The 54,999-nt window shown below is 62.4% G+C and carries 62 protein-coding genes and 1 tRNA gene (2 of these 63 running past the window's edge); 29 read left to right on the forward strand and 34 right to left on the reverse strand.

The window, feature by feature from the left end; genetic code table 11:
* Window positions 1–337: the 5' portion of a gephyrin-like molybdotransferase Glp gene (glp, locus tag KBX19_RS01090; RefSeq protein ID WP_255997100.1), read on the reverse strand. 929 nt of this gene lie to the left of the window's left edge; only the first 337 of its 1,266 coding nucleotides appear in the window; it begins with the start codon at window positions 335–337; its stop codon lies beyond the left edge, outside the window.
* Window positions 338–349: 12 nt separating this feature from the next.
* Window positions 350–1,294: a UTP--glucose-1-phosphate uridylyltransferase gene (locus tag KBX19_RS01095; protein ID WP_255997101.1), complete on the reverse strand. Its 945-nt coding sequence runs from the start codon at window positions 1,292–1,294 to the stop codon at window positions 350–352.
* A 70-nt stretch (window positions 1,295–1,364) separates the two neighbouring features.
* On the opposite strand from KBX19_RS01095, the gene KBX19_RS01100 reads away from it, so the two are divergent.
* The 3 genes from KBX19_RS01100 to mscL are packed head-to-tail and all read left to right on the forward strand — an operon-like array spanning window position 1,365 to window position 3,044.
* Window positions 1,365–1,949 carry a 5-formyltetrahydrofolate cyclo-ligase gene (locus tag KBX19_RS01100; protein WP_255997102.1) on the forward strand — a complete coding sequence of 195 codons (585 nt, stop codon included), beginning with the start codon at window positions 1,365–1,367 and terminating at the stop codon, window positions 1,947–1,949.
* Between the two features lie 3 nt (window positions 1,950–1,952).
* Entirely contained in the window at window positions 1,953–2,591 is a 639-nt protein-coding gene (locus tag KBX19_RS01105) for an SAF domain-containing protein (RefSeq protein WP_255997103.1), read from the forward strand.
* 27 nt (window positions 2,592–2,618) lie between these two features.
* Complete coding sequence (gene mscL / locus KBX19_RS01110) at window positions 2,619–3,044, forward strand: large-conductance mechanosensitive channel protein MscL (RefSeq protein ID WP_255997104.1); 426 nt, start codon at window positions 2,619–2,621, stop codon at window positions 3,042–3,044.
* A 20-nt stretch (window positions 3,045–3,064) separates the two neighbouring features.
* On the opposite strand, the gene KBX19_RS01115 is transcribed toward mscL, so the two are convergent.
* The 10 genes from KBX19_RS01115 to KBX19_RS01160 all read right to left on the reverse strand — a co-directional run bounded on the left by KBX19_RS01115 (window position 3,065) and on the right by KBX19_RS01160 (window position 10,274).
* On the reverse strand, window positions 3,065–3,235 hold the full coding sequence (locus KBX19_RS01115; RefSeq protein ID WP_255997105.1) for a hypothetical protein: 171 nt from the start codon (window positions 3,233–3,235) through the stop codon (window positions 3,065–3,067).
* A 22-nt stretch (window positions 3,236–3,257) separates the two neighbouring features.
* Window positions 3,258–3,824: a molybdenum cofactor biosynthesis protein B gene (locus KBX19_RS01120; RefSeq protein ID WP_005291333.1), complete on the reverse strand. Its 567-nt coding sequence runs from the start codon at window positions 3,822–3,824 to the stop codon at window positions 3,258–3,260.
* A gap of 69 nt (window positions 3,825–3,893) precedes the next feature.
* A complete protein-coding gene (locus KBX19_RS01125; RefSeq protein WP_370686979.1) occupies window positions 3,894–5,120 on the reverse strand; it encodes a trypsin-like peptidase domain-containing protein in 1,227 nt (408 codons plus the stop codon).
* 100 nt (window positions 5,121–5,220) lie between these two features.
* Window positions 5,221–6,657: a HAMP domain-containing sensor histidine kinase gene (locus KBX19_RS11355; RefSeq protein ID WP_005291341.1), complete on the reverse strand. Its 1,437-nt coding sequence runs from the start codon at window positions 6,655–6,657 to the stop codon at window positions 5,221–5,223.
* Window positions 6,654–7,352: a response regulator transcription factor gene (locus KBX19_RS01135; protein ID WP_255997106.1), complete on the reverse strand. Its 699-nt coding sequence runs from the start codon at window positions 7,350–7,352 to the stop codon at window positions 6,654–6,656. The genes KBX19_RS11355 and KBX19_RS01135 overlap by 4 nt, the downstream gene beginning before the upstream one ends.
* 113 nt (window positions 7,353–7,465) lie before the next feature.
* On the reverse strand, window positions 7,466–7,639 hold the full coding sequence (gene rpmF / locus KBX19_RS01140) for a 50S ribosomal protein L32 (RefSeq protein ID WP_005291345.1): 174 nt from the start codon (window positions 7,637–7,639) through the stop codon (window positions 7,466–7,468).
* A 28-nt stretch (window positions 7,640–7,667) separates the two neighbouring features.
* The gene (locus KBX19_RS01145; protein ID WP_005291347.1) at window positions 7,668–7,940 is read right to left on the reverse strand and encodes a type B 50S ribosomal protein L31; all 273 of its coding nucleotides are present in this window, start codon (window positions 7,938–7,940) and stop codon (window positions 7,668–7,670) included.
* A gap of 139 nt (window positions 7,941–8,079) precedes the next feature.
* The gene (locus tag KBX19_RS01150) at window positions 8,080–9,045 is read right to left on the reverse strand and encodes a DUF418 domain-containing protein (protein ID WP_050748830.1); all 966 of its coding nucleotides are present in this window, start codon (window positions 9,043–9,045) and stop codon (window positions 8,080–8,082) included.
* 30 nt (window positions 9,046–9,075) lie between these two features.
* Complete coding sequence (locus tag KBX19_RS01155) at window positions 9,076–9,375, reverse strand: hypothetical protein (protein WP_005291351.1); 300 nt, start codon at window positions 9,373–9,375, stop codon at window positions 9,076–9,078.
* A complete protein-coding gene (locus tag KBX19_RS01160; protein ID WP_083770334.1) occupies window positions 9,372–10,274 on the reverse strand; it encodes a CPBP family intramembrane glutamic endopeptidase in 903 nt (300 codons plus the stop codon). Before KBX19_RS01160 ends, KBX19_RS01155 begins: the two co-directional genes overlap by 4 nt.
* A 337-nt stretch (window positions 10,275–10,611) precedes the next feature.
* Here KBX19_RS01160 and rpmB point away from each other — a divergent pair, with 337 nt between their 5' ends.
* The 4 genes from rpmB to rpsR are packed head-to-tail and all read left to right on the forward strand — an operon-like array spanning window position 10,612 to window position 11,587.
* A complete protein-coding gene (rpmB, locus tag KBX19_RS01165; protein WP_040423806.1) occupies window positions 10,612–10,848 on the forward strand; it encodes a 50S ribosomal protein L28 in 237 nt (78 codons plus the stop codon).
* The gene (rpmG, locus tag KBX19_RS01170) at window positions 10,848–11,012 is read left to right on the forward strand and encodes a 50S ribosomal protein L33 (RefSeq protein ID WP_005291356.1); all 165 of its coding nucleotides are present in this window, start codon (window positions 10,848–10,850) and stop codon (window positions 11,010–11,012) included. The genes rpmB and rpmG overlap by 1 nt, the downstream gene beginning before the upstream one ends.
* A 2-nt stretch (window positions 11,013–11,014) precedes the next feature.
* Window positions 11,015–11,320 carry a 30S ribosomal protein S14 gene (gene rpsN, locus KBX19_RS01175; protein ID WP_005291358.1) on the forward strand — a complete coding sequence of 102 codons (306 nt, stop codon included), beginning with the start codon at window positions 11,015–11,017 and terminating at the stop codon, window positions 11,318–11,320.
* A gap of 18 nt (window positions 11,321–11,338) precedes the next feature.
* The gene (rpsR, locus tag KBX19_RS01180) at window positions 11,339–11,587 is read left to right on the forward strand and encodes a 30S ribosomal protein S18 (protein WP_005291360.1); all 249 of its coding nucleotides are present in this window, start codon (window positions 11,339–11,341) and stop codon (window positions 11,585–11,587) included.
* Window positions 11,588–11,688: 101 nt separating this feature from the next.
* On the opposite strand, the gene KBX19_RS01185 is transcribed toward rpsR, so the two are convergent.
* Window positions 11,689–12,582, reverse strand: coding sequence for a hypothetical protein (locus tag KBX19_RS01185; protein ID WP_005291362.1), 894 nt, complete (start codon window positions 12,580–12,582; stop codon window positions 11,689–11,691).
* Window positions 12,583–12,696: 114 nt separating this feature from the next.
* Here KBX19_RS01185 and KBX19_RS01190 point away from each other — a divergent pair, with 114 nt between their 5' ends.
* A complete protein-coding gene (locus KBX19_RS01190) occupies window positions 12,697–13,359 on the forward strand; it encodes a TetR/AcrR family transcriptional regulator (RefSeq protein WP_005291364.1) in 663 nt (220 codons plus the stop codon).
* On the opposite strand, the gene KBX19_RS01195 is transcribed toward KBX19_RS01190, so the two are convergent.
* From KBX19_RS01195 to KBX19_RS01215, 5 genes are all read right to left on the reverse strand, one after another.
* Window positions 13,356–14,129, reverse strand: coding sequence for a hypothetical protein (locus KBX19_RS01195; protein ID WP_255997107.1), 774 nt, complete (start codon window positions 14,127–14,129; stop codon window positions 13,356–13,358). The two genes, KBX19_RS01190 and KBX19_RS01195, sit on opposite strands and share 4 nt — an antisense overlap.
* A gap of 125 nt (window positions 14,130–14,254) precedes the next feature.
* Window positions 14,255–14,809 carry a hypothetical protein gene (locus KBX19_RS01200; RefSeq protein WP_156774847.1) on the reverse strand — a complete coding sequence of 185 codons (555 nt, stop codon included), beginning with the start codon at window positions 14,807–14,809 and terminating at the stop codon, window positions 14,255–14,257.
* A 62-nt stretch (window positions 14,810–14,871) separates the two neighbouring features.
* Entirely contained in the window at window positions 14,872–16,398 is a 1,527-nt protein-coding gene (purH, locus tag KBX19_RS01205; protein ID WP_255997108.1) for a bifunctional phosphoribosylaminoimidazolecarboxamide formyltransferase/IMP cyclohydrolase, read from the reverse strand.
* Complete coding sequence (gene purN, locus KBX19_RS01210; protein WP_370686980.1) at window positions 16,395–17,000, reverse strand: phosphoribosylglycinamide formyltransferase; 606 nt, start codon at window positions 16,998–17,000, stop codon at window positions 16,395–16,397. The genes purH and purN overlap by 4 nt, the downstream gene beginning before the upstream one ends.
* A 2-nt stretch (window positions 17,001–17,002) precedes the next feature.
* A complete protein-coding gene (locus KBX19_RS01215; RefSeq protein WP_255997110.1) occupies window positions 17,003–18,535 on the reverse strand; it encodes a DUF6350 family protein in 1,533 nt (510 codons plus the stop codon).
* A 223-nt stretch (window positions 18,536–18,758) separates the two neighbouring features.
* Between KBX19_RS01215 and KBX19_RS01220 the strand changes: the two genes are divergently transcribed.
* Both KBX19_RS01220 and KBX19_RS01225 read left to right on the forward strand, forming a co-directional pair.
* Complete coding sequence (locus KBX19_RS01220) at window positions 18,759–19,469, forward strand: M23 family metallopeptidase (RefSeq protein WP_255997111.1); 711 nt, start codon at window positions 18,759–18,761, stop codon at window positions 19,467–19,469.
* 314 nt (window positions 19,470–19,783) lie between these two features.
* Window positions 19,784–20,461: a M23 family metallopeptidase gene (locus KBX19_RS01225; RefSeq protein WP_255997112.1), complete on the forward strand. Its 678-nt coding sequence runs from the start codon at window positions 19,784–19,786 to the stop codon at window positions 20,459–20,461.
* On the opposite strand, the gene pcrA is transcribed toward KBX19_RS01225, so the two are convergent.
* On the reverse strand, window positions 20,462–22,756 hold the full coding sequence (gene pcrA / locus KBX19_RS01230) for a DNA helicase PcrA (RefSeq protein ID WP_255997113.1): 2,295 nt from the start codon (window positions 22,754–22,756) through the stop codon (window positions 20,462–20,464). It lies immediately after the preceding gene.
* 70 nt (window positions 22,757–22,826) lie between these two features.
* Between pcrA and KBX19_RS01235 the strand changes: the two genes are divergently transcribed.
* A complete protein-coding gene (locus KBX19_RS01235; RefSeq protein WP_255997114.1) occupies window positions 22,827–23,120 on the forward strand; it encodes a chorismate mutase in 294 nt (97 codons plus the stop codon).
* Between the two features lie 164 nt (window positions 23,121–23,284).
* Window positions 23,285–24,295, forward strand: a complete 1,011-nt coding sequence (locus KBX19_RS01240; RefSeq protein ID WP_255997115.1) for a hypothetical protein — start codon at window positions 23,285–23,287, stop codon at window positions 24,293–24,295.
* A gap of 103 nt (window positions 24,296–24,398) precedes the next feature.
* On the opposite strand, the gene KBX19_RS01245 is transcribed toward KBX19_RS01240, so the two are convergent.
* Window positions 24,399–24,722, reverse strand: coding sequence for an antibiotic biosynthesis monooxygenase (locus tag KBX19_RS01245; RefSeq protein WP_255997116.1), 324 nt, complete (start codon window positions 24,720–24,722; stop codon window positions 24,399–24,401).
* Window positions 24,723–24,785: 63 nt separating this feature from the next.
* Between KBX19_RS01245 and pgi the strand changes: the two genes are divergently transcribed.
* From pgi to KBX19_RS01260, 3 genes are all read left to right on the forward strand, one after another.
* On the forward strand, window positions 24,786–26,423 hold the full coding sequence (pgi, locus tag KBX19_RS01250) for a glucose-6-phosphate isomerase (protein ID WP_255997117.1): 1,638 nt from the start codon (window positions 24,786–24,788) through the stop codon (window positions 26,421–26,423).
* Between the two features lie 46 nt (window positions 26,424–26,469).
* Entirely contained in the window at window positions 26,470–27,954 is a 1,485-nt protein-coding gene (locus KBX19_RS01255) for a glutamate-cysteine ligase family protein (RefSeq protein ID WP_255997118.1), read from the forward strand.
* Window positions 27,955–28,030: 76 nt separating this feature from the next.
* A complete protein-coding gene (locus tag KBX19_RS01260) occupies window positions 28,031–28,663 on the forward strand; it encodes a DedA family protein (protein WP_255997119.1) in 633 nt (210 codons plus the stop codon).
* Between the two features lie 102 nt (window positions 28,664–28,765).
* Here the strand turns inward: KBX19_RS01260 and KBX19_RS01265 are convergent, their stop codons facing one another.
* Window positions 28,766–29,614 carry a DNA-formamidopyrimidine glycosylase family protein gene (locus tag KBX19_RS01265; protein WP_255997120.1) on the reverse strand — a complete coding sequence of 283 codons (849 nt, stop codon included), beginning with the start codon at window positions 29,612–29,614 and terminating at the stop codon, window positions 28,766–28,768.
* Window positions 29,615–29,625: 11 nt separating this feature from the next.
* Here KBX19_RS01265 and KBX19_RS01270 point away from each other — a divergent pair, with 11 nt between their 5' ends.
* On the forward strand, window positions 29,626–29,853 hold the full coding sequence (locus tag KBX19_RS01270) for a hypothetical protein (RefSeq protein WP_255997121.1): 228 nt from the start codon (window positions 29,626–29,628) through the stop codon (window positions 29,851–29,853).
* Window positions 29,854–29,864: 11 nt separating this feature from the next.
* Here the strand turns inward: KBX19_RS01270 and KBX19_RS01275 are convergent, their stop codons facing one another.
* Window positions 29,865–34,589 carry an ATP-dependent helicase gene (locus tag KBX19_RS01275; RefSeq protein WP_255997122.1) on the reverse strand — a complete coding sequence of 1,575 codons (4,725 nt, stop codon included), beginning with the start codon at window positions 34,587–34,589 and terminating at the stop codon, window positions 29,865–29,867.
* Between the two features lie 88 nt (window positions 34,590–34,677).
* Here KBX19_RS01275 and KBX19_RS01280 point away from each other — a divergent pair, with 88 nt between their 5' ends.
* Genes KBX19_RS01280 through KBX19_RS01295 form a run of 4 tightly spaced genes read left to right on the forward strand, consistent with a single transcriptional unit; the run spans window position 34,678 to window position 37,068 of the window.
* Window positions 34,678–35,451, forward strand: coding sequence for a 3'(2'),5'-bisphosphate nucleotidase CysQ (locus KBX19_RS01280; RefSeq protein ID WP_005291399.1), 774 nt, complete (start codon window positions 34,678–34,680; stop codon window positions 35,449–35,451).
* Window positions 35,448–36,272, forward strand: coding sequence for a thymidylate synthase (locus tag KBX19_RS01285; protein ID WP_255997123.1), 825 nt, complete (start codon window positions 35,448–35,450; stop codon window positions 36,270–36,272). The genes KBX19_RS01280 and KBX19_RS01285 overlap by 4 nt, the downstream gene beginning before the upstream one ends.
* Before the next feature lie 2 nt (window positions 36,273–36,274).
* Window positions 36,275–36,793 (forward strand): dihydrofolate reductase, encoded by a 519-nt coding sequence (locus tag KBX19_RS01290; RefSeq protein WP_005291404.1) that lies wholly within the window; start codon window positions 36,275–36,277, stop codon window positions 36,791–36,793.
* Between the two features lie 2 nt (window positions 36,794–36,795).
* Window positions 36,796–37,068 (forward strand): mycoredoxin, encoded by a 273-nt coding sequence (locus tag KBX19_RS01295; RefSeq protein WP_255997124.1) that lies wholly within the window; start codon window positions 36,796–36,798, stop codon window positions 37,066–37,068.
* A gap of 193 nt (window positions 37,069–37,261) precedes the next feature.
* On the opposite strand, the gene KBX19_RS01300 is transcribed toward KBX19_RS01295, so the two are convergent.
* Window positions 37,262–37,858, reverse strand: coding sequence for a TetR/AcrR family transcriptional regulator (locus KBX19_RS01300; protein WP_370686981.1), 597 nt, complete (start codon window positions 37,856–37,858; stop codon window positions 37,262–37,264).
* Between the two features lie 52 nt (window positions 37,859–37,910).
* Here KBX19_RS01300 and KBX19_RS01305 point away from each other — a divergent pair, with 52 nt between their 5' ends.
* Window positions 37,911–38,990 carry a GNAT family N-acetyltransferase gene (locus KBX19_RS01305; protein WP_255997125.1) on the forward strand — a complete coding sequence of 360 codons (1,080 nt, stop codon included), beginning with the start codon at window positions 37,911–37,913 and terminating at the stop codon, window positions 38,988–38,990.
* Window positions 38,991–39,108: 118 nt separating this feature from the next.
* On the opposite strand, the gene KBX19_RS01310 is transcribed toward KBX19_RS01305, so the two are convergent.
* The 3 genes from KBX19_RS01310 to KBX19_RS01320 form a co-directional block, all read right to left on the reverse strand.
* Window positions 39,109–39,181, reverse strand: a tRNA-Arg gene (locus KBX19_RS01310).
* A gap of 78 nt (window positions 39,182–39,259) precedes the next feature.
* Entirely contained in the window at window positions 39,260–39,631 is a 372-nt protein-coding gene (locus tag KBX19_RS01315; protein ID WP_005291412.1) for a hypothetical protein, read from the reverse strand.
* The gene (locus KBX19_RS01320; protein ID WP_005291414.1) at window positions 39,628–39,783 is read right to left on the reverse strand and encodes a hypothetical protein; all 156 of its coding nucleotides are present in this window, start codon (window positions 39,781–39,783) and stop codon (window positions 39,628–39,630) included. Before KBX19_RS01320 ends, KBX19_RS01315 begins: the two co-directional genes overlap by 4 nt.
* 154 nt (window positions 39,784–39,937) lie before the next feature.
* Here KBX19_RS01320 and KBX19_RS01325 point away from each other — a divergent pair, with 154 nt between their 5' ends.
* Genes KBX19_RS01325 through panB form a run of 4 tightly spaced genes read left to right on the forward strand, consistent with a single transcriptional unit; the run spans window position 39,938 to window position 43,934 of the window.
* Complete coding sequence (locus KBX19_RS01325) at window positions 39,938–41,128, forward strand: ABC transporter substrate-binding protein (RefSeq protein ID WP_255997126.1); 1,191 nt, start codon at window positions 39,938–39,940, stop codon at window positions 41,126–41,128.
* Window positions 41,129–41,147: 19 nt separating this feature from the next.
* Complete coding sequence (locus KBX19_RS01330; RefSeq protein WP_005291418.1) at window positions 41,148–42,233, forward strand: iron ABC transporter permease; 1,086 nt, start codon at window positions 41,148–41,150, stop codon at window positions 42,231–42,233.
* Between the two features lie 6 nt (window positions 42,234–42,239).
* Window positions 42,240–43,106 carry an ABC transporter ATP-binding protein gene (locus KBX19_RS01335; RefSeq protein ID WP_005291420.1) on the forward strand — a complete coding sequence of 289 codons (867 nt, stop codon included), beginning with the start codon at window positions 42,240–42,242 and terminating at the stop codon, window positions 43,104–43,106.
* Between the two features lie 9 nt (window positions 43,107–43,115).
* A complete protein-coding gene (panB, locus tag KBX19_RS01340; protein WP_005291422.1) occupies window positions 43,116–43,934 on the forward strand; it encodes a 3-methyl-2-oxobutanoate hydroxymethyltransferase in 819 nt (272 codons plus the stop codon).
* Between the two features lie 3 nt (window positions 43,935–43,937).
* Here panB and panC read toward each other — a convergent pair whose 3' ends face one another.
* Genes panC through KBX19_RS01355 form a run of 3 tightly spaced genes read right to left on the reverse strand, consistent with a single transcriptional unit; the run spans window position 43,938 to window position 45,473 of the window.
* A complete protein-coding gene (panC, locus tag KBX19_RS01345; RefSeq protein ID WP_005291427.1) occupies window positions 43,938–44,735 on the reverse strand; it encodes a pantoate--beta-alanine ligase in 798 nt (265 codons plus the stop codon).
* Window positions 44,719–45,039, reverse strand: coding sequence for a transcriptional regulator (locus KBX19_RS01350; protein WP_005291429.1), 321 nt, complete (start codon window positions 45,037–45,039; stop codon window positions 44,719–44,721). Before KBX19_RS01350 ends, panC begins: the two co-directional genes overlap by 17 nt.
* On the reverse strand, window positions 45,036–45,473 hold the full coding sequence (locus KBX19_RS01355; protein WP_040423812.1) for a hypothetical protein: 438 nt from the start codon (window positions 45,471–45,473) through the stop codon (window positions 45,036–45,038). The genes KBX19_RS01350 and KBX19_RS01355 overlap by 4 nt, the downstream gene beginning before the upstream one ends.
* Before the next feature lie 116 nt (window positions 45,474–45,589).
* Between KBX19_RS01355 and KBX19_RS01360 the strand changes: the two genes are divergently transcribed.
* A complete protein-coding gene (locus KBX19_RS01360; protein WP_005291433.1) occupies window positions 45,590–46,555 on the forward strand; it encodes a DUF1906 domain-containing protein in 966 nt (321 codons plus the stop codon).
* 201 nt (window positions 46,556–46,756) lie between these two features.
* Here the strand turns inward: KBX19_RS01360 and KBX19_RS01365 are convergent, their stop codons facing one another.
* The 5 genes from KBX19_RS01365 to KBX19_RS01385 all read right to left on the reverse strand — a co-directional run bounded on the left by KBX19_RS01365 (window position 46,757) and on the right by KBX19_RS01385 (window position 51,503).
* Window positions 46,757–48,415, reverse strand: coding sequence for a cation acetate symporter (locus KBX19_RS01365; RefSeq protein ID WP_255997127.1), 1,659 nt, complete (start codon window positions 48,413–48,415; stop codon window positions 46,757–46,759).
* Window positions 48,416–48,418: 3 nt separating this feature from the next.
* Window positions 48,419–48,760: a DUF485 domain-containing protein gene (locus KBX19_RS01370; RefSeq protein WP_255997128.1), complete on the reverse strand. Its 342-nt coding sequence runs from the start codon at window positions 48,758–48,760 to the stop codon at window positions 48,419–48,421.
* Between the two features lie 189 nt (window positions 48,761–48,949).
* A complete protein-coding gene (locus tag KBX19_RS01375) occupies window positions 48,950–49,795 on the reverse strand; it encodes an aldo/keto reductase (protein ID WP_255997129.1) in 846 nt (281 codons plus the stop codon).
* A 41-nt stretch (window positions 49,796–49,836) separates the two neighbouring features.
* Window positions 49,837–50,196: an FKBP-type peptidyl-prolyl cis-trans isomerase gene (locus KBX19_RS01380; protein ID WP_005291441.1), complete on the reverse strand. Its 360-nt coding sequence runs from the start codon at window positions 50,194–50,196 to the stop codon at window positions 49,837–49,839.
* A 14-nt stretch (window positions 50,197–50,210) separates the two neighbouring features.
* Window positions 50,211–51,503 carry a citrate synthase gene (locus KBX19_RS01385; RefSeq protein ID WP_005291444.1) on the reverse strand — a complete coding sequence of 431 codons (1,293 nt, stop codon included), beginning with the start codon at window positions 51,501–51,503 and terminating at the stop codon, window positions 50,211–50,213.
* Between the two features lie 214 nt (window positions 51,504–51,717).
* On the opposite strand from KBX19_RS01385, the gene serC reads away from it, so the two are divergent.
* The 3 genes from serC to KBX19_RS01400 form a co-directional block, all read left to right on the forward strand.
* Window positions 51,718–52,845, forward strand: a complete 1,128-nt coding sequence (gene serC, locus KBX19_RS01390) for a phosphoserine transaminase (protein WP_255997130.1) — start codon at window positions 51,718–51,720, stop codon at window positions 52,843–52,845.
* Between the two features lie 118 nt (window positions 52,846–52,963).
* Window positions 52,964–54,178, forward strand: a complete 1,215-nt coding sequence (sepH, locus tag KBX19_RS01395) for a septation protein SepH (RefSeq protein ID WP_255997131.1) — start codon at window positions 52,964–52,966, stop codon at window positions 54,176–54,178.
* Window positions 54,179–54,188: 10 nt separating this feature from the next.
* Window positions 54,189–54,999 carry the 5' portion of a hypothetical protein gene (locus KBX19_RS01400; protein ID WP_255997132.1) on the forward strand. It continues 44 nt past the right edge of the window, so only the first 811 of its 855 coding nucleotides appear in the window; its start codon is at window positions 54,189–54,191; its stop codon lies beyond the right edge, outside the window.

The raw sequence follows: 54,999 nt of genomic DNA on the forward strand, positions 1-54,999 counted from the left end.
GCAGCGGGGCACCCGTGGCCACACGGACAGCCTGGCGCGGTTGGAGGCGCAGCGGTCTCTGCGAGCCTGCGGCGACCTCGCCCACCACGGGCAGTGACGTTTCGGTCTCCGCCGCGGCCGGTCCTTCTTTTTTACCCAGCGTTTGACCGCCGCCGACGTCGACCGCGCGCACTGCGTAACCGTCGACAGCTGCCTGCGAAAAACCCGGCAGCGGCGAGGAGGCCTGGACTTCTTCGGCGCACATCAAGCCCAACGCGTCGGTGATGCCGATGCGGATGGGCTCGGGCGTCATCGTCGCGTCGATGATCATGTCCAGCTGCTCGTCGACACTGCGCATGGTTTGAACCTACTACTGGTCGCGCAGGTGTGGGTTCTCCGACTCGAAGTCCGCGACGATCTGTTTGATGGCCTTGTAGAGCGCGGGACCGTACTTCGGGTGGTTGAGGCCGAAGTCCACGTTCGCCGGAATGTACCCACCCGGGTTGCCCAGGTCGTGGCGCTTGCCGTCGTGGACGACGACGTGGACTGGGTGGCCCTCGTTGATCATCAGCTCAATCGCGTCAGTGAGCTGCAGCTCACCGCCCTTGCCCGGCTCAATGCGGCGCAGCGCGTCGAAGATACCGCGGTCGAGCAGGTAGCGTCCGGTGGCGACGAAGTTGGACGGAGCCTCGGCGGGTTCTGGCTTCTCCACCATGCCCACGACGCGTTTGACGTGAGATGCGTCGACATCAGCGCCGGCCTCAACCTCGCGGACATCGAACACGCCGTAGTTGAACACGTCTTCCGGGTCGACCTCGAAGGCGCACAGCACTGACCCGCCGAGAGTGTGGCGGACTTCAGCCATCTTTTCCATCACGCCGGTGGGCAGCACAAGGTCGTCGGGCAGCATGACGGCGACAACATCTTCGTCATCACCCAGCAGAGATTCCGCGCACCCCACAGCGTGGCCCAGGCCCAGCGGCTCTTCCTGCACGGCAGCCTCCGCCGTGATGATGTCGGATGCGCGGGCAACCTTTTGCGCCTGCTCGTCCTTGCCGCGTGCCAGCAGGGTGTCGTGCAATTGATCGAATGGGCCGAAGTGCTCCATGACCTCACCTTTGCCTGGCGCGGTCACGACTGCCAGGCGCTGTGCCCCCAACTGTGCTGCTTCTTCCGCGATGAGCTCAATGCCCGGAGTGTCCACGACCGGCAGCAGTTCCTTCGGCACCGTCTTCGTGGCGGGCAGGAACCTCGTGCCCATGCCTGCGGCGGGCACGATCACGGTTTTCACGTTGGACTTGCGCGTAGATGCCATAAGTGGTGAGTCTACCTACAATGATTCGACATTCAGCTAAAGCCTCCCGCAGGTTGTACAAAGGATAGCGATGGATTCAAAGGGGCAGCTGCGTGCGGTTGCGCGTCAGCGCAGACGAGTGCGCGAAAACAAGGCGCTTATCGACGCTGCTGTGCGCGACCACCTGCTCACCCATCTCCGCGGCTGCACCCGCGTAGCCGCATACTCCCCTATGCCGGCTGAACCCGGGGGCGAGGAGCTTCCCGACGTCCTCGCCGCAGCAGGATTAGAGGTCTTCTTGCCCGTCACACTCGGTGCTGGAGTGTTGGAGTGGGCACTGCATGTGCCGGGGCAGCTGGCTCGCGGGGCGCACTTCGGCATTACTGAGCCCACCGGTGAGCGTTTCCCATCGTCGATGTTGAGCAGCTGTGACGTGGTGATTGTTCCCGCGTTGGGGGTGGATCGGCGCGGGATGCGGCTCGGCCAAGGCGCGGGCTACTACGACCGAGCACTGGTGCATGCAGGTGCAGTTCCCCGGATTGCGCTGGTCTACGACGACGAGGTGCACGACGTCCTGCCCTCCGAGCCCCACGACAAGCCTGTGGATGGGGCTATCACCCCGCACGGGTTTTTGCGCTTCAAGGGAACCACTCCGGGGGCTGCGACAGTCCAATAAGGCATGGACTTTCTCACACTCGCTCCTGGCTACCGCCGCACGCTTGCTTTACGACGTCTCACCGCCGCCCTGTTACTCCTCGCCGCCGCCCTCACCACCGTCACCGGCAGAGCGGCCAATGACCCGGCCGTGCTGGCATTCACCCGCGAAGTTTCTCCCGGCGAGCCACTCAGCGCCGATGACGTTGAGCTGCAAAGACTGCCGGAGGCGATCGTGCCCGACGGCGCTTTCGACCAGGTCAGTGATGTAGAGGGGCAGATCGTGGCGTCGACGGCAAGTGCGGGCGAAGTAGTCACTCCGACGCGGTTGCTGGGGCCCGATCTCGTCTCAGCGCTCGTGCCCGGCGACCGTGCAGATTACACGATGGTGCCCGTCAAGCTTGCTGAGCCCGACATCATTCCAATGCTCCACCACGGCGACCGAGTCTCCGTGGTGACCATTAATCACGGTGAACAGGAAGGAGCGGCCCGCACAATCGCCACAAACGGAATCGTGGTCCTCGTCGGCGGAGCAGAAGACTCGCCCGCCGGAAGCGTTTTACTCCTTCTCCTCCACGACGAAGCGGAGGCGGTGGCAGCAGCCTCGCTCTCCTCCCCACTCGCTGTAGTTCTCACGGGTGAGCGCGTCAGGCAAGACAAATAGTCATTTGATATGTTAACTTGTCTCACCGTGCTACAAGGATTCAAAGATTTCATCATGCGCGGCAACGTCATCGACCTGGCTGTCGGTGTCGTCATCGGTGCCGCATTCACTGCAGTTGTTACCGCATTCTCTGACAACATCATCAACCCCCTGATCAACGCCATCGGCGGCGCGGACTTCTCCCCCCTCGGTATCCACATCCTCCCGGGCAACGAGGGCACCTTCCTCGACTTCGGCGCGTTGATCACCGCGATCATCAACTTCCTGCTGATCGCTGCTGTGGTTTACTTCCTCATCGTTGCTCCGATGAACAAGCTGGACGCAGCGCAGAAGCGCCGCAAGGGCATTGACCCGGAGGCAGAGGACCCGACCGAGCAGGAGCTGCTCTCCGAAATCCGCGACCTGCTCGCCGGCAAGAACGGCACTGCCCCGACCGACACGCCCCGCGCGTAAGGCCCAAACAACTTAGAAAATTAGTCCCCTCCGTAATGCGGCGGGCGCTCGTCAAGAATCGGTGGTTCTTCATCGAAATTGACGTAGCGCTCGCCGTCTCCTTTTTCCTCAGTAATCGGGGTGTCGGCGTGCCTGTCATAGTCGGTCTCAGCCCGACGAGAAGCGCGGCGGCGGGGTTTCCGTGAAGCCATTGCCCTGAAAAGACCGCGGGAACTACTGGACGCTGTACTTGCGCAGCTCGCTGATGAGGTGCGCAACCAGAGGAGAGATCGTAGAAATGCCGTCCCTAATCGCCGCGCGCGAGGGGGCCAGGTTGACCACTACCGTGGACCCGGACACGCCGCAGATGCCGCGGGACGTGCATGCGTCGACCGCGCCGCAGGCCTGACCGGAAGCACGCACCGCCTGGGCAACACCGGGCACGAGCTGGTCGATGACACCGCGGGTCGCCTCCGGGGCCTTGTCGCGAGGGCCGACACCGGTGCCGCCGACCGTGACCACGAGGTCCACACCGCCTACGACAGCCGTCTCGATGACCTTGCGGATCTCGGACTTCTTAGACTTCACGTACACGACACCGTCCACCTTGAAGCCGATCTCTTGGAGAAGTTCGAAGACGAGACGGTCAGTCCCCTCGTCGATCGCCCCACCCTGCTTGTGATCGCTCACCAGGACTGCGAGTGCACACGGCTGACTGGGGACTTCCACCTCGGCTTCCGTTGCCATCAGAAAAGCCTCGTCCGGCTCGTGGATGTCCAGCGCGTCAAGAGTGTCCGACATGACCGTTACTCCTCGTCTTCAGTTCGTGGCAGGTGGTGTGCTACTCCGAAAAGTTTCGCATCTAGAAATCTACTCCGAACTCAGAGTCACATCTACCGTTCTGGTCTCATCCGATCCGGCGGATTTGACCTCCAAGGTCACCGTCTCACCGAAGTCGTAGGAACGGGTAGCTGCCACCAGGGCATCAGAAGAATCGATCGGCCGGTCATTGACGCGGATAATCACATCGCCAGGCTTCAATCCAGCCTCGTCAGCAGGGCTGCCTGGCTGCACAGAGTCGATCAACGCGCCGTCGGCATTGTGGCGGATGTCCACTTGGACACCCATCATCGGCTGACGCGCTTCGCCTTCGTTGATCAGCTGGTCCGCTACACGGCGAGCGAAGTTCGACGGGATGGCGAACCCGAGACCGATCGACCCCGACTCACCGGACGCACCCTGCGACAAGGACGCGATCACGGAGTTCATGCCGACAAGATGGCCGTTCATGTCCACCAGCGGACCGCCTGAGTTGCCCGGGTTAATCGCAGCATCGGTCTGGATACCGTCCATCAGTGAGCTCTCGCCGCCACCCTGAGCTGCACGGACTGGTCGATTCAGTGCCGAAACAATGCCAGTGGTGACAGTCGCAGACAGCCCCAGCGGCGAACCGATCGCCACAACGGGTTGCCCCACCGCCAAGTTGTCGGAGTTGCCGAACTGGACGACCGGGAGGTCAGACACCCCCTCAATCTGAATCACAGCGATATCGGTATTGACATCCGAGGCGATGAATGAGGCGGGATGCTTGGAACCGTCGTTAAGCGTGACTTGCATCTTCGTATCCCCATTGGCTGCTTCCGCAACCACGTGGTGGTTCGTTAGCACCTTCCCGTCGGAGGAGATGATCGAACCGGATCCCTCAGCTGCGCCGGAGCGGGCTACGACAGAAATGGACACCACGGCGGGAAGCACGGACTCGGCGACCTTTTCCACCGAACCATCCGGCGCTGGCGGCCTGTCATTGTCCACAGGTGCTTCGAGCGCGTTGTCCTGGTCGCTGGCCCCCATGCCAAGACTCTGCCCGGAGCCAGATCCGTTACCGGCGAAGTGGCTCACAGCATAGCCGGCGGCCGAACCCGCGATGAGCGCTGTCACCAGTGACAGAGCGATTGCCCCACCGGCGCCCAAGCCTTTCTTCTGCCGCGTGTTCACAGTCACGGGCTGAGAAGAAAAAGGCTGCGCTTCCGGCTGCAGCATGGGTTGCCGGGCCGGCTGAGGGGCAAAAGCACCGTTCGGGTCATTTGTGTACGTCATGATCGGGTATTGTCCTCCCGCTAGCTGTCACTAACATCGCGATGAATCTCAGCTCATCGTAGTACTTCCTACTCGCTCACTGTGTGGTGCCGGGGTCGCTTTACTCCGACACCGGGCGGCCGGGAAAGACGACGCGGATACGCGTGCCTCCGTCGTCGGACTCTTCGACGGCGATGGTGGCCCCATGACGATGCAGAACCTGCTGCGTGATCGCCAGACCAAGGCCCGATCCCGGCATAGCGCGGGACTCTGGCGCGCGGTAGAAACGCTCGAAAACCTTGCTCCGCTCCTCCACCGGGATTCCGGGGCCGGAGTCGTCGATGATGAGCACGGCGCTGCGCTTCGCTGCACGTAGGGACACACGGACCACCCCACCCGGCGGCGACCACTTCGCCGCGTTATCCAAGAGATTGACGGGGGCGCGGGATAGGGCGTTCGAATCAGCGTCCATCACCCACGGGTCCGCGCGGAAGCGGAACTCCACATCTGGACGGCGGCGCTTGACGCGTTCGACAGCGTCAGTGAGGACCCCGTCCAGACGCTCCGGCTCGAACTCCTTCTGCGGAACATCCTCGCGTGCGAGATCCACCAAGTCGCCGATCAACGTCGACATCTCTTCCATCTGGGCGGTGACATCGTCTTCCAGATCGTTGAGCTCTTGCTCGGCCATCATGGTGCGCTGACCGGAGCGGTGGAGCATTGTCAGCAACTCAATATTGGTGCGCATCGACGTCAGCGGGGTGCGCAGCTCATGGCCAGCATCGGCGACGAGCTGCGATTGGCGCACACGGGAGTCATTGAGCGAAGCCATCATCTCGTTGAGGGATTCAGCCAGGCGGCTGTATTCGTCGTCGCCTTCGACCTCAATAGGCTCAAGCTCGTTGCTATCTCGGACACGATCGACAGAACGCCGGAGACGCTCCAACGGACGCAACGTACTGCGGGCAATCAGCGAGCCGCTGAGTGCGGCCAGCAACGTTCCTAGACCGACAATGCCCATGAGTGTGGCCCGCAACCGGTTGTCCTGGGCGAGCACTCCGCCCGTGTCGCGGGCAAGCGCAACAGTCACGCCGTCGCCGTCGCGGAGTACCGAAACCCACTCGTTGCTGAAGGTTTCCTGCGTCCAATCGGGGCCCTGCCCCTTCCGCGCGAACCTGTCTACGGGAACGGGATCACCGACAAACGGTTGATTCTCACCAGGTGACACCGCTACCCGGTAACCCGGATTGTCAGTGCGAAACTGGTCAACCAGCATACCGAGCATCTCAACATCCGTGCCCGAGGTATCAAGCACGTATTGCGTTTGGCGCATCAGCGCCACAGTACGGGCTTCCAGCTCGAGAACTTCGCCGTCCTCCATGGCCCCTGAGACGGCAACGTAGGACAGCAGGGCTGTTGCACCGACAGCGAGGGTCACAAGGACCGCCGCAAGCGTTGCAATCCTGCTGCGTAGCGACGACGGGCGCGACAGCTCGAGTTCCCGCGACCTAACCCCCTGAATGTCTTGGGTTTCGCCGGCTACACGCCGGAGGATCACGGCGCAGACTCCCGCATCACGTACCCGACACCGCGCACGGTGTGGATGAGACGGGGCTCCCCGGCTGCCTCGGTCTTGCGGCGCAGATATCCAATGTAGACCTCAAGGGCGTTGCCGGACGAGGGGAACTCGTGGCCCCACACTTCTTCGAGAATCTTCTGCCGGGTGAGCACTTTGCGGGGGTTCCGCAACAGCAGGTGAAGCAGGGAGAACTCCGTGCGGGTGAGCGAAATGTGGCGGTCACCGCGACGGACATCGCGAGAAGAAATGTCGAGGTGGAGATCTTCAAAGCTGAGCTCCGAGCCGCCTTCAGCATCCTGCTGAATGGCATCGGCGCGAGCGCGACGCAGCAGGGAGCGTACACGCGCCAGCAGCTCCTCCAGCGCGAATGGCTTGGGCAGGTAGTCATCCGCCCCCGCGTCCAGACCAGCCACACGGTCGGAGACGCCATCGCGGGCAGTGAGCATGAGGATCGGCCGGTCATAACCAGACGAGCGCAATTCACGGCATACTCCCAGACCGTCGAGCTGCGGCATCATCACATCGAGAACTGTCAGGTCCGGTTGCTCTTGCTCAATGCTCGCAAGCGCCTCCTGACCGTCTTTTGCCAGTGCAACGTCGTATCCGTTGAATTGCAGGGAGCGCCGCAAAGACTCCCGGACCGCCTGCTCGTCGTCGACCACCAAAATCTTCATATCACTATTATGACCATACCTAGCTAAAACTCATGACATTGAGGGGCCTTTAACTGTTTTTAGACAGAAAAAACCACCACTTTCGTGGTGGTTTTCACATGGGATTGGCAGAACTAAAATTGCTCGACGTCGATCAGGCCTTGCTGTGCAGCCTTGACCAGGCGGCGCGGGATACGCACAGTCTGGCCGTCGATCTTGGTCTCAACCAGAGCGGCGTTGTCGGCCTTCCACTGGGAGCGGCGGTGGTGCGTGTTCGAACGCGACTTACGGAACTTCGGGGTTGCCATGGTGTCTTCTCCTCCTTAACAGCCGTTACTAGTTGTCGGACTTCTTCTTGCGGCGAGCCATACCGCCGAAACGGCGGTTGAACTTCTCAACGCGGCCAGCGGTGTCCATGACACGCTGCGCGCCCGTCCAGAACGGGTGGGACTCGCTGGTGACATCGACGACGATGAGCGGGTACTCGTTGCCGTCCTCCCACTGGGCGGTACGGCCGGAGGTGGCAGTGGAACGTGTCAGGAACTGGTGGCCAGTACCTGCGTCCTGGAAGATCACCGGGTGGTAATCAGGGTGGATATCGTTTTTCATCTCTTCGTTTCCCTCAGGATTGATACTTCAGGTCGGTTCCGCTTCTCTGCGCTGCTATCTGCGCCAGAAACGGATCGTGCCTGAGTTGGGTGCGAAATGGACTGCAGGGATGTTACCGGCAGCACGTTGAAAAGGAAAATCACGCCCCTGCCGGTTCCGGGCCCGTGGTCACCGCTACGCCCCGCTTGCGCAAAATTCGTTGATCCCGCCGCTTCGCCAGCGGCTCATAGATCCGTTTCATGACCATCTCCACCGGCCCCAGCTTGAAGTTATTCAGCCAAACGACGCTCAAGAGAACTAGTGCTACCGCGATAGCCGCGAAGATGAGCAGAACCCAGTAAGTGAAAAGTGGGCCTTGAATGCGCCGCGCAACCCCGAAGCCGAAGTCATAAAAGATGACGGATGCAATGACGTTCTGCAGGATGTAGCACGTCAGCGCCATGCGCCCGACGGCCGCGAAGGGCTTGCCCACGCTGCCGAGCACGTTGTCTTTCCTCACGTAGAAACCAGCGACGAGCGCCAAAACCCCGAAAGCCACCATCGTTGAGGTGACGTACCGGGCGACCGGAAAACCACTGATGGTGAGGAAAATTCTCACAATCCAATCCAGCGGGAGACCGATACCGAAGCCGATTGCCATGACCTTCCCGCGCAGCCGGTGGCCGTCAGGTTGGAAGAGCCCTGCACGGTACAGGCGTGCAGCAATGATGAACACGCCGATGCCCATGAAGAACATGATGGGCACCTCCCATCGGCCGCCGAGGAGGTCACGCGCGCGGAACTCGACCATGCCCCAGTAGCTCTCGGTGGAGTAATCCCCCATGATTTCATCAAGGCCCAACGCCTCCGGGCCCTTCTCCTTCAGCATGACGTTCAACCCGATGGCAACCATGGTGAATGCAGATACAACGAGCGCGTGCACGCACAGCCCGGCAATCATCCACCCCTTCTGCACCTTCTCACTGCGCGCAAGAATCGGCGCGACAGCAAGAGCGGTCAGACCGTAGCCCATGAGCACGTCGAACTCGAAGATGAAGATGTAGTTCAGCAATCCCTCAAGCACGAGAACGCCGGCACGCCACATGTAGCCGCCTGGCCAGGGCATGCCGCGGCGCAACCGGCTCTGCCGTTGGATCTACACGCCGATGCCGAACATGATGGTCAATAGACCTAGGAATTTGCCGTCGGTGACCAGATACAGGAGAGAATCAATCAGCCAGGTGTCGAATCGGACGTCGGCCCCGCTCGTTCCACGTACAAAATCCATTGCTTGTGCAGCGATGGACTTGTCCGGGAAATAGCCGGTGAGAAAATCCTCGGTCGATCCGGCGAACAACCAAATGTTTGTCAGCAGCGTCCCCAGGATCGCCAGGCCGCGGGCGATGTCGAGGGCAACGATGCGTCGATAAGCATGCCCCTGGGGTTGCGGGTTCATGCGCGCGACAATAGCACCGCCGCCCTGCGCGTGGCGCCGCGAAGGAGCGCACCAGCCGCGATAGTGAAAAGAACGCCTGGGAGCACCCACATCACCCGCGGCTCGATCGGCGGAAGGGTGTAGGTAGCTATGAGGGTTCCCACGTGAAAGCCGCTGTGAATACCCGCCGCTATCCATCCATTACCCCAGCGCATCGCGCACACCGCCGCAAAGACGGCGATACCGAAAGAAGTGACCAGATAAAGCAGGTGATCCACAATCCCTTCCTGTCCCGCCTGCGACAACAAGTGCATGACCGTGAACACGACGGTCGACCACCAGAACCCTAGCCACGGGCGGCCTGGCGTGGACCGAAGTAGCCAACCGCGGAACACTAACTCTTCTGGGATGCCCTGCAGCAAAAATGCGAAGCCGGCGAGCTCAAACACAGCGCCGATGATGACTGCGGCCGACTCAGATGGAAACTCCTCGGGCATCTCACCGTTGGTCATCCCTAACGCAACCGCGATCAAATGCGCCAAGAGAACCAGTGCGCCCGCCGCGACGGTTCCTGCGACCAACCCCGTGACCACCTTGGCGCCGCCAAAACCAGTGGCAGCAAAAGGCCGTCGTTCCGCATAACGCATCCACGCCCAGACAGCCAGAAACGCCAGCACGCAGTTGATCGCGCTCAACCCGAACCGCTGCAGACCAGCGACCACAGGCTGATCTGAGACGCCCGTCACCAGCATCAGCCCGAGAGGGATGAAGGTAGCACCAAGGACGATCACCACCGCGACCACGCCGCGCACAGTGATACCCCACCACGTCAGCGGCAGCCGAGGCGGGGTGGCTGGATCTGAAGGGGTGGTTAGAGAAATGAAGTCATCAGGAGGCGACGCAGCGCGGGAAGTATTCATGGTTTCATCCCACCAAGAACACCGTTTCTCCCGCCACGGGGATCGCACCGATTTCCCCTCAGGGTTGTCCCCGATTTTGCGGCCACTGCCCCACCATGCAAGCTGTCATGGACGCCGCCGCAGATGCCGTTCCAGCGATTAGGAGTTCGCCGGCTGTGGGTGTAGTGTTGACTCTCGCTGTTGTCGAAGTACACGTTTACGCTTAGTCAACCGGTGACTTTTGACGCCCTCGAGCTCACCCGGCCATCCTCACTACCAGGCCGATTTCTAGTTTCGAGTGTGGTGTCAGCTATTACATGTCTCCGAGTTTTCAAGCGGCTAGGAGAAAGAAGTAACCATGTCGGCACATTGCCAGGTCACGGGAAAGCAGCCGTCATTCGGCAAAACCGTGTCTCACTCGCACCGCCGCCACTCGCGTCGTTGGAACCCCAACGTGCAGAAGCGGCGTTTCTACCTGCCCTCTGAGGGCCGTACCATCACGCTGAACGTTTCCACCAAGGGTCTGAAGATCATCGACCGTGACGGCATCGAGTCCGTCGTCGCTCAGATCCGCGCCCGAGGGGAGAAGGTCTAATGCCCAAGAACGACATCCGCCCGATCATCAAGCTCAAGAGCACCGCGGGCACCGGCTACACCTACGTCACCCGTAAGAACAAGCGCAACAACCCGGACCGCATCTCTTTGAAGAAGTACGACCCGGTCGCGCGCAAGCACGTTGAATTCCGCGAGGAGCGATAGAAATGGCTAAGAAGTCCAAGATCGCTAAGAACGAAAAGCGCAAGGAGATCGTCGAGCGTTACGCGCAGCGCCGCCAGGAGCTCAAGGCGATCATCCGCAACCCGGAGACGTCCGACGAGGACCGTCTCGAGGCTCAGTTCGAGCTCAACCGTCAGCCGCGCGACGCCTCCCCGGCTCGCGTTCGTAACCGCGACTCCCACGATGGTCGCCCCCGCGGCTACCTCCGCAAGTTCGGCCTCTCCCGCGTCCGCATGCGCGAGATGGCTCACCGCGGTGAGCTGCCGGGCGTCCGCAAGTCGTCCTGGTAAGCAAGGAGTGCACCAATAATGAAGCGCAACAACAACCGTAAGGCGCGGATGGAGCAGTCCCGCCGCCCGAAGAAGAATCCGCTCAAGGCCAAGGGCATTGAGGCAGTCGACTACAAGGACATCGAGACCTTGCGTCTGTTCATCTCCGACCGCCACAAGATCCGTTCCCGCCGCGTGACCGGTCTGACGCCACAGCAGCAGCGCCAGGTGGCCACCGCCGTGAAGAACGCCCGCGAGATGGCTCTGCTGCCGTTCACCAGCCGCTAAATCACTGGTTGACAGCAGCGTAAGAAAAGCGTCCGCTCCCCTATGTAGGGAGACGGGCGCTTCTTCTATTTCGCGGCCTGTTTGTCGCCGCCTTGCGCGGGCTAGCCGCAGCGGGCGACAGGCAGGGATCCGAGCTGACCGTTCAGCTCAGAGGCAATGTCGTTGAGCATTTGCGTTGCTTTGCCGTAGCCGCCATGGGGTGCATACGCCGTAATGGCGATGGCCACGTCGCCGCGCGGCCCGCGCACGAGACCGAACTGGCGGGCTAGGTATCCCCCACCCTGGTGGTTCCACCCGCCTTTGAAGCGCGCTCCGGGCATTCGCCCCAATCCCCAACGTTGATCGGGCGTGATTCGTGCCATCATGCCCACAACCGGGCCCGAGCCATTCACGCACGGAAGGTTCGCCGCGAAGCGCGCCTGCTCGCTCGTGGTCCACAGTGTGGACATCTTGTGCGCCGGGGAAGTAGCAGTGTGGGTGCGTCCTTCGCCCAGCACTGTCTGCACCTGGTGGGTGGGGATGGCATTGGCCATGCGGTGCATGGCTGGGTTGTCAGATACTGTCACGGCCAATTCTGCATCGCGGTACCAGCGAGGACCGTCCTGTTTGAGCGCTGCGATGGAGACGGGCACCTTCATTGTTGAAAAAGCCGGCTGCGGCCGGTTATCCCCTGCCGTCGCGCTGGCGCCGGGACTGAACACAGAGATGGTGACCTGCCCGCCGTGGCGCGCGTTGACGCGGTTGACAATTCCCTGCAGCTGCGGCTGGATGCTCACCGGTTGAGGGCGTTGCTGCGGGGCGGCTGAGTTCAATCCCAGAGCTTGGCTGGACATTGGGGTTGGCCACCCGAGATCACGCTTGACGTTACTGGGGATCTGGTTGAACGCTTCCACTGCGGCAGGGCCGATAACGGGCATTTCAGCGATGTTCGGGACTGCAATAGTGGGCATCGCGATCCCGGCTGCAGCGAGGAAAGCGGCGAGGTGGCGCATCATGGCTACAGATCATAGCCCTGCTTTCCAGGGAAAGCAGGGCAAGGGTTTAGGCTGCCGCACGGAAGATCGGGTATCTTTTGCTTGACAGGTTTACAGTGTCGCCAGGAGGAAGAAATGGCAGGAAGTGTCGGACGGCCACGGAAGTCGTCGCCGCGACGCTCAGGACGCACGGCACGCGAGGAGATCCTCGACGCGTCTGCGGAGCTGTTCACCAAACAGGGTTTCGCCACAACCTCCACACACGAAATCGCCGATGCCGTGGGCGTGCGTCAGGCATCGCTGTACTACCACTTCCCTTCCAAGGCCGATATTTTCTTGACCCTGCTGAAGTCCACGATCGAACCGTCGCTCGCTCTTGGCGCGGTGCTGCGAGATTCGGATGCGTCTGCGAACCAGAAGCTGTGGGCGCTCGTTGCTGCTCAAACTCGCTTACTGCTGTCCTCAAAGTGGAATATCGGCCGGTTGTACCAGCTGCCAGTGGCCACCTCCGAGGAGTTTGTGGAGTATCACAAGGAACGCGCTGAGCTGGAGGATTACTTCCGCTCCTTTGCGGCTGAGATTGTCGGAGACGACGATCCGCTGGTGGAGATGCCATTCCACATGTCGCTCGCAGCCGTCGAAATGCGCGACAACACGGGAAAGGCGCCCTACCCTCTCGTCACAGATGCGCTGCCGTCGCCATCGGTCATGCTCGCGGACGCGGTGCTCGACGTCTTGCACGCAGAACTTCCGCCGGACCGCGGCGAGCGCACCATCGAACTGCTGGAAAACAGCTAACAGTTCGCCGCAGGAGCACTCTCGAGCGAACCAGCGATCTGCGCTGCCAGTTGAGTCGCCATCGCCTGTCCGCTTTCGTAACTGCCGTCGCCCGCGGTCACAGCGATAGCTACGGCGACATTCCGCCCCACACTGTCGTGCACAAGTCCGAATTGACGGACCTCGTACGCACCATTGCTTGACGACGGCCCCCACCCGCCCTTGAACCTCGCCCCCGGGAGAGTACCTAACCCGTAGGACTGGTCGACCGTGATCCCGCCCATGAGACTGAGTACTGGTTCAGAGCCGGTCACGCACTGCAAGTTGGAGGCGAAGCGGGCTTGCTCAGCCACAGACCAGACAGTTTGGCCGAAGGGCGAGAACTCCGGCCGGATCCGCTCCCGCTGGACCGGAACCGGCGTACCGCCTTCCGCTAGCACCGCTTCCACAGCTTCCGGCGACACGCTGTTCCACAACGCCATCGCGGCGTCGTTGTCGGAGACCATGATGGCCGTCGAAGCCTGCCCCGCCATTTCTGGGTGCTCCTTCAACGCGGCGATAGCAATGGGCACCTTGATTGTGGACCATGCCGCAAAGCCTGTGGTGTCCCCGGCGGAGAACTCACCTCCGCGGCCGGACACCGCGACTTCGGCGCGGCCGCCAAAGCCGCCGAGCACATTGGCAACAGCATCGTTCAGCACGGTCTGGCCATCACCTACTGGCGCCGGAGGAATGACCTGCTCCTGCGGCGCGGGCACGTGCACCGGATCATTGTCAGCGGGGGCTCCCATGGATGGTTCTGGCAGGACACCCCTGTCACCGCCGCCTGCCGGACTGCTGGAACCGACCGTGCATGCGGACAACAACAACGCACACACGGTCGCGCATGAGAACGCGGGAAATCGTCGCACAGGACCTAAGAAATGTAGACAGCCGCGTTGTTCCCGCCGGTGCATGCCACGTGCGCTCCTTGGTCACGGCAGGTCATGTCGTAGTTCTTACCGGTGACGGGGCTGTACACACCGTACAGAGTGACGTTCGGGCTACCGGTGGAGTTGTACTTAGCCACAAAGGCGGAGAACACGTTTGCCGCGAACTGCGGAGTCGTCACATCAGAGTCGTTGACCCAATAATCCGTGTAGTTCTTCGTGGGCTTGTTCGCAGGCTTCGGTTGCTGCTGCTCGTTCGGCGAGGGCGCGTTCACCGTCTGGGTCACGGTGGGGCGATCGCCCTCACTCGGCTGCTGCACGCTGGTCAAGGCGGGCTCATTGGCCGCGCGGTTCGCGTCCGAATTCGTCGTGAAGTAATAGACCAGGAATCCCGTCAGGGCGATGGCTAACAGCCCGGCGATGACGCTCATGATGATCATCCCTGCGTTGGATGATTTCTGTTGCGTCACCGGCGGGTACTGCGGGGGATACATACCAGGCTGGTACTGGTTGTGGGGTGCGCCCCAGTATTCGTTGCTCACACTGTTGATTATTGCACTGTTTCCAGGGAAAGCACTACAAAGGCGCGGGGGCTGACCGGCGGTTAGTGCGAGAAGTGGCGGGTGCCCGTGAAGTACATGGTCACGCCAGCTTCCTTGGCCGCTGCCACAACCTCATCGTCGCGGATGGAACCGCCTGGCTGCACGACCGCCTTCACCCCTGCATCCGCCAAGATCTGAAAACCGTCGGCGAAGGGGAAGAAGGCATCGGAAGCGGCTACTGCACCATTGGAACGGTTACGTCCCTCGTCAAGGGTGTTCGCGCGCTCGACTGCCAGACGGGCCGAGTCGAGGCGGTTGACTTGCCCCATGCCAACACCCACCGCGGCTCCATCGCGGGCAATGAGGATGGCGTTGGACTTCACGCATCGCACGGAAGTCCACGCGAACTCGAGGCCCTTAAGGGTTTTCTCATCAGCCGGCTCACCGGCGGCAAGCTCCCAGTTCTCCGGCTTGTCACCGTCGGCCTGGTAGATGTCGCGATCTTGCAGCAGCGTGCCACCGGAGATCTGCACGATGTCCATTCCTTCACGCTCTGGCTGCTCGGCGGTGAGGATGCGCAGGTTCTTCTTGGTTTGCAGCAGCTCCAGGGCATCCGGGGCGTAACCAGGCGCAATGATGACTTCGGTGAAGATCGGGGCGACTTGCTCAGCCATCTCCACAGTGACTTCGCGGTTGGCGGCGATCACACCGCCGTAGGCGCTGACCGGGTCGCAGGCGTGGGCCTTGGAGTGCGCCTCGGCGATAGAGGTGTCCGAGACTGCGATGCCGCACGGGTTCGCGTGCTTGATCACGGCCACGCATGGACGCTCGTGGTCCCAGCACGCGCGCCAGGCAGCGTCAGCGTCTTGGTAGTTGTTGTAGCTCATCTCCTTGCCGCCGTGCTGGGTGGCACCCGCCAGGCCCGTACCGTCCGAGATGAGGGTCGCGGACTGGTGCGGGTTTTCGCCGTACCGGAGAGTCGTCCGCGTGCTCCCTTCGTCCAGTTGCTCGGCGAACCAGGCGGATACTTCAGAGTCGTAGATCGCGGTGTGCGTGAACGCGTCTGCCGCGAGCTGGCGGCGCTGCGCTGCGTCGAAGCCACCGCCTCGCACAGCGTCGATGACTTCGCTGTACCGCGAAGGGTCCACCACGACCGCGACGGACGGGTGGTTCTTCGCAGCCGCGCGCACCATCGAGGGGCCACCAATGTCGATCATCTCGACGACCTCGTCGAATCCCGCACCGGAATCAGCTGTCTCACTAAACGGATAAAGATTGACCACGACGAGATCGAACGGCTCCACACCGAGCTCCTGGATCTGCTTGACGTGCTCTTCCTTGCGCAGGTCAGCCAGAATACCGGCGTGAACGCGCGGGTGCAGCGTCTTCACACGGCCCTCGAGCACCTCCGGGAAGCCGGTCAGCTCCGCGACCTCAGTCACGTTCGCGCCAGCGTCCTTGATGTGCTGCGCAGTCGAACCAGTGGAGACGATCTCCACGCCAGCCTCGGCGAGAGCAGTCGCGAGCTCATCCAGGCCCGTCTTATCGAAAACACTGATCAGGGCACGTTTGATAGGTGTGCGGGTCATGCGGAGAACTCAACCTTTCCGGTCGTCGTGGGGGTGGCGCGATGGAGCGTATCGACGATCAACTCGCGCTCCATCACCTTAATCCGTTCGTGCAACTCTTCTTCAGTTTCACCCTCGCGCACATTCAGCGCACGCTGGGCAATGATTTCGCCCGTGTCTACCCCCGAATCGATGTAGTGCACCGTCGTTCCGGTGACTTTCACGCCGTACGCCAGAGCGTCCCGGACGGCGTGCGCTCCGGGGAACGCCGGCAGAAGTGCTGGGTGGGTGTTGATGAGCGAGCCTTCGAACCGATCCAAGAAACCCTGCCCGAGGATCTTCATGAATCCGGCGGAGACGACCACATCGGGGTCTGTACTCGCCACCGTCTCCGCGAGACGGACATTCCACTCGTCGCGGTCACCCTCCACTGCGACAACCTCGGCGCGGATCCCAGCAGCGCGCGCCCGGTCCAATGCAGGGCACTCAACGTCGGCGACGACGAGGTCTACGCTGTAGCGGCCTTGGTGATCAAGGATGGCCTGCAATAGCGTCCCCGACCCCGACACCAACACGGCAACGGAAATCTCTGGAGAGCCTGAAGAGTCTGACACAACGGCCAAGTCTAGTCCGTGACGGGGCGCTGCGTTTCACTCAACGGGTCAGCCTCATCGGCCTCGAGCCCGGCTTCGCCTTCCCGCTGTTTCAGAACTGAGTAGGCAGTGGATCCGCCTGCTGGCTGCTCTCTCTCAGAGACACCCTCATCGGATTCTTCCGGCTCGGGTTTGCACTCGGGCTGAGGTTCTTCGACATCGCGGTGGCCGTCTTCACGCCCGTCCGTCTCGAGCTCCCTTGGCACGTCGACGACATCCGCCTCATCCGCGTGGTCAACATCATCCGCGTCCTCAGCATCCGCAGTATCCTCGGCGTCTGCTGCCACAGTGCGGCCTCTGATCGCTGCCACGATCCAGGCCAAGCCAATCACTCCTCCAACCCAACATAGTGCCGCTAGGGCGAAGAACAAAGGTGACGGCCCGATCCAGCCGTACGCACCGACATGGCCGCCAGCCATGAGCGCGCCAACAAGAGCGAAAACGGCAGCGATGAGGGTGCAGGCGGCGATGTCGATGGGGAGGAAACGTCGAGAAGCGACGAAGTGGATGAGCACCGCTGCCGGCACGATCATCAGCACTGGCGCCCACGCGGGCACAGTGCCTGGGATCGCGCCGAAGAGCGGCAGCGGCGGAAGCGGCACAAGTGCAGCACTGAAGAGAGAGACACCGCCCTCGGCGATCTGCATCGGAGCGCCGAGCAACACGGACTGTGTGGAGATGACCGCGTTCGGCAGATAGAGGATACACAGCCCCACCAGCGCGAGTACCCCTCCCCCATCCAAAACCGGGAACTGGGCGACTAGGTCCGTGATGCGTCCGTAGCCGACAGCGAGCAGCGCAAGGTAAACGATCGCCGCGGCCGTAAGGAGGCGTAGCGCGAGCGTGGCCATTGCGCGGGTGGCGCTGATCAACGCGACCGGCAATGAGGCACGATCGAACAGCGCGCGCCACAGCCGCTCACTCATGCCGCACGCCATCCCAGCGAGGTGAACGAACACCGGAATGAAGAGCGCCTTGTGAATCGCAGGCGGACTGACGGGAAAAACGCTCGACGCATCCGCCACCATGAACCACGCTATCGCGGAGAGGGTGAACGGAATGAGCACCACAAGGCCAAAGATCGCATACAGATCGAGCACACTCACCCGCTCGCGCGTGGCGACGCGGACACGCCACGCAATGAACGCAGCCACCAAGACCGCCGGCAAGAGCGGAAGTGAGCCCAAGATCACACCATCGAAAATCACGGGTACACCGTGGAGCACGAACCACGTCTCTGCGATCGCGGCGGGCAACGCGGCGACGCGACCACCAGCGAGCAGGATAGTAGCCAGGCAGACGGCGATAATGCCCAGCACAAGCACGATATTGGGCACGCCGATGTACGGCGCGTAATGGCGGACGCGCTCCTTCATCGTCGACGGCGCTGCCGGTGTCGCGTTCGCCCGCGCAGCATCTGATACATTCACTGAGCGCGGGCGACGACGAGCGACCGTGGGCGACGTTCGGGACGAACGCGTCGGAGGACTAGACTTCTTACTCATTGCATTCCACCTTGTCACGGGTGACGTGCGAATCGTGGTCAGACACGTTTGTCAGACACTTCACTTTCCGGCGTAACACATGAGATCTTCCACCCGATTTGGTTAAAGTTGCCCGAAAGGTTGCTTAACGTTCTGGAATTGGCTAATCTGTGGCCGGTAGATAACAACTCGGTTACGATTATGGAACGACCCGTAACCCATTGACGATCTAACGAGGTTTAAGTTGAACTCTTCGAGCGCACGCCGCACCCACGGCAAGCACCGGAAGCAGACCCCTAACAAGGGCCGTGTCGCACTTGTCGCCCTGACCACGGGCGCAGTGACAACTGGCGGCGCTTCGGTAGCTACCGCGGCTAATAATGACCGCCTTGCCGATGCGCAGACTGCTTTTGACGGGATTGCCCCCGCCGAAGAGGCAGCTCCGCAGGAAGCACCGCAGATCCTGGCGATCAGCGAGTACAAGCCGGTGGACAACCTTTCTGAACAGCTGGGGAAGGCTGTTGAGTTCGCACAGGAGCGCAAGGCAGCAGACGAGGCCGCCCGCACACCGAAGTCCATGAAGCCGGCAGAGGGCACTTTCACCTCCGGTTTTGGCTCGCGCTGGGGCGCGATGCACAACGGCATCGACATCGCCAACGCCGTGGGCACCCCGATCATCGCTGTGGCTGATGCCGTGGTCATCGACTCCGGCCCGGCACAGGGTTACGGCAACTGGATCCGCCTCCGCCACGATGACGGCACCGTTTCCGTCTACGGCCATATGGAGACCCTCGACGTCGCCGTCGGTGAGCGCGTCAAGGCTGGTCAGAAGATCGCTGGCATGGGTAGCCGCGGCTTCTCCACCGGCTCCCACCTCCACTTTCAGGTCCACCCTGACGGCACCACCCCGGTCGACCCTGTGCCGTGGCTCGCAGCTCGCGGCATCACGGTTTAGAACCTCCGTAGAACGCCCCCTCCTTATCGGGAAGGGGGCGTTTTTCGTTGCATGGTGGCGCTTCTGGTACAGGTTTCAATCACGGAAAATCACCCCCGCCCGATACCCCCGCCTCAAAACTCACAGGTTTCACATTAGTCACAGAAGTTAACTACCGTATCCAGCACGTTTCTATGGAATCCTTCCCCTTCAGGAGCGAATCAGCACGTCAACGGCCGTGTCAGAGCATTGATCGGTGCTCCAGAGCCAGTTAGCATGTGGCGAGTTCAACGGACCATTCCATGCGTAGAGACGAAGAAGCAAAGAAGGATGCAATGAAACGACGCTTGATCGCCGCAGCGGTGGCCCTCACAACCCTGGCCGCCATCCCCGCGCACGCCATCAACGTGTCTGTCGACGGCGAAGACGTCGATGGTCTCACCCCCGCCCTGCCGTCCATCGGCATGGCCCTCGACGACATCCTGTCCCAGGGAGCCACGTTCTCTGCGGCCGGCTACAGCATCGTCTACGACCCACGCGCCCTGCCGGAGTACGACGAGGAGGAAGCGACCGTCGAGGTCCCCACCACCTCCGTGACCCCGCAGGAGGGCACCGCGCCAAGCGGCCAGAAGGTCGTCCTTCCGGCAGAGGGCCGCTTCACCTCAGGCTACGGCCCGCGTTGGGGCCGCATGCACAACGGCATCGACATCGCCAACGGCATCGGCACCCCGATCTACTCCGTCATGGACGGCACCGTGATCAACGCCGGCCCGGCGCAAGGCTTCGGCAAGTGGGTCCGCGTGCGTCACGACGACGGCACCATCACCGTCTACGGCCACGTCCACTCCTTCAACGTGAGCGTGGGCCAGCGCGTGACCGCAGGCGAGCAAATCGCCGAGATGGGCAATGAGGGCCAGTCCACCGGCCCGCACCTGCACTTCGAAGTCCGTCCGGGCGGCGGCAACGCCATCGACCCGGTGCCGTGGCTCAAGGACCGCGGCATTGAGGTGTAGCTAGAGCTTTTCCATCGGCACACCGCCGATGAGCATCAGCCGCACGGTTCCGCTGGAACCGAAGTCGATGGTGACGGTCTCCCTGGCGCCGACACCATCGACACTCATGACCGTGCCCAGCCCGTACTTAGCGTGGTTAACGCGGTCGCCCTTAGCCAGGTGCAGATCCTTATTCACAGGTGTGCGCTCGCGGCGCGGCATTGCACGCCGCGAAGGCGCGGGACTCCCCCACGCTTCGTTGGAGAACGAGTACTCCGGTTCAACCCGGCGCCAGTCGAGGAGGTCTTCCGGGAGCTCTGCGAGGAAGCGGCTGGCAGGGTTGTTCATCGGACTGCCCCACGACGAGCGGGTCAGCGCGCGAGTCAGGTAGAGCCGCTCCCGGGCACGCGTGATGCCTACATAGGCGAGACGACGCTCCTCCGCGAGCTCAGCTGGATCGCCCATTGCCCGCATGTGCGGGAACTGGCCGTCCTCCCATCCGGTGACGAAGACGACCGGGAACTCCAGGCCCTTCGCCGTGTGCAAAGTCATCAGGGTGACCACGCCCTGACCCTCATCCGGGATCTGGTCCGCGTCTGCGACCAACGACACACGCTCCAGGAACGCCTGCAGCGACCCCGGCTGGGCCTCACCGCTCTCCGGGTCCCACTCCTCGCCATAGGCCATCTGGTTTGCCGCTTCAGAGGAGAACTCGCGCGCCACAGAAACCAACTCGTTGAGGTTGTCTAGGCGCGCCCCGTCCTGCGGATCATTCGAGGCTTCCAGCTCCGCCTTGTACCCCGTGACGTCGAGAATGCGCGTCACCAAAGCCCCCAAGTCGGGCATTCCTGTGACTTCGTTTCTCAGCTCCGGCAACTCGTCCCGCAGCCCTTGAATCATCTCGACAAAACCGCCGATCGCGTTCTTCGCGCGGGGGCCTAGGGTGGGGATCTCTCCCGCTGCGCCGTCGATAAGCGCCCGCCCGAAACTCATCCCGTGATTGTCCGCGTGAAGCGCGACCATCGCCTGCGCTTTGTCGCCGATGGCGCGCTTGGGCACGTTGATGATGCGTCGCATGCTCACCGAATCATCCGGGTTGTCCAGAATGCGCAGGTACGCAACGATGTCTCGGATCTCGCGGCGCTCGTAGAAGCGCGTGCCGCCGATCACCTTGTACGGGACACCGGCGCGGATGAAAATATCCTCCAACGCGCGAGACGAGTTGTTGGTGCGGTACATCACGGCAATGTCGCCATACTGCACTCCCCGATCAGTGAGCTCGTCGATCTCGGTGGAGACGAAACGAGCCTCATCGTGCTCATTGTCCGCGACGTAACCGACGATCTTCTCCCCTGTGCCCGTGTCAGTCCACAGCTTCTTCGGGCGGCGGCCAGCATTCTGCGCGATCACGGCATTCGCTGCGGCAAGGATGTTCTGCGTCGAGCGGTAGTTCTGCTCCAGCAGGATCGTCGTGGCATCGGGGTAATCACGCTCGAACTCCTCAATGTTGCGGATCGTCGCGCCGCGGAAGGCGTAGATCGACTGATCCGAATCACCAACGACCGCCAGCTCCGGCGCATCAGGGCCATTGCCGACGAGGGTGTGGATCAGCTCGTACTGCGCGTGGTTGGTGTCCTGATACTCATCCACAAGCACGTGCCGGAAGCGGCGACGGTAGTACTCCACCACCTGCGGATGCTGCTTGAACAACCCGACAACCTCGCCGATCAGATCGTCGAAGTCCACCGCATTGCCCTCCCGCAGCCGACGCTGGTACTGCGTGTACACCGCGGCCACGGTGACCTCGAAGGGGTTCTTCGTCGTCTGGGCGTTCGCAGCCGCCTCCTCCGGACCAATGAGCTCGTTTTTCAGGTTCGAGATCCCGTTGGCCAGCGTCCGCGCGGAGAACTTCTTCAGGTCCAAGTTCATCTCTTTGGCGATCATGCCCAGCAAACGGCGCGAATCATCACCGTCATAAATGGTGAAGTTCGTGTTCAGCCCCGGCACCAGCTGCGCCTGCTGCCGCAGAATACGCACGCACACAGAGTGGAACGTGGCCACCCACATTCGCTCCGCCTGCGGGCCGATGAGAGCACCCACGCGCTCCTTCATCTCGGCGGCGGCCTTATTGGTGAAGGTGATCGCCAGAATCTCCCCCGGCGCCACCCCACGCTCCTGCAGCAGATACGCAATGCGCCGCGTCAGTACAGCCGTCTTGCCAGAGCCCGCGCCAGCGACAATGAGCAGCGGGCTGCCCGTGTGCTCCACGGCGGCCTTCTGCTGCGGATTCAACCCCAAAGTCAAGTCAGTTCCCATGATGGGTACAACCGTACTAGGCGGGTGTACCACACCTGTCCCGCAGCCGGTCATGGCAGAATAAAGCGCTATGAGCGAGTTCGAGATCAGGCATCCGTCGGGCACCGACGATCCGCTTTCCGACGCTGAAATTCAGAGCTACCGGCAAGAGATCGACCGACTCGACCGGCTGATACTCGACTCCGTGAAGCGCCGCACCGAGATCTCCCAAGCGATCGGCAAAACCCGCATGGGTTCCGGCGGGACGCGGTTGGTGCACAACCGCGAGGTGGCCATCATCAACCAGTTCCGCGACGAGCTGGGAGAAGAAGGCCCGAACCTGGCGGCGATCCTGCTCAGGCTCGGGCGGGGCAAGTTGGGCTAAGTTAGCGGGCGGCCTGGATATAGTTTGCACCCGGCCCCTTCCGAGCTGACAAAACCGCAGGTCAGATTTAACTTCCACGGCAAGCGTGCAAACTATATCCAACAAGGCCACACTGTTCGCGATTCAAGGGAACCGAACCACCCTTCCCGCAGTCTAAGAAGGGCATGGGCTACACAAAACTTGCGTGCGTCGATCGGATGGCTATTTCCCGCCGAGTCCCCGGCACCCTCAACCGGACAGGCGGGGGAATTCAGGTTTCTTCCGGTTTCTTCGCGTCAGACTTCCCGGTTCGATCACCTGAACTTGCCCGGCACGATGCCCGATTCCACCCCCACAACACCGCCTACCGGGTGCCTGCCGGTCTACGAGCTGTAGCCCACGCCCATGAGAACCCCAACTGCGTGGTCGCAGGTCTCAGCGCTCTCGCCCTGTTGGGTTTTCCCTACCTAGCCGACTCGTGCGACACCACGATGAACACACCGGTGGATCGGAGGGAAAGGGAATGGGGGCTGGTCAGGAGGCGTCGAAAAGCGAAGGGCACGTGGACCGTCATTTGGAACGGGCTAGAGATACCCGTCAGCGCACCACCCGACGCTGTCGTTGAAGCTGTTCAAGATGTCCGCGCAGGGATCCACTCATGGTCAAGCCCAGCATGGGTAGCTGACCCTATCGTCCTGTGGGCTGTCCAGCTAGTCGACGCCTCACGCCACCTACTTGGAGTCACCCCCGAATCCATCCTGGATGCCGCGCGCGGCCGAGTGGACAACCGATGGCTGCGCAACGTTCTCCAGCTCTCTAGCGCGCGGGCTGAATCGCCCAAAGAAACTGAGATGCGTCTCATGTGCACAGCGCTGACGGAAAAACCCAACCTCATTGGCGACACTGAATGGGCACAGGCCGCGCGGGAATTCGGATCACACGGGCTCGCCTTCACCGAGCAAGTCCCGCTTTACGACGGCCCACGCCTCATCACCACCTTCGACCTCGCCCTTACAGACCTCAAGATTGCCCTGATGTACGACGGCGAACACCACCTAGCTCGCGGCCAACGAGACACCGACTTCCGGATCAACCTGGAATGCCAGCTCATGGGATGGACCGTCGTGCGGATCTCAGCTGGGACGCTCTACGACCTACCAAGAATCCTCCTCGCGTTGCTCCGGGAAAGGGCCTAGAGGCGGCGTCAAGATATTGTTTGCATTCGCTCGTGACGGTCTGGACAAAACCCCAGTTCAGAATTGTTTGCCTGTGCAACTATGCAAACTAAATCTCGGGCCCCTAGTCCTCCTCGAGCGAGTCGAGCACGACCTCGAACTCGAGCAGTTCCGCACCGGATGCGACAGGCTTGCGGGCCTCCCCGCCTTCCCGGCCCTCGCCGTGTGCAGAGCGGCCTTCCCCAGCCCACCAGTTGTTGTAGGACTCTTCATCCGCCCAGCGGGTGACCACGAAATAGCGCTCTTCCCCCTTGACGGGGCGGAGCAGCTGAAAGCCTTCGAAACCGGGCTGATTGTCAATGGCGTGTTTGCGGGCCTTGAAGCGCTCCTCCAGGTGCTCGCCAGCGCCCTCAGGGACAGTGATCGCGTTGATCTTCACAATGCTCATGCGGCCCATTATCCCCGAAAATTAACCCCGAGAGCCCGCGAGAATTTCACTACCCTTGGGGCCATGACCGACATCACCTCCACCGCTGCCTGGAACAACCTGCTCAAGCTGCACGCCGAGAAGAAGGCGACCACCCTGCGCGAACTGTTCGCCCACGATGACAACCGTGCTGAGACCTACACTTTTGACGCTGCTGGCCTGCACGTCGACCTGTCCAAGAACCTCGTTGACGCCGACATTCTCGCCGCGCTCGTGGAGCTCGCCGAGGAGGCCGACCTGAAGGGTGCCACGGAGAAAATGTTCACCGGCGAGCACATCAACTCCACTGAGGACCGTGCTGTGCTGCACACCGCGCTGCGCATCCCGGCGGAGCGGGATCTGAAAGTCGACGGCCAGGACGCTGCAGCAGACGTCCACGAAGTGCTGGGCCGGATGCGCGATTTCGCCTCCAAGCTGCGCTCGGGCGAGTGGCAGGGACACACCGGCCACACGATCAAGAAGGTGGTCAACATCGGTATCGGCGGCTCGGACCTGGGTCCCGCGATGGCGGCAAACGCGCTGCGCACGTACGCCACGGCGGGCATTACCGCCGAGTTCGTCTCTAACGTCGATCCAGCTGACATGTCCCGGGTCCTCGATGAGGTCAATCCGGAGGAAACGCTGTTCATCGTTGCATCGAAGACCTTCACCACGCAGGAGACCCTGTCCAACGCGCATGCTGCGAAGCGTTGGCTGCTGGAGCAGTTCGACGGTGACCAGTCCGCCATCGCAAAGCATTTCGTAGCGGTGTCCACGAACGCGGAGAAGGTCGCCGAGTTCGGCATCGACACTGACAACATGTTCCCGTTCTGGGACTGGGTCGGCGGCCGCTACTCGGTCGATTCTGCAATCGGTCTGTCGCTCATGGCGGTCATCGGCCCGCAGGACTTCATGCGTTTCCTCGAGGGCTTCCACGCGATGGACGAGCACTTCCGCACCACCCCGAACGAGCGCAACGTCCCGGCACTGATGGGCCTGCTCAACGTCTGGTACCGCAACTTCTACGGCGCGCAGACCCACGCCGTGCTCCCCTACTCCGAGGACCTCTCCCGCTTCCCCGCCTACCTTCAGCAGCTCACCATGGAGAGCAACGGCAAGAGCACGCGTATCGACGGCTCCCCCGTCACCGTCGACACCGGCGAGATCTTCTGGGGAGAACCGGGCACGAACGGGCAGCACGCCTTTTACCAGCTCATCCACCAGGGAACGACGATGATCCCGGCGGACTTCATCGGCTTTGCCACCCCGAAGGAAGACCTGCCGACGGCCACCGGTGAAGGATCGATGCACGATCTGCTCATGGGGAATTTCTTCGCCCAAACCAAGGTGCTTGCTTTCGGGAGGACGCAGCAAGAGGTGGAGGCAAGTGGCGTCGATAAGCAGCTGGCGCCGCACAAGGTCATGCCGGGCAACCGCCCGACCACCACGATCCTCGCCCCAGAACTCACACCGCACGCGCTTGGCGCGCTCATCGCGCTGTACGAGCACATCACCTTCACCCAAGGCGTGATCTGGGGCATCAACTCCTTCGACCAGTGGGGTGTTGAGCTGGGCAAAGAGCAGGCCAACCAGCTGGCGGGCGCTGTCAGCGGCGAAGAAACACCCGACACCGGCGACGCTTCAACGGACGCGCTGATTCGCTGGTACCGCGAACAAAAGTAAATGAAATGCGGTTGATCGGCGCCGCCTGCGGTTATTCTTGACAACCATGGGCGACGCCGTATCACGCGATTCTTATACCCCGAAACAGCGGACGCAGTACCGCAATTACCTGCTCGACGAGCTCGAGGTTTTTGACAAGCACCTCCAAAAGGCCGAATTCGTCGATCACGGCACGATCGGTTTGGAGCTCGAGCTCAACCTCGTCGACGAGAATGCAGCGCCTGCGGGTTGCAACGATGCGGTGCTCGCTGAGCTTTCAGATGAATATCAGGCAGAAGTCGGGCGCTACAACGTCGAGGTGAACCACCCTCCGTTGTCGATGGAAGGCGACGGGCTCACGAGGCTGCACAACGGCCTGAACGAGCGCCTGCACAATGTGCAGGAAGCCGCGGCGACGGCAGGAGCGCGGATGGCGATGATCGGCACCCTGCCGACCGTCACCACCGAATACCTGAAAAGCCCCGAGTGGATGACCAAAGAGAACCGCTACGCTGCCCTGACAAACTCGGTGATGCAGGCCCGCGGCGAACTCGTAGACATCGACATCGCGCGCGAAGAGCGGTACCGCGAATCCTTTGAGGACATTGCTACCGAGTCCACCTGCACCTCGATGCAGCTGCACCTGCAGGTCGCCCCCGACCGTTTCGCGGACGCGTGGAATGCCTCCCAAGCTATCGCGGGCGTGCAGGTGGCGCTCGGAGCAAACTCCCCACTGTTCTTAGGCCACCGAGTGTGGCACGAATCCCGCATCCCCATCTTCCAACAGTCCATGGACACCCGCACCGCGGAGCTGGTTAACCAAGGTGTGCGGCCGCGTGTGTGGTTCGGTGAACGCTGGATCACGTCCGTGTTCGACCTGTTCGAGGAAAACGTCCGCTACTTCTCCCCGCTCATCCCGGAAGGCCGCGCCGAAGCAGGCAAACCGATCATGGACGGCAACAGCCCCGGCCTGCACTACCTCAATCTGCAGAACGGCACGATCTGGCGGTGGAACCGGCCGATTTACGATCCGTCGACGGAGCTGTCCCACATCCGCGTGGAGAACCGCATCCTCCCGGCGGGCCCGACGACGATCGACATCATTGCGGACGCAGCCTTCTACTACGGCATGGTCAAGTTCCTCGGCGAACAGACTCGACCCGTCTGGTCGCGCCTAACTTTCACCGACGCGACGAATAACTTCTTCGCCGGCGCGCGCGACGGCCTCGGTGCCCGGGTTGTGTGGCCCACGCTGGGGCGTATCGACGTCTCCAACCTCGTCCTCAACCACCTCCTAGACCAAGCGCGACTCGGGTTGGAGATGCTCGAGGTCGACGAGAACTTGATTGACAAGTACCTGGGCGTCATCGAAGGGCGCGCGTGGCGGCGCCAGAACGGCGCATCGTGGCAGCTCGATGCATTGGCCTCCACCGGCGTGGGCACGAAGCCCGGTTCCCCGGAACGCCAGGACGCACTTGCCCGTGTGCTCGAGGCGTACCTGGAGAATCAGAAGACCTCCGCCCCGGTGCATACCTGGTCAACAGATATCTAACGGTGCACGTTTCTAGTCCAGATACCTTTAGCGGATAGAGTGCTAGACGACTGACCGCCAGAAGAAAGAGTGACGCGTGTCCGGAATCATCGATTGGATTGTCAACCTCATGGATGCCCTCGGTGCCCCTGGCGTCGGCATCGCGATCCTGCTGGAGAACCTCTTCCCGCCAATCCCCTCGGAGGTCGTGCTGCCGCTGGGCGGCTTCACCGTCGCGCAGGGTTCCCTGAACTTCGTGTCGGTGTTCATCTGGGCGACCATTGGTTCCGTCGTCGGCGCGTACATGCTCTATGGCCTGGGTGCGTGGTTGGGCGCCGACCGCCTGCGCGCCATCGCGGATTGGATGTGGCTGGTCAAGGCCTCCGACGTGGATAAAGCTCTGGAGTGGTTCGACCGTTACGGCAAGCCGTCGATCTTCTTCGGGCGTCTCATCCCCGGCGTGCGCTCGCTGATCTCCATTCCCGCCGGCCTCGACCGAATGAACCTGCTCACTTTCGGCCTGTGGACCACCCTGGGCTCCGGCATTTGGAACTTCATCCTGATCTACCTCGGTTTCAAGCTCGGTGAGAACTGGGACGTTGTCGAGCGCTACGTCGACCAATACTCCAAGGTCGTCTACGTCCTGCTCATCCTCATCATCCTAGGCTTTTTGGTCTTCTTCATCCGCCGCGCCATTCGTGAGCGCAACGAGACCGCACCGCAGGGCTAACGGGGCCGCATCCCTTGCGGAAAAGCTGACAAACTGGATTTCCACCTAGCAACGTAACTGCAGCTCACAGCGTTTTAGTCGTTTGAGCACGGTCCCGCTATGTCAACTTTTCCGCACGGCGCGTTCTGCCCAGCCCTCTGGCTCTGGCTGGCAGGTGGGGCACCACCAGATCACGCGCTCAAGGTCACCCGCACCGCCGAGGAATCCGTTTTTGATCAAGGTGGTGCAGCGTCGGCAGGGTTTATTGTTACGACCGAAGACGTAAGCCGTCTCCCCGGCCCGTTTCACCCCGGTGGAGACGCGTTTGACCTCCTCTTTGTTCGTCCACATGAGGCGGCGGGAGATATCGACGATCGACCGAACCTTCTCCTCCCCCAACTCCCCAACGGTGCGGGCAGGGTGGACGCCGGCGAGGAAGCAGATCTCGGCGCGGTATTCGTTGCCAATTCCCGCGACACGGTATTGGTCCAGGAGCGCGCGCCCGATCTCTCTTTCCGGTGCGGCGAGAATGCGTCGATAAGCCTCCGCAGAATCGAAGTCTTCCGCGAGCATGTCTGGGCCGAGATAGCCCATCTCCTCCTCGTACGCGGCGGCAGGGAAGACGTCGACAAGACCGAGGGAATGGCCGACCAGCTCGATATCGCCGGCCGGATCCGCAAGCTGGAGCACGACTCGAGCTGTGTGACCAGGCTTCTTCCATCGGCTGCCCGCGCGATGGACTGACCAGGTTCCCTCCATCTTGAGGTGGGTGTGCAAGATCTCGGGCTCGTAGCCGCCCGCGCCGAACTGCATGAACAAGTGCTTACCGTAGGGCCAGACACGCTCGACGGTCATGCCGGTGAAGTCGACGGTGGCAAAGCGGGGCACGCGCAGAGAGCATTTGGTCACTTCGCGGCCGGTCATGAACTGCAGCCGTTTGGACAGCTGGTAGACGGAATCACCCTCGGGCATAATGAAATTCTATGTTCTTCTTTTTTGGCCACCAGCCGACCCCTGAAGAATCGCTCGTGGGGTTCTTCACCGACATGGACGAAGCAGTCGATTGGGCACGAGGTGTTCTCGCGCGCACGGGAACTGACCCTGAACAGGAATTCATCAAGGCGGTCAAAGACATTCGCACCGCTAACCGACGGATCGGGCTGGCGGCTGCCAACCACCTGGTCAAAGAGGTCAACGCCCGAAAGGGCTGAACGCAGCACGTTTAGTCATCGAAGCTGAGGTCGTCCAGCTCCATTGACTTGATCGCGTCCGTCACGGTCCGTCCGCGGCGCTTCGGGCTGGATACGACCCTGCCTCCGATCTTCGCGCCCTTCGGGGAGCCGCCGGCGCCGTAGTCCTTGAGGACGAACGCCGGGCCGCCGTCGAGTTTCTCCACCGTCAGCGGGGTCATCCTCCCCTGCCCCACCATTTCGGCCAGGGCGGAAACGATCATCCGCATCAGGTCGTCTTGAGAACCAACGCCCTCGGGGAAGCCGTCGAAGAAGGTGGTCATGTTTTTGCCGCCGCGGGTGATGTGGGCGGCGAGGAGGCCGTCGATAAGCACGACGAGCGCACCGGCAGTCCGTGTCGGGCCGGATTCTGGCCATGGCAACGCCGCGCCGTACGGGTTCGCGGGGTCGGTGGCGGCAAGCACGTAGACCTTCGGTTCCTTGGTGCCGGACGGCCAGCCGACGAGGTCATCTGAGTCCTGGTGCCCGCGCAAACGGTCGATCGTGGCTGGCGTGGAGAATTGCGCGGCGCCGAGCCCTTCGACGAGGTAGCCGCGCATGGCTTTGCCGGACTCCTCGAAACCGGAGAGGGTTTTATAGGCCAGGGCGAAACCGCCGGGGATGTCCTCGGAGACGATGCTGCCGCGGGTGACCACGCCGTAACGGTCAAGCCACGCCTCGCCGTGTGCCAGCGAACGTTGCGTCGGATCAGTGTCAGGCGTTGGTGTCGCAGCCCAGCGCCCGGTCATGTCCGGCGGAGTCACGGTGGTGAAGGTGGTGCGCCCAGAGCGAATTCTGCTTCTCGACGGCCGCCGCTTCGCCCTGTGCGCCGTCTTCCCATGCTTACCGCCGGCGAGGCGAGCACGGATCGGAGCGAACGAGTCAGGTGCGATCAGACCCGCCTCGACGAGATCCCACACGGACTCGCGGAGCTCGTCGGTGGTCGCGCTGCGCGCACCACCGACACCATCCAACAAGTCAGTGAACAGGTAGCCGCCGCCGGCGCGGATCTTGTCCATCACCTGCTGCTGGGTGAGACTGAGCAAGGGTTCTTCCGGGATCGGCATGAGTTGGGCGGCGTAGTCGGCGGGCAGCAGCATGATCCACGGGTCGCGTGCGCCGGCCTTGCCAGCCCCGACGATGACGACTTCGCCGCCCAGCGTCAGCTCATCGAGCATCTCCGGGGAGTAGTCGCCCACGCGCGACGGGAGGATCATGGACTCCCACGCGCTGGCAGGAAGGCGGACGCCAGCGAGCTGCTCAATGACCGAATACACGCCGTCCGCACCGCGCAACGGCGGCCGCGTGCCGGCAGGGGCGATGTTGAGCCAGGCCGGCATGAACCGGCCGAGCGCCGATTGTGAGACCGGGCGAGTCTGCGCGCGGGCAGCGGCGAGCGACCGGGTGCGCACGATGCGCAGAACCTCGGCGGCCATGTACTCCTGCTCGTCGACACCCTGGCGGTAGCGGCCTTCAATGACCTTGTCGGCGTCAACCAGCGGGGTCAACGCCGTGTAGGCCGCACCGACCGACAGACCGAATGCCTCAGCCAGGTCGCGGAGCGTGAACGGCCCACGCGTGCGCACCCAGCGGCTCACCAACTGGTTCAGAGCGTCCGGGATGGTGGCCACTTGGGCGGGGATGCCGGGCGGGACAGGGACGCCGAGCCCGTCGCGAAGCAGTGGTGCATCGAGTGATTGCGCCAGATGCTCGCGGCCGCCGATGCGGACCACCATGACTCGCTTTGTCAGGCTCTTTTCGAGACCTGACAAAGGAACCGAGGTATAAGTGGTCAATTCATCCAGAGGGACGGGGCCGACGATGCGCAGCGTGTCCGCGAACTGCTCGGAGGTGTCCGCCTTGCCGACGCGGCGGAGGGAGGCGTCGACCTCTGCGATCACATCAGCGTCGAGAAGCTCTCTTAGCTCCACGGTGCCCAGCAATTTAGCTAGCAGCGACGGGTCGAGCGAGAGGGCCGCGGCGCGCTTTTCTGCCAGCGGGGTGTCGCCTTCGTACATGAACGCGCCGGTGTAGTTGAACAGCAACGACGAGGCAAAGGGGCTCGGCTGGTCCGTGGTCACCTCAGCGACGCGGATGCGGCGGGTGGCCAGCTGGCGCATCACGTCCTGCAGCGCCGGCAAATCGTAGACATCCTGCAAACACTCGCGGACTGCCTCGAGGATGATCGGGAAGGACGGGTAGTTTCGGGCAACGTCGAGAAGCTGCTCGGCGCGCTGACGCTGTTGCCACAACGGCGCGCGTTTGCCCGGGTTGCGGCGCGGCAGAAGCAGTGCGCGGGCGGCGCACTCGCGGAACCGGGACGCGAAGAGCGCGGAGTTGCCCACCTGCTCAGTCACGATGTCCGCGATCTCGTCTGCGTCGAAGCCGAACACTGACGCATCCGGCTCCTTCTCGCCCTGCGGCAGGCGCAGCACAATGCCGTCATCACCCGCGACAGCCTGGGCATCCATACCGGTCTCCTGCGCCACGCGCCACCCCGTCGCCAACGCCCACGCGGCATTGACCCCTTTGCCGAACGGGGTGTGCAGCACGACCCGCCAGTCCCCCACCTCATCCGTGAAGCGTTCGAGGACCAGCGTTTTCTCATCAGGGATGATGCCAGTCGCTTCCTCCTGCTCGTCGAGGTATTTCAGGAGGTTGCCGCGGGCGTACGCATCCAGACTCGGGTCGATCTCACCGCCGCTTTTCGCTTCTCGACGAAACTCGCCAAGCGCAAGACCCAATTCATACGGCCGGCCCAAACTGTCGCCGGACCAGAACGGCAAGCGGCCGGTGTGGCCCGGCGCGGGGCTGACCTGGACCTGATCGCGCGTGATGTTCTCAATCCGCCAACTGGATGCGCCGAGTGTGAACACGTCTCCGACGCGGGATTCATAGACCATCTCCTCGTCGAGCTCCCCGACGCGCCGGGGTGCTCCTCCGTCGGCGTCCGTGCCGATCAGGAACACTCCAAACATTCCTCTGTCCGGAATGGTGCCGGCGTTGGTGACAGCAACGCGTTGGGCGCCTGGGCGGGCTTTCAGGGTGGTGCCGTCGAGGATCGCGCGGGGACGCAATTCCGCGAAGTCGGTGGATGGATAGACGCCGACAACGAGGTCAATGACCGCGTCGAAAACTTCGCGGGCCAGGTCACGGTACGGCCAGGCGCGGGTGACGGTCTCGTACCAGTCGTCGACTTCGAGGTCCTCCACCGCGACAGCGGCGACGGTCTGCTGTGCGAGCACGTCAAGCGGGCTTTTCGGGGTGTGCAGCTCCTCGATCAGGCCCTCACGCATACGGGGCACGGTCACCGCTGTTTGGACGAGATCGGAACGGTGCTTTGGGTAGAACGAGCCCTCTGACACGGCTCCGACGGAGTGCCCGGCGCGACCGACGCGCTGCAGCCCCGAGGCCACCGACGGAGGGGATTCGACCTGGACGACCAGGTCCACCGCACCCATGTCGATGCCGAGCTCGAGCGAACTCGTAGACACCACTGCCTTGAGGGTGCCTTCCTTCAGGGCAGTCTCCGTGGTCACGCGCTCTTCTTTGGACACGCTGCCGTGGTGGGCGCGGGCGATCACTGGCGCGGCTTTGCCTGCCAAGTCGGTCGCCTTCATCAGTTGCGCTGGTGGGCGCCGAAGTTCCGGGCTGAGTGCTTCCGGGTCGTGCTCCGCCGCCCAGATCTCGTTGAGGCGGCTGGTCAGGCGCTCCGCGGTCCGGCGCGCGTTGACGAACACGATCGTCGAGCGATGCGCCATAATCTCCCGGTACAACTGCGCCTCGATGTGCGGCCAGATGGACGATTGGCCCGGAGTTGGCGGCGGGGCGAGGTCGAAGTCAATGACATCTTCGGCTGTCGGAGTGACATCGATAACCGCATCCCCGATCGGGGATCCCTCTTCGGGCACCGGCAGGTCACTCATGTCCTCAACGGGCACGTGGACATCGAGCTTCCATTTCTTCTCCGCGGGCGGGTTGACGATGGTCGTGCGCTCCCCCAGGAAGTTCGCCACCGCGTCGAGCGGCCGGACGGTTGCCGAGAGACCAATGCGCTGGAAATTCCCGGCAAGGCGGCGCAGCCGCTCCAGCGACAGCGCCAAGTGGACACCGCGCTTCGTGCCGGCAAGCGCGTGTATCTCGTCGATAATGACCGTGTCGACTGTCTTGAGAATCCCCGCCGACTTACTGGTGAGCATCAAGTACAAGCTCTCCGGCGTGGTGATGAGAATGTCCGGGGGTTTGCGGGCCTGCCGGTTGCGTTCAGACTGCGGAGTATCCCCCGAGCGCACCGCGACGGAAACATCCGGCATGTCCAGACCCATCCGCTGGGCCACGCGGGCGATACCGGTGAGCGGGGCGCGGAGGTTGTTCTCCACGTCCACACCGAGCGCTTTCAGCGGGGAGATATAGAGGACTCGGACACCCTCGCGCGTCCCCTCAGTGCTGCGCTGCAGCGCGGCGTTATCAGCGAAATGCAGCGACTGCTGCCCCGCGCGACCCACCATCTGGTTTAGAGACCACAGAAATGCAGCTAGCGTCTTACCTGAACCAGTCGGGGCGACCACGAGGGTGTTCTCCCCCTCCGAAATCGACCGCCACGCCTGGTCCTGGACTGCAGTCGGCCCCGCGAAGACCTCTTCGAACCAGGTGGCTACCTGGGGGTGGAAGCGGTCGAGGACGCGGTCTGCGTCCCCGCTTGGGCGACGGTCGGGCATGCGGGTCATTCTAACGCGCCCGCACCGTGCACCCTGCACCGTTATCGTGCACTGCACCCCGGTGAGGGTTAGCGGTATGGTTTGAACCATGACGGCAACGTACTCGGACTCACGGTTGACTAACCTGATTGCTCTTGGCACCGGCGAAATCCTCAAAGGCATCCGCGGTGTCGGGCTGTTGCGCGGACGCGAGCTCGGGGAAGCCGGCGATGACCTTGCTCAGAACTGGATTGCCCGGGTCCTAGAGCAGCACCGCCCGGATGACGGTTTCCTGTCCGAAGAAGCAGTGGATGATCTTTCCCGTCTGGAGAACAACCGCGTGTGGATCGTGGATCCGCTCGACGGAACAAAAGAGTTCGCGACCGGCCGCCAGGACTGGGCAGTGCACATCGCCCTCGTCGAGGACGGGGTACCCACGCACGCGGCTGTCGGCCTGCCGGACCTGGGCGTGGTGTTCAAGTCCTCCGATGTCCGCCACGTTGCCGGCCCGCTGTCCCGCAAGATTGCGCTGTCCCACAACCGTCCGCCGGCTGTCGCCCGTTTCATCGCGGACAAGCTCGGTTTTGGCGCTGAAGGTATCGGTTCGGCCGGCGCGAAGGCGATGCACGTGCTGCTCGGTGATTATGACGCCTACATTCACGCCGGCGGCCAGTACGAGTGGGACCAGGCGGCGCCGGTGGGTGTCGCTAAGGCAGCAGGCCTGCATGCTTCGCGTCTCGACGGCTCCGAGATCCGCTTCAATAACCAAGACACCTACATTCCGGACTTGCTCATTTGTCGCCCCGAGCTTGCCGACGATATTCTCTCCCACGCCGCCACTTACCTCGAAGAGAATGGCAGTTACGAGGGCATCGCAAAGTGACAGATTCCATTAACACCAATAGCGCTATCAACACACCGTACGAGGACCTCCTCCGCGAGATCCTCGACACTGGTGTTGCCAAAGAAGACCGCACGGGCACAGGCACGGTCAGTGTCTTTGGCAAGCAGCTGCGCTACGACCTGTCGGACTCATTCCCGCTCCTGACCACCAAGAAGGTCTACTTCAAAGGCGTCGTCGGTGAGCTGCTCTGGTTCCTCAAAGGCGACTCGAATGTCCGCTGGCTGCAGGAGAACAATATTCGGATCTGGAACGAGTGGGCTGACGCCAATGGCGAGCTGGGCCCGGTCTACGGCGTGCAGTGGCGTTCCTGGCCCACCCCGGATGGCCAGCACATCGATCAGATCCAGAATGCGCTCGATTTGCTTAAACAAGACCCGGAATCGCGCCGCAACGTCGTTTCCGCGTGGAATGTCTCGGAACTGGACAAGATGGCGCTCATGCCCTGTCACCTGCTTTTCCAGCTCTATGTCGCCGATGGCAAGCTGTCTATGCAGGTCTACCAGCGTTCGGCAGACATGTTCCTGGGCGTCCCGTTCAATATCGCGTCCTATTCGCTTCTGACCCACATGTTCGCTCAGCAAGCGGGTCTTGAGGTCGGCGAGCTGATTTGGACGGGCGGCGACTGCCACATCTACAACGATCACATTGAACAGGTCAAAGAGCAGCTTTCGCGTGAGCCACGCCCGTATCCGCAGCTAGAGCTCGCCAAGGCGGAGTCCATCTTCGACTACGGCTTCGACGACATTGCGGTCACAGGCTACGACCCGCACCCGACGATCGCAGCGAAGGTCTCGGTGTAGCGATGCTCGGCGCAATCTGGGCGCAGTCTGTCGACCACATCATCGGCGATGGCGCAGACATGCCGTGGCACCTGCCGGAGGACCTCAAGCATTTCAAGGAGACCACACTTGGCAACCCCGTCATCATGGGCCGCCGCACGTGGGAATCGCTCCCCTTCAAGCCGTTGCCGAGCCGCACCAACATCATCATTTCCTCGCGTGAAGCGGACACCTGGTCGAAGGGCGCGTACGTCTACCGCGACCTGCCCGACCTCGACACCGACGCGTGGATCATCGGCGGGGCACAACTCTACGAAGCCACGCTCGACGAGGTCGACGTCATCGAGCGCACGCTTATCGACGTCTCCCTCGCCCCTGTCCTCCCCCACAATGCCGTATACGCCCCGCGGATCAGCGAGGATTTCGAGCTGGTCAGTGAATCCGACTGGCTCACCTCAGAGCGCGGCCGCGTGACCATCGAGGGCGTGGAGGAATCTCCCCTTCGCTACCGCTTCCAACGATTCAAACGAAAGGCTCAATAGCGTTGGCTACCACCCCTGAGACAACGTCCCCCGTCACCGTCTTCGCCACTTCCTGGTGCCCGTTTTGCACCAGGCTGCTCGCGGACCTGCGCTCCGCCGATGCCCCGCACGAGATCGTCGACGTCGAAGCCCCCGGCAACGAGGACGCCTCCGCCTGGGTCGAGTCCGTCAACAACGGCAACCGCGTCGTGCCCACCGTCCTCTATTCCGACGGCACCCACGCCACCAACCCACCCGCCGGCGAGGTGCTGGCGAAGATCGCCGAGCTGAACTAGCCCCCAGGCTGCAATTTTCAACGCCCACTCAAGCTCGTATTTTGCAAAATACGGGCTTTTTGAAAAATAGATGCTTAAGCTGGCACCCTAGATTGCAATCGTCCATCCTGGGAAAACAACACTACGCAAGCCTATATGCAGCTAAAAAGGTCTTCCACAGTCACGGCTTCGGCCCGAGAAACGGGATGGTTCGTCAAGATAAGAGTTTCTTGATGCCTTCGGAGAGGATCTCTTGTGGGCTAATGTGGTGCGCCGCGTGGAGGCGCGCATAAGCCGGGGCTTGTTCGGGGTCGATGGCAACACGCTTTTCGTCGGGTGCCATGGGAGCAGTCAGAGAGGCGCCGATTACTAGGTTTGACAACCGGTAGGCAGTTCCCAACGGGCCCGGGACTCCCTCTCGCTCGAGGAGGACGCACATGCGCTCAGAAAACTCCAGGTAAGCAGGGCCCCTGGGCGCGCGCATCCCAATGACCTGACCTGCCCACCGGTGGGTCGTGAGGTGTGTGAAGAAATCTTGCATCAGGGTGGGCAGGTCGGAGGTACGGATCGAGTCCGACATCACGGGGTCGTCTGCAAGCGCTGTATCGAGGGCGAGGTCGAATAGGTCATCGACTGACTCCACACGGGAGTACAGGCTGGCTGGAGCGACGCCGACTTGTTGAGCCACAGCTCTCATGGTGAGCGCCCTCAGCCCACCTTCGTCCAGCAACCTCGCTGATGCTCTTGCAATTTCCGCAATATCCACGGCGCGGAGACGCTGAACAGGTTTTCGGTGTTCCCAGTAACTCACCCCACCAGCCTAACCAAACATGCACCTATCCAAACTATGTTAGTTTTGGCATATGTTGGATGCCACAAACCTCCCGATCACCTTTGAGAACACTCGCCTACGCCCTCTCTCCGAACTAGATGCAGACGCGTATGCAGCCGGCAGCAAAGATGAAGCTGTTCGGCGCTTCGCCCACCTGCCCGAACCCGACTACACCCCCGAGTCCGTGCGACGGATGATCCGTGAGGAGGTCGCGACGGGCCTCTCGTCCGGCACGTTGGCCGCCCTCACACTTGCCGACGCTGAGACCGACCGGTTCGTGGGTTCCGTGGTTCTCTTTGACATCAGCCCCGCGGCTGCCGAGGTTGGGTTCTGGATTCATCCCGATGCACGAGGGGATGGACATGCCCGTCGGGGCTTGGAGCTGGCATCACGCTTCGCGCGCAGCAGTGGGCTTCAAACCTTGACGGCACGCACGCTTCCGGAGAACACGGCCTCCCAACGCTGCTTGACGACGGCGGGCTTCCGCGAGACTGGACAAGATGTAGGAACCACGCCCGCAGGGCATCGCGAGGAGTTGATCCATTACCGGCGCAATCTCGTGTCCACACCCACGTGGCCGTTGACGACAGAACGGCTTCGACTCCGCCTGCATGAGACAGACGATGCCGCATGGCTTCACGATTTGTACTCACGACCTGACGTTGCTCGTTACCTGTTGGACGAGCCATGGACTTTGGAAGTCACCCGCGACAATCTCACGGAGCGGCTATCAAAGACTGACCTCGATGGAGAGGCTGCTGCACTTGCACTGGTCATTGAGCATGACGTCACCCCTATCGGAGACGTCGCACTGTGGCTCACAGATAAGGAACACCGCCAGGCGGAGATTGGGTGGGTGCTCCACCCCACGCACGGTGGACAAGGCTTTGCCAGCGAAGCCGTCCGCGCGGTACTTGCCCTCGGGTTTGATCACTACCATCTCCACCGCATCACCGCGCAGATGGATGCCCGTAACAGTGGCTCCGCGGCGCTCGCTAAGCGCGTTGGACTCCGGCTCGAAGCTCATCACGTCCAAAACTGGTTCAGCAAGGGCGAATGGACCGACACCCTCGTATACGCGCGACTAGCCTCCGAGAACACGGGCCAATGATTGGGTCGCTGATATGCGCGGGTTTCGGCCCAAACTTCCTTGGTGCCGGTCCCTGCACAACACAAAACACCTCACCTATGCATACAGGTAGAGGAGCTTTCCGTGTTCAGAAAAGTTGCGCCCCAGAGAAGAATCGAACTTCCGACACCGGCTTTAGGAGAGCCGTGCTCTATCCACTGAGCTACTGAGGCAACGAGAAGCTACGTTACCGCACCGACTTCTCGCCACGAAAGAAGCGGCCCGGATTGCCTTTGACCGGCCGCGAAAAACTACAGTCTCGCCAGTACCTGGTCGAGTGTCTCGTTGGCGGCTTGGATGGACTCTTCAGAGTCGTCTTTCAAAGCGATGGAAATGAAGGCTCCGTTCTTAACAGCAGCCAAGCTGTACAGCGGGAACTCCATTCCGTCATCGAAGACTGAATGCTGGAGCGTCGCAGCGCCCTTCTCGGCATCGGCGTTGAATGGGAGCTCTTTCTGTGTGATTTCTTGAGTTACTCCGTGCGCCTCGTAGGTGTACGAGCTGCACTTATCCTTATCCACCCCGTCATCGAAGATTCGGTAGTCGGCAATATCCGATGCCTCAGCTATGAGTGTGAAGCTGTCGATATCAAGGTCCGCCATCGTGAAGTTATCGACGTTCATGCTTGCTCGCTCTTGGCGCTAATGCCGTCTGCCTGGCGCTCCTGCTGCTGGGCAGTCTCGTCGCTTGAACTGCAACCAGCAACAGACATGAGCAGTGCGGCGGCTCCGAGAGCTTTCAGCGTGCGAGATGGGGACAGGCTCCTAGGCATCATGCGCCCAATGGTAGGTGCAGGGAACCGCATTGGCCGAGGATCTCACCCTGAAATCCGCATTAGGGCACAATCTTGTTTTCTAATTAGGCATGCCTTAGCCTTTTAAGGGTTACCCGAAACTAAGCATAGGCTTACTTATATCGAAAGGTGGATCGTGAAGTTTCCACGCACACTCGCAGCGCTGCTGTTTTCGTTCATCGCAGTGCTCGGTCTCGCCGGCTGCGCCTCCGATTCCAGCGGCAGTGACGCCGCAGGTTCCAACGGGGACGAGAAAAACGGCGAGGCAGTTCTGACCGTCACCGACGCGGCGGGCCGCACGGTCGATTTCGACCAGCAGCCGGAGCGCATCCTGCTGGCTGAAGGCCGCGGCATCTTCGCCACCTCTATCTTGCAGGACAATCCGTTTGAGAAGGTCGTGGCATACGGCGACGACTTTGAAAAGGCGGCGCCGGCCATGCGCGACAAGATCCTGGAGAAGTTCCCGGAGGCCAAGGAGCTGCCGCAGATCGGTTCCCTGCAGAAGGGCGATGTGACCGTGGAGAACCTCCTGGCACAGAAGCCGGATGTCGTTGTCATGACGCTGGACCAGAAGACGGTCGCCGAGCAGAACGGCTTCCTCACCGACATGGACGCGGTCGGCCTGAAGTACGTCTTCACCGACTTCCGCCAGGATCCGCTGAATAACACCGAGGTGTCCATGAAGCTCTTCGGCGATCTCTTCGGCAAGTCCGACCGCGCGGCAAGCTACAACAAGTTCTGGTCCGAGAAAGTCAGCGATATCACCGAGCGCGTCGACACAACGACGGAGAAGCCCAAGACCGTTGTGTGGATGGCAGCCGGCTTCAAGGACTGCTGCGCCATCGCGGGCGACGCCAACCTGGGCAAGCTCGTCGATGCGGCGGGAGGCCACAATGTCGGCCCGGAGATTCTGGGCACCGATGAAACGGAGATCACCCCGGAGAAGCTCGTCGAGGTCAACCCGGACAAGCTCGTCGTTTCCGGCGGCGAGTGGGCGCCCGACCCGCAGAAGACCGACGCGTTCAGCCATGTCGAGCTGGGCTACCAGGCCGACGAGGCAGCGGCACGCGAGTCCTTCGGCGGCCCGCTCCACGGCCCGGGTATGGAACAACTGACGGCCCCTAAGGAGGGCGATTTCTTCGCCGTCTACCATCAGTTCTACGACAGCCCGTACAACGTGTTCGCTCTCGAGGCATTCGCCAAGTGGCTCCACCCGGAGGAATTCGGGGACCTGGACCCGGCGAAGGACTTCGAGGACTTCCACGCCGAGTGGATGCCGATCGATTACAGCGGCACCTTCTTCCTCGACGGATACGAAGCCAAATAAGCGATAAGAAAAGAGCTCAATGACCACACGCGTAGCGCCCGACACCGAGCAAGAGAAGGATTCGCCGGACCGTGGGATTGAAAGTTACCGTCGCCGCGGCCGTCGTAAAGCAATCGCAATTGCTCTCCTGATCCTCGGTGCGATCGCGAGCTTCCTCGTCGCGGTTGTCGTTGGGCCCATCGATCTTTCGCTTAGCGACGTCTTCCGCGCCGTCTTTGACCCCGATTCCGTCGACCAGCAGACTGAGACCGTCGTGCGCACTCTCCGCCTCCCGGCGGCGGTGATGGCGGTGCTCGTCGGCGCGTCGTTGGGGCTGTCCGGCGCGCAAATGCAGACGATCCTGGACAACCCGTTGGCGGAGCCGTTCACCCTCGGCATCTCAGCCGCGGCTGCTCTCGGCGCGGCGGTGTCCATCGTGATGGGCTGGACGCTCATCCTGAACGCGCAGCTCAACCTCGCGCTCACCGCGGCGCTCTCCGCTCTCTTCGCGGTGCTGATCATCGCGGGCGCGGCGATCTGGCGCGGTGCGAACGCGGAATCGATGATTCTGCTCGGCATCGCCCTGTCCTTCTTCTTCCAGGCGGTGCTCTCCCTGCTGCAATACGTGGCTTCCAATGAGGCGCTCCAGCAGATCGTGTTCTGGACGATGGGCTCGATGCAGCGCGCGTCGTGGACGGCGAATATCGTGATCGCCGTCGTGCTCGCTCTGGCGATCCCCTTCTGTGTGGTCAACTCGTGGCGGCTCACCGCGCTGCGGCTTGGCGACGACCGTGCGGCGGCGCTCGGCATCAACGTGCAGCGCCTGCGCGTGACCACCCTGATCGTCGCTTCGCTGCTGGCGTCCGCGTCTGTGGCGTTCACCGGCATCATCGGTTTCATCGGCCTGGTCGGCCCGCACATCGCACGCATGATCGTCGGCGAAGACCAGAAATTCTTCCTCCCCGGCGCGACCGCTGCCGGCGCCATGCTCATGAGCCTCGCGTACGCAGTGTCGCTCTCGATCATTCCCGGCGTGGCCATTCCACTGGGAATCATTACCTCGCTCGTCGGCGTACCGTTCTTCGTGTTCCTGATCTTCACCCGCTCGCGTGGAAGGAGTGCTTAAGCCCCCATGGCCATCAGCGCAACAAATCTCACCGTGCGGTACGGCCGGACGACGATCATCGACGACATGACGTTCGGCCCGCTCGACGACGGCAAGATCACCGGCCTCATCGGCCCGAACGGCGCCGGCAAATCGACGCTCGTGAAAACGCTCGCCGGCATCAACAAGCCGTCCGAGGGCAGCGCGGACATCGTCGTTGACGGCCGCACGTTGAGCGCCAAGGAGCGCGTCCAAGCCGTCGGCTACGTGCCGCAGGACATGCTCTCGCGCGCAACACTCACCGCTTTCGAGTCCGTCATGGTCTCCGCGCGACGCCGCGGCGAAGGCACCAACAACGCACTGGAGAACACGGCGGCGGTCATGCACCGCCTGGGTATCACGAAGCTGTCCGACCGCATGATTTCCGACATGTCCGGCGGCCAGCGCCAGCTCGTCGCCGTCGCGCAGATGCTCGTGCGCTCACCGCGCATCATGCTTCTCGACGAGCCCACCTCCGCCCTCGACCTGCGCCACCAGGTGGAACTGCTGCAGATCATCCAGGACGAGGTCCGCGGCGACGACCGCCAGGCGCTCGTGGCGCTCCACGACCTGAACCTGGCGGCCCGCTTCTGCGACGAGCTACTGGTGATCAAGGACGGGCACGCCATCGCCAAGGGCACCCCGGCAGAAGTGCTCACCCCCGAGCTTCTCGAGCGCGTTTACGGCATTTCCGCCCGCATCATCAACGACGCCGGCGTGCCGATCGTCTGCCCAGTACTGCGTCTCCCCCGCCACGAAACACCGACCGACGCCGGCCCGATGGGCCCCATCGCGGTGAATGTGGAAGACGCGGATCCCGACGTTATCGACGCCATCACCTCGGCGCGTGCCTAGACTGTCTGCATGACTGGATACCTGGCCCCCACCAAGAAAGTTCGGGTCGCGGACCTGAGGCAGAAGAAGCTCGACGGCGAGAAGTGGGCGATGCTCACCGCCTACGACTACTCCACCGCCCGCGTCTTCGCGGAAGCCGGCATCGAATGCATGCTCGTCGGCGACTCCGCCGCCAATGTCGTCTACGGCTACGAGACCACCAACCAAGTCTCGGTCAACGAGATGACCTACCTAGCCGCAGCCGTCGTGCGCGGCGCCGGTAACGCGCTCGTTGTGGCCGACCTCCCCTTCGGCAGCTATGAAGCTTCCGACGAGCAAGCCGTGCGCACCGCCACCGAGATGATCCGCCGCAGCGGCGCCCACATGGTCAAACTCGAGGGCGGTGTCCGCATCGCGCCGCGCATCAAGGCGCTCAAGGACGCCGGTCTCGCAGTGTGCGCCCATGTGGGCTTCACCCCTCAGTCCGTGGACAATTTGAGCGGCTTCAAGGTCCAGGGCCGCGATGACAGCGCCGACCAGCTCTGGGCCGACACCAACGCGGTCGTCGAAGCGGGCGCGGACATGGTCGTTTTCGAGATGGTCCCGGCTGAGCTGGCCGAGGAGATCACCGCCAATTGCCCCGTTCCCACCATCGGCATCGGCGCTGGCCCGGACACGGATGCGCAAGTGCTGGTCTGGCACGATTTGGCCGATTTCCCAGCACGCGGCCACCGCGCGCGTTTCGTGCGCCAGTTCGGTGCGGTCGGCGAGGCGCTCGGCGCAGCCGCGGCAGATTACAAGCGCGCCGTCCACGAGGGCGAATTCCCCGCGGACGAACACACCTTTTAGCGCCTAGACCTGAATTTCAGCGTTGTCGATGAGGCGGGTCTGCCCCACCTTGGCGGCGACGAGCAGGCGTGCGGGGCCGGTGTAACCATCGGGCAGTTCTTCCAGTTCCGGCGTGGCCACGGCGAGGTAGTCGAGGTCGACGTCGTCGGCGGACTCGAGAACCGCCAGGGCCCCGTCATAGCTGCCCGCCGCCAGGGCGCGCGACAACGTCAGCGCAGTGCGGTGCTCGTCCTCGCTCAGGTAGCGGTTGCGCGACGACAATGCCAGTCCGCTGTCCTCGCGGATGATTGGGCAGCCGTGCACGCGCACCGGCAGGTGCAGGTCTTCGACCATCTGGCGGATGAGAGCCAGCTGCTGGTAGTCCTTCTCACCGAAGAACGCGTCGCTGGCACCGGTGAGACAGAACAGTTTGGCCACCACAGTGAGCACACCAGCGAAATGCGTCGGGCGGGTTGTTCCTTCCAGCACCGATCCGAGCGGCCCCGGGTGGATCGTGGTGCGGGGACCGTGGGGGTACATCGTCGATACGCTCGGCGCGAAAACCGCGTCAACGCCTTCCGCCTCGAGCTTCGCGATGTCCTCCTCGAGCGTGCGCGGGTACGCGTCCAGGTCCTCCCCCGGCGCGAACTGCAGGGGGTTGACGAAGATGCTCACCACCACGGGGTTGCCCAGCTTCTGAGCCTCCCGGACGAGCGAGATATGGCCGCTGTGCAGCGCACCCATGGTGGGTACGAGGGAGACCCCGGGGGCGTCGATAAGCGCTTGCTCAAGCTCCTGCGGAGTCCTAGTCAGAGTTGTCATGCGGCTCAGCGTATCGGTTGAGTGCGTCGAGGTGGCCTTCGAGGGCCTTTTCCCCTGCCTTGGTGAGTGTCACCCACACGGTGTCCTTCGCACGGGTTGACCCGTATTCGCGGAACCTGGAGACGTAGCCGTGCTCCTCTAAGACACTGAGCTGCTTGGACAAAGTCGCGTCCGACAGATCAGTGATATCCCGCAGCCGCGAGAACTTCATTTCGCGGCGCGTCGTGCCCTCCGTCGCACCTCCAGCGCGCAGTGCCGCGCAGATCTTCAGCCGGTTGAGGGGATGAATAACTGGGTCGATCAATGGTATTTCCTCCACGTCAGGCCGTAACCCGCAATCATCGCTGCGGCGGCAATGATTCCCACGACGATGCCGACCGCCGTGTTTCCGTCCGGGTAATGGTCGGCATAGACCTGCATCCCGATATACGCGATCGTGTAGAGCACGATGAACGTGAAGAAGCGCTTCCAGCTCCATGTGTTCTCTTCCGACTGCACGTCCTGCTTCATTGCTGTGCGGACAGTCCGCTTGCTGCCAAAATCAAGCACGATCATGAGAACTAGCGAAACGAGAAAGACAAGCAGTCCCCACACGTATCCGGCCACCATGATGCCGACACCGAGACCGAAGGTCAGCCCCGCGGCAGTCACCATGCCCCACGGGATCGGCACCTGCGCGGCGCGCGCCTCAATATCGCGGACGGCCGCGAGCGATTTATTCACCTCTGTCACATTCATTGCATCTCCCTTGTTTTCCACATAAGAAAGCATGACACTTTCCAGACTAGAAAACAAGTGGAAAATTGAGGCTTCGACGTTTGCGCTGGCTACTTGTTATTCATGTTGCTAATGTTTTGATTGTGACTACTAACGATTTCTCCCGCCGCCGCTTCCTGAGCCGAGCATCCGCCCTCGCCCTGCTCGGCGCCGCCGGAGTCTCCCGCCTCCCGTCCGCCGACGCCCAGGGCCGCCGCCCTGTAGGAACGGTGGTGGACTACGCCGCTGGTGTTCCGTCGGGACGCTCTGTGCGTGCGGCCGGCCATTTGGGCGCGGTGCGCTACGTGTCCCAGCGCCGCCCCGGCGCCGACTGGATGCTGGGCAAGCCGGTCTCATTGAAGGAGACCCGCGACTTCGCCGCCAACGGGCTGTGGACCGCCTCGGTCTACCAGTTCGGTCGTGCAGAGACCGCTGACTGGCTCGGCGGCGCGGGCGCTGCAGCCACCCACGCTCCGCAGGCCATCAACCTGCACCGTGCGGCGGGCGGCCCGAACAACAAGCCCATCTACGTCGCCATTGATGACAATCCCTCCCGCGCTCAGTACGAGAACCAGATCCGCCCGTACCTGCGTGCGTTCCAGGCAGCACTTGCCACGGCGGGCCTGCGCACCGGTGTCTACGGCAACTACAACACCATTGAGTGGTGCATCAAAGATGGCATCGGCACCTACTACTGGCAGCACGACTGGGGCTCCGGCGGAAAGCTCCACCCGCGGGCGACCATTCACCAGAAAGCCAAGTGGCAAACGCATATCGACGGCCACCTCTGCGACATCAACAACGTCTACGCCGCCGACTGGGGCCAATGGCAACCGGTCGCAGCGAACAACAACCGCGCACCAGCTCCGGCTCCTGCGAAGCCTGCCCCCGTACCTCAGCCAGCACAGGGCATTCCGGGCATCCCGGATAACTCGTCCCTGCCAGACTTCTCCTCCGATCCGACTCCGCAGGGCATGTCCTCGGAGGCGCAGCGTTTCGCGCAGAACGTCAAACCGCAGGATATTGAGAACGCGGTGAACTTCGCCAAGCAGTTCATCAACTAGGCCGCGGCGGGCGACGCCGCAGGACCGCCAAGATATAGATGACATCGGCACCTTCTTCCAGCGTCAAAACCCCAGGTCGTTTTCGCGTGACGTGGCAAGGATGCAATCTAAATCTGGCCCGGATCCGGCAACGCGGAGAGGCTGCCCCACGACGGGGCAGCCTCTCTTCTTTTCGCTAGTGAACGCGTGCCGGCGAACGCTCTAGTGGTCGACCGGGGCCTCCACACCAACACCGGTCAGCGAGCGGACTTCCATCTCAGCCTGGAGTTCATCCAGGTTGTCCGGCTTGCCCACGAAGGTGCCGATGATGCCGGCCAGGAAGGCCGCCGGGATGGAGACAATGCCCGGGCTGGTCAGCGGGAACCATGCCCAGTCTGCGTTAGCGAACATTGCGGTCTCTGCCCCGGATACTGCCGGGGAGAAGAAGATGAGCACCAGCGCGACGACCAGACCGGTGTACATGGAGGCAACAGCACCGGTGGTGTTGAAGCGCTTCCAGTACAGGGAGAACAGAATGGTCGGCAGGTTCGCCGAAGCGGCGATCGCGAATGCTAGGGAGACCAGGAAGGCCACGTTCTGCTTCATGGCCAGGATGCCCAGGACGATGGCGACGATACCGATGACGACCACGGTGATGCGGGAGACGCGGACCTGCTCTTCTTCGGAGGCTTGGCCGTCGCGAAGCACGGCGTCGTAAATGTCGTGCGCGACAGACGCAGATGCCGTAATGGCCAGGCCGGCGACGACCGCGAGCACTGTCGCGAACGCGACGGCGGAGACGACCGCCATGAAGATGGAGCCACCGAGCTCGAAGGCCAGCAGCGGCGCCGCGGAGTTCGCCTTACCGGGCGCAGCGTTGATGTTGTCCGGGCCGACGAGGGCACCGGCGGCGTAACCGAGGACGAGGGTCATTAGGTAGAACGAGCCAATGAGGACGATGGCCCAGGTCACGGACTTACGTGCTTCGGTAGCCGTCGGGACGGTGTAGAAGCGCATGAGCACGTGCGGCAAACCAGCGGTACCCAGCACCAGGGAAAGACCCAGCGAGATGAAGTCGAGCTGGCTGGTCACGGTACCGCCGTACTTCAGACCAGGTGCGAGAATCTCTGATGCTTCGTAGCCCTGCTCCTTGATGTACTCGGAACCGGCGTGCATGTCGATGGCGCGGTCGAACAGCGCGTTCATGCCGCCCTTGACGGCAACGAAGCAGAGAATCGTCATGATGGCCACGGCACCGACCAGAAGGACGGCCTTGATCATCTGCACGTAGGTGGTGCCCTTCATACCGCCGATGAGAACGTAGGCGATCATGATGACGCCGACGATGGCGACGCAGATGGCCTGCGCACTGAAGCTGTGCAGGTTCAGCAGCACCGAGACCAGCGAGCCGGCGCCAGCCATCTGGGCGATGAGGTAGAACAGCGACACGAACAGGGTGCCGAAGGCAGCTGCCACACGAACCGGCTTCTGACGCAGGCGGAAGGACAGCACGTCAGCCATGGTGAAGCGGCCGACGTTGCGCAGCGGCTCGGCAACCAGCAGCAGGGCGACCAGCCATGCGACGAAGAAGCCGATGGAGTACAAGAAGCCGTCGTAACCGCTCAAAGCAATCGCGCCGACAATGCCGAGGAAGGACGCGGCAGAGAGGTAGTCGCCGGCGATGGCCAGACCGTTCTGAGTACCGGAGAACTGTGCGCCTCCGGTGTAGAAGTCGGATGCCTCGGAGGTGGTCTTGCCGGCCTTTGTCACGATCCCCATGGTGATCACGATGAACAGTCCGAAAACGACAATGTTGAGGATCGGGTTGCCCGCACCCTCCGGAGCAGCGTCCTGGGCGAGGTGGAAAATGTCGGGGTTCATGGGTTAGCCCTCCATCTCTTCACGGATCGCCGCTGCCTGCGGCTCGATGTTCTTGTTCGCGTAGACGACGTATGCCCAGGTGATGGCGAATGTCGTAATGAACTGAGCGATGCCCAACCACAGGCCCACGTTCAGGCCAAGGAAGGGCTGCGCCATGACGTCCGGCCAGAACGTCGCGAACACGACGTAGAAGATGTACCAGACAAAGAAGGCGATAGAGACCGGGAAGGTGAACGTGCGGTAGGTGCCCCGGAGCTTCTGGAACTGCTCGCTTTGCTGCATGTTCACGAAGTCCTGCGGGGTGGGCTCCCTGCGCTGCGACACCGCTGTCGAACCATTGGCCATGGCCGTGTCCTTTCATCAGTTGAGGTGATTACAACCTGCAACGAATGTAACTTAAAGCACACAAAACCGTGGGCGAATTGAACGATCTAACCGTCCATGCATCCCCGGTTACCCCCGCAACATGTTTACGTGCGAAAACTATTGTGGAGCTTCCACCCCCACAACGATAGGTAGTTACTGCAAGTACTTTCAGCCAGGGAAAACACGCGGATCGTTGGACTGGCGCGCCCCGACGACACCATCTAAAGAACGCACATCGTCACTGTCGAGCTCGAGGTGCACCGCCCCGAGGTTTTCCTCCAAGCGCTGCGGATCCGAGGTTTTTGGAATCACCGACACGCCGTGCGCCATGAGGTGCGCGAGTGCGACCTGCGCAGCTGTTGCGCCGCTTTCCGCATGCTTATCGACGACTCCCCGCGCCGCTTCCTCATCCAGCACCTCTCCCCTCCCCAACGGTGCCCATGCCTCCGTAATAATGCCGTGGCGATCGTGGAAGGCACGCAGATCAGGCTGGGTGAATCCGGTGTGCATCTCCACCTGGTTGACGGCGGGGGCGACACCGGTGGCGTCGATCAGCTCGGCCAGCACTTCTTCGTAGAAGTTCGCCACCCCGACCGAACGGATCGTGCCAGCTTCACGGGCGCTGAGCAGCTGTTCGTACGCGGTAATGAACGTTTCGTTCTGCGGCCACGGCCAGTGCACCAGGAACAGGTCGAAGTAGTCGAGACCGCTCCGCGTCAGCGACTCCTCTAGAGCTTCACCGGCTCGGTGCTGGTCATCGTTCCATACCTTGGAGGTGACAAAGAGTTCTTCGCGGGTGACATCACCGGCCGCAATGGCTTCACGGAGCGTCTGGCCGAGGATGTCCTCGTTGCCGTACATCGATGCTGTGTCGAAGTGGCGGTACCCCAGCTCGATGGCGCGGCGGATGATGGGTGCCGCGTCCGGCCCGGTCAGTTTATAGGTGCCGAGGCCGATGAGGGGGAGAGATGAACCGTCGTTAAGCGTGGCGAAGGGGGCTACGGAATGTTCCATAGCCCCCTATTGTGCACGCTCACCGGGGTGAGCGTTGGGTATTAATTCGCCTCGAGGAGATCGATGACGAAGATGAGTGTGCGGCCCGACAGCGGGTGTCCGCCGCCGGCAGGCCCGTAGGCCTTCTCCGGCGGGATGGTCAGTTCGCGGCGGCCGCCAACCTTCATGCCCGGGATACCTTCTTGCCATCCCTCGATCAGGCCGGTCAGCGGGAACTCAGCGGCTTCGCCGCGGTCCCAAGACGAGTCGAACTCCTCTCCTGTCTCGTAGTCAACGCCCAAGTAGTGGACCTTGACCATGCCGCCTGCTTGAGCTTCCTCGCCCTCGCCGGAGACCAGGTCCTCAATGACCAGGTCGACCGGTGCCGGCTCGGCAGGGATGTCGATGGTGGGCTTCTCCATGGAAAAATCGCTCCTTAGCGCTGGTCGCGCGGTACGAACTCGCGCTGGGTCTCACCGGTGTAGATCTGGCGCGGGCGGTTGATCTTCGTGTTCATCGCCAACTGCTCACGGTAGTGGGCAATCCAGCCCGGCAGGCGGCCGATGGCGAACAGGACGGTGAAGAAGTCCGTCGGGAAGCCCATGGCGCGGTAAATCAGGCCGGTGTAGAAGTCGACGTTCGGGTACAGCTTGCGCTCGACGAAGTAGTCATCCTTCAGGGCGATCTCTTCGAGCTCCATAGCCAGGTCCAGCAGGTGGTCGCCGCCGAGGTGGTTGAGCACCTCGTGTGCGGATTCCTTGACGATGGCTGCGCGCGGGTCGTAGTTCTTGTACACGCGGTGGCCGAAGCCCATGAGGCGGACGCCTTTTTCCTTGTTCTTCACGCGGTTCATGAATTCGGTTGCGTCGCCGCCGTTGTTCTTCTCGATGTCCTCGAGCATCTCCAGGACAGCCTGGTTAGCACCACCGTGCAGCGGGCCAGCCAGAGCGTTAATGCCGCCGGCGATAGACACGAACATGTTGGCCTGCGCAGAACCGATCATGCGGACCGTGGAGGTGGAGCAGTTCTGCTCGTGGTCGGCGTGGAGAATGAGCAGCTTGTCCAGTGCGTCGACGACGACCGGGTCAACCTCGTACGGCTCGGTCGGGTAACCGAACATCATGCGCAGGAAGTTCTCGCGCGGGTTCAGGGCGTTGTTCGGGTACATGTACGGCTTACCCTGGGATGCGCGGTAGGCGTATGCAGCCAGCATCGGCACCTTCGCCATCAGGCGGACCGTGGCCTTGTTCAGCTGCTCTTCGTTCAGCGGGTCGAGCTGGTCCTGGTAGTAAGCGGAGAGAATGTTCACCGAAGACGCCAGCACAGCCATCGGGTGAGCGTTGCGCGGGAAGACGTTGAACGCGGCCTTGAAGTCCTCGTCGAGCAGCGTGTGGTGACGGATGTCGTCGCTGAATGCGTCGAGCTCATCCTGCGTCGGCAGCTCACCGTTGATCAGCAGGTAAGACACCTCGTTGAAGGTGGCGTTATTGGCCAGGTCAGCGATGTCGTAGCCGCGGTAGCGCAGGATGCCGGCGTCACCGTCGATGTAGGTGATCTTGGACTCGGTCGAGCCGGTGGAGACGTAGCCCGGATCGAAGGTCACCAATCCCGTTTCACCCAGGAGGTTGCCTAGGACGAAGCCGTCGTTGCCCTCGGTTGCGGGCATGAGGTCCATCTCATACTCGCCCCCGGGGTAGTGAAGCACTGCCTTGTTGTTGTCAGTAGCCACGTGTCGAACCTTTCAAAAGAGTCGTTGGGCGGTGTGCCCCCGCGCTGGCCTGCAGGTTCTCCCCGACAGACGGTGCACATCGGATCACACCGAAATTGACATGAGCCAACTCTATCAGCAGATGTGACCATGCAGACACCGTTTCGGTTCGATAGAGCGCACCACAGTATTGTTGTGAGTGCAGTTTCCAGTTTGAATCTTAAAAGGGGCACCCATGACCGATTACCCAACACTTCCCGCGGACCTTGTGCCGGAGGACGGCCGTTTCGGATGCGGCCCTTCGAAGGTGCGCCGAGCTCAGCTCGATGCGATTGCGGACGGCGCCCACATCATTGGCACCTCCCACCGCCAGCCGGGCGTGAAGGACGTGGTTGGTGAGGTGCGCGAGGGACTGTCCCAGCTGTTTTCCCTGCCGGAGGGCTACGAGATCGTGCTGTCGCTCGGTGGCGCGACCGCCTTTTGGGATGCAGCTACTTTCGGTCTGATCCAGAACAAGTCCGCTCACCTGAGCTACGGCGAGTTCTCCTCGAAGTTCGCCAAGGCCTCCAAGCAGGCTCCGTGGCTGGAGGAGCCGGCGGTCATTGAGGCCGAGCCAGGCAGCGCTCCGGACCCGTCCGCGCTGGACGGCACCGACGCAGATGTTGTCGCATGGGCGCACAATGAGACGTCGACAGGCACCATGGTGCCCGTCACCCGCCCCAACACTGACGCGCTGGTGCTTATCGACGCCACTTCCGGCTCCGGCGGCCTCCCCGTCGACATGACCAACGCTGACGCCTACTACTTCTCCCCCCAGAAGTGCTTCGCGTCCGACGGTGGCCTGTGGTTCGCCGCAATGAGTCCCGCAGCACTTGAGCGCATCGCGAAGATCAAGGAGTCCGGCCGCTTCATCCCGGCCTTCCTGGACCTGCAGACAGCCGTGGACAATTCGCGGAAGAACCAGACGTACAACACCCCGGCTGTGGCCACGCTGTTGATGATGGCCGACCAGGTCAAGTGGATGAATGACAACGGCGGCTTGGACGGCATGGTGGAGCGCACCAAGGCCAACTCCCAGGCCCTGTACTCCTGGGCTGAGAATCACGCGCACGCCACACCGTTCGTCACCGAAACCGAGAAGCGCTCCTACGTCGTGGGCACGATCGACTTTGATGACTCTATCGATGCTGCCGAGCTGGCCAAGGCTCTGCGCGCCAACGGTGTCATCGACACGGAGCCATACCGCAAGCTGGGCCGCAACCAGCTGCGCATCGGCATGTTCCCGGCTGTGGACACCGCCGACGTGGAGAAGCTGACCAGCGCCATCGACTTCTTGCTCGAGCAGGGCGTCGGCGTCAAGTAGTCTCTTTGGGAGCGCCGTCGGGCGACTGTGCAACGCTCCGACGGCGCTTAGTACCACAATTTTCACTCGCGTGTCAGTTAAGCTGGTGTCTCGATTGACATCGGTGTAAGGAGACCTGATGCGCGAGCTTTTCGTTGTCGCTGAAGAATCGACTGAGACCCTGTGGGTGTTGAGCACCCACGAGGGGGAACGGTTCTGCATTCCGCGCGAGGAACTGGTCCCGCTAGCTATCCCCTCCCAACCAGTGACCGAAGGCTTCGACAGCGGTTTCGACGACGACAGCGAGAACTATGAGGTAGTCGAGGCAGAGCTTGTCGACGAACCCGCCGACTCCCCCGAACCCGAATTCACCCGCCCCACCTTCACGGTGTACTCCGCCGATTCCATCGTGGAGCCCGCGGATGCGCAGCCAGCAGATCCGGTCAAGCAGGCTGGATCCGTCGAACCTGCTCAACCGGCCGAGCCGGCGGAACCAGAAGAGTCTGAACGCACCCCCGCCGAGCCGGATCCTCTCTTCTCCACTCCCCTGTCACTGCGCCCGAAAGACATTCAAGCGCGCATTCGGGCGGGCGCTACAGCGGAGGAGCTCGCTGAGGAAATGGGCGTGGCAGTCAGCCGCGTGGAGCCCTACGCGCACCCGGTTTTGCTTGAGAGGGCTCAGGTCGCCGAGGCTGCCCGCCAGTCCCACCCGGTTCGTGAGGACGGCCCGGCGTCGGAGACTCTTTTCGAGGTGCTCGCGCTCACCTTCGCCTCCCGTGGCCACGCTTTGGCCGAAGCTCACTGGGATGCAGTCCGCGAAGCTGGCGAACCGTGGGTCGTGCGTGTGGCGTGGCAGGCTGGCCTCCAAGAGCACCAGGCCGAATGGTACTTCCGTCGCTCCATGGCCAGCGGCGCGACGACGGAACCGCGTGACGCAGTCGCCGCCGACCTGATCGACCCATCCTTCGCGCAGCCAGTCCGTTCCCTTTCCTCTGTGGGCCACCCGGTGTACAACGCCCCGGCCGACCTCACAGAGCCGACGGTGGATCCACGCGGCTACCGCGACCACAGAGACTACGACGACTACGCCCACCAGGCCGACCTCGGCCCCGAGACGGTCCCACAACCGCACGGCGAGTACAACGTCTACAACGAGTACGACGAGCACAACGCGCAGCCCCCAGGGGCTGACCACCCGAACAGCCGCACCCAGCCCAACCTTTTCAGTGAGGGCGAGGTCCTCCAGCAACCAGACCCGCGGGACAAGCCGCAGAAGCGCCGCCGCAAGGCTGTGACCCCGCACTGGGAAGATGTGTTGTTGGGCGTGCGGACAAACACGAAGCGCCCGAAGTAGGTCACGGCAGATGAGTTACCCTGCGGCGGTCACTATTTGGTATGTCAACGCGGCTGATCCGGCGGCTGTATTGAACTCGGAGCCGAAGGCAGACCGCGGTTTCGGCCGTAAGCTTCTGTCACAGCTCAACCCGGCGTGGCCGATCACCCCGATCGGCCAGTTCCCCCTGAACCGTTCCTCGAAGGCATCACGCGACGAGTTCTATATCGCCGGCTACCCAGGCGTGGCCGTGTTGCAGACGTTTGTCCCCCAGTGCGCGAAACTCTCCGAGATCCCAGCGTATTTGCGCCGGGCCGTGCCCGCGGCCGACGTGTTTGTTTTCGCTGAAGGGGCGGGCACAGACGGCGCAGGTTACGCCGGTTACGCTCACTTCAGCGGCGACACCCTCAAGCGCTCCCTGTGTGGAACGCGCCGGGAGCTCGTCGAAGACAGTGGAATCCCCGAGTGGTTCGAGGCTGACTTCTGGGCGGGCAAAACGACCGAGCAACTCGGAGGCATTACCTTGCCGTTCGAACCGGCCGACCTCGCGGCGACCGCGCAGCGCGAGTTGCTGGGCGTGGATATCTCCCCGAGTGGCCCCGATGTCAACGTTGTCGCCTATGCGGTCGACGGCCGCCCGGAGCCGAAAATTGAGCCCCGCTCCCCCGGGTCGAAGAACGTCAATCAGGTGGCCGCCAAGTTCGCCGAGCCCGCCAATGCCTACGACGACTATGAGGAGCCAGAGGAAGACGGCGGCACTGAGTTCGCAGAGTTCGCCGATGCCTCCGCAGCCGCCGCCCGCCGCGTGTCCCGCGGCCTGACCCGCCGGTTCCGCAACCTCA

Origin of the sequence: Corynebacterium sp. CCUG 71335, from assembly GCF_024454075.1 — a bacterium.
GTDB classification, from domain to species: Bacteria; Actinomycetota; Actinomycetes; order Mycobacteriales; family Mycobacteriaceae; genus Corynebacterium; species Corynebacterium genitalium.

Coding starts and splice junctions, on each gene's coding strand:
- KBX19_RS01095 (WP_255997101.1), bottom strand. CDS start 1,294: ATGGCATCTACGCGCAAGTCCAACGTGAAAACCGTGATCGTGCCCGCC.
- KBX19_RS01100 (WP_255997102.1), top strand. CDS start 1,365: ATGGATTCAAAGGGGCAGCTGCGTGCGGTTGCGCGTCAGCGCAGACGA.
- KBX19_RS01105 (WP_255997103.1), top strand. CDS start 1,953: ATGGACTTTCTCACACTCGCTCCTGGCTACCGCCGCACGCTTGCTTTA.
- KBX19_RS01115 (WP_255997105.1), bottom strand. CDS start 3,235: ATGGCTTCACGGAAACCCCGCCGCCGCGCTTCTCGTCGGGCTGAGACC.
- KBX19_RS01120 (WP_005291333.1), bottom strand. CDS start 3,824: ATGTCGGACACTCTTGACGCGCTGGACATCCACGAGCCGGACGAGGCT.
- KBX19_RS01125 (WP_370686979.1), bottom strand. CDS start 5,120: ATGACGTACACAAATGACCCGAACGGTGCTTTTGCCCCTCAGCCGGCC.
- KBX19_RS01135 (WP_255997106.1), bottom strand. CDS start 7,352: ATGAAGATTTTGGTGGTCGACGACGAGCAGGCGGTCCGGGAGTCTTTG.
- rpmF (WP_005291345.1), bottom strand. CDS start 7,639: ATGGCAACCCCGAAGTTCCGTAAGTCGCGTTCGAACACGCACCACCGC.
- KBX19_RS01145 (WP_005291347.1), bottom strand. CDS start 7,940: ATGAAAAACGATATCCACCCTGATTACCACCCGGTGATCTTCCAGGAC.
- KBX19_RS01150 (WP_050748830.1), bottom strand. CDS start 9,045: ATGCCCTGGCCAGGCGGCTACATGTGGCGTGCCGGCGTTCTCGTGCTT.
- KBX19_RS01155 (WP_005291351.1), bottom strand. CDS start 9,375: ATGAACCCGCAACCCCAGGGGCATGCTTATCGACGCATCGTTGCCCTC.
- KBX19_RS01160 (WP_083770334.1), bottom strand. CDS start 10,274: ATGAATACTTCCCGCGCTGCGTCGCCTCCTGATGACTTCATTTCTCTA.
- rpmB (WP_040423806.1), top strand. CDS start 10,612: ATGTCGGCACATTGCCAGGTCACGGGAAAGCAGCCGTCATTCGGCAAA.
- rpmG (WP_005291356.1), top strand. CDS start 10,848: ATGCCCAAGAACGACATCCGCCCGATCATCAAGCTCAAGAGCACCGCG.
- rpsN (WP_005291358.1), top strand. CDS start 11,015: ATGGCTAAGAAGTCCAAGATCGCTAAGAACGAAAAGCGCAAGGAGATC.
- rpsR (WP_005291360.1), top strand. CDS start 11,339: ATGAAGCGCAACAACAACCGTAAGGCGCGGATGGAGCAGTCCCGCCGC.
- KBX19_RS01185 (WP_005291362.1), bottom strand. CDS start 12,582: ATGATGCGCCACCTCGCCGCTTTCCTCGCTGCAGCCGGGATCGCGATG.
- KBX19_RS01190 (WP_005291364.1), top strand. CDS start 12,697: ATGGCAGGAAGTGTCGGACGGCCACGGAAGTCGTCGCCGCGACGCTCA.
- KBX19_RS01195 (WP_255997107.1), bottom strand. CDS start 14,129: ATGGGAGCCCCCGCTGACAATGATCCGGTGCACGTGCCCGCGCCGCAG.
- purH (WP_255997108.1), bottom strand. CDS start 16,398: ATGACCCGCACACCTATCAAACGTGCCCTGATCAGTGTTTTCGATAAG.
- KBX19_RS01215 (WP_255997110.1), bottom strand. CDS start 18,535: ATGAGTAAGAAGTCTAGTCCTCCGACGCGTTCGTCCCGAACGTCGCCC.
- KBX19_RS01225 (WP_255997112.1), top strand. CDS start 19,784: ATGAAACGACGCTTGATCGCCGCAGCGGTGGCCCTCACAACCCTGGCC.
- pcrA (WP_255997113.1), bottom strand. CDS start 22,756: ATGGGAACTGACTTGACTTTGGGGTTGAATCCGCAGCAGAAGGCCGCC.
- KBX19_RS01235 (WP_255997114.1), top strand. CDS start 22,827: ATGAGCGAGTTCGAGATCAGGCATCCGTCGGGCACCGACGATCCGCTT.
- KBX19_RS01240 (WP_255997115.1), top strand. CDS start 23,285: ATGGGCTACACAAAACTTGCGTGCGTCGATCGGATGGCTATTTCCCGC.
- KBX19_RS01245 (WP_255997116.1), bottom strand. CDS start 24,722: ATGAGCATTGTGAAGATCAACGCGATCACTGTCCCTGAGGGCGCTGGC.
- pgi (WP_255997117.1), top strand. CDS start 24,786: ATGACCGACATCACCTCCACCGCTGCCTGGAACAACCTGCTCAAGCTG.
- KBX19_RS01255 (WP_255997118.1), top strand. CDS start 26,470: ATGGGCGACGCCGTATCACGCGATTCTTATACCCCGAAACAGCGGACG.
- KBX19_RS01265 (WP_255997120.1), bottom strand. CDS start 29,614: ATGCCCGAGGGTGATTCCGTCTACCAGCTGTCCAAACGGCTGCAGTTC.
- KBX19_RS01270 (WP_255997121.1), top strand. CDS start 29,626: ATGTTCTTCTTTTTTGGCCACCAGCCGACCCCTGAAGAATCGCTCGTG.
- KBX19_RS01275 (WP_255997122.1), bottom strand. CDS start 34,589: ATGCCCGACCGTCGCCCAAGCGGGGACGCAGACCGCGTCCTCGACCGC.
- KBX19_RS01280 (WP_005291399.1), top strand. CDS start 34,678: ATGACGGCAACGTACTCGGACTCACGGTTGACTAACCTGATTGCTCTT.
- KBX19_RS01290 (WP_005291404.1), top strand. CDS start 36,275: ATGCTCGGCGCAATCTGGGCGCAGTCTGTCGACCACATCATCGGCGAT.
- KBX19_RS01305 (WP_255997125.1), top strand. CDS start 37,911: ATGTTGGATGCCACAAACCTCCCGATCACCTTTGAGAACACTCGCCTA.
- KBX19_RS01315 (WP_005291412.1), bottom strand. CDS start 39,631: ATGAACGTCGATAACTTCACGATGGCGGACCTTGATATCGACAGCTTC.
- KBX19_RS01320 (WP_005291414.1), bottom strand. CDS start 39,783: ATGATGCCTAGGAGCCTGTCCCCATCTCGCACGCTGAAAGCTCTCGGA.
- KBX19_RS01330 (WP_005291418.1), top strand. CDS start 41,148: ATGACCACACGCGTAGCGCCCGACACCGAGCAAGAGAAGGATTCGCCG.
- KBX19_RS01335 (WP_005291420.1), top strand. CDS start 42,240: ATGGCCATCAGCGCAACAAATCTCACCGTGCGGTACGGCCGGACGACG.
- panB (WP_005291422.1), top strand. CDS start 43,116: ATGACTGGATACCTGGCCCCCACCAAGAAAGTTCGGGTCGCGGACCTG.
- panC (WP_005291427.1), bottom strand. CDS start 44,735: ATGACAACTCTGACTAGGACTCCGCAGGAGCTTGAGCAAGCGCTTATC.
- KBX19_RS01355 (WP_040423812.1), bottom strand. CDS start 45,473: ATGAATGTGACAGAGGTGAATAAATCGCTCGCGGCCGTCCGCGATATT.
- KBX19_RS01365 (WP_255997127.1), bottom strand. CDS start 48,415: ATGAACCCCGACATTTTCCACCTCGCCCAGGACGCTGCTCCGGAGGGT.
- KBX19_RS01370 (WP_255997128.1), bottom strand. CDS start 48,760: ATGGCCAATGGTTCGACAGCGGTGTCGCAGCGCAGGGAGCCCACCCCG.
- KBX19_RS01375 (WP_255997129.1), bottom strand. CDS start 49,795: ATGGAACATTCCGTAGCCCCCTTCGCCACGCTTAACGACGGTTCATCT.
- KBX19_RS01380 (WP_005291441.1), bottom strand. CDS start 50,196: ATGGAGAAGCCCACCATCGACATCCCTGCCGAGCCGGCACCGGTCGAC.
- serC (WP_255997130.1), top strand. CDS start 51,718: ATGACCGATTACCCAACACTTCCCGCGGACCTTGTGCCGGAGGACGGC.
- sepH (WP_255997131.1), top strand. CDS start 52,964: ATGCGCGAGCTTTTCGTTGTCGCTGAAGAATCGACTGAGACCCTGTGG.